Source organism: Kitasatospora sp. NPDC085464, assembly GCF_044541955.1.
Lineage (GTDB): Bacteria > Actinomycetota > Actinomycetes > Streptomycetales > Streptomycetaceae > Kitasatospora.
In genome coordinates, this window is sequence record NZ_JBITTM010000012.1 from 1 (window position 1) to 56,473 (window position 56,473).

Sequence of the window (56,473 nt, forward strand, 5' to 3'; positions counted from 1 at the left end):
GCGGGGACGGACGGGGGCGGCGCAGGGGGTGGCCCGGAGAGGGGCGTTGCGGGTGATTTTCAGACTGCCAACGGCGCCCGGCCCCCCACCCCCAGAGTCGGCAGTCTGAAAATCATCCAGCCCCCGCACGGCGTCCAGCCCGGCCGCCTCGTCGTCGCCCGCCGCCAGGATCCGCTTCACGAACGCCGAGCCGACGATCACGCCGTCGGCGAACCGCGCGACCTCCGCCGCCTGCACGGCGTCGGAGACGCCGAGCCCGACGCAGACCGGCAGGTCCGTGGTGGCCCGGGTGCGCGCGACGAGGTCCTCGGCCAGCGAGCCGACCGCCGAGCGGGTGCCGGTCACGCCCATGACCGCGGCCGCGTACACGAACCCGCTGCCCGCCGCGGTGACCTCGGCCAGCCGGGCGTCCTTGCTGCTGGGGGCGACCACGAACACGGTGTCCAGCCCGTGCTCGTCCGCCGCCTTGCGCCACTCCTCCGACTCCTCCACCGGGAGGTCCGGCAGGATGCAGCCGGCCCCGCCCGCGGCCGCCAGGTCGGCGGCGAAGCGCGCCACGCCGTAGCGGTCGACCGGGTTCCAGTACGTCATGACCAGCACCGCGGCGTCGGGGTGCGCGGAGGCGACCTCCTGGACGGTGCGCAGCACGTCCTTGATGCGCACGCCGCCGCGCAGCGCGATGTCGTCGGCGGTCTGGATGACGGCGCCGTCCAGCACCGGGTCGGAGTGCGGCAGGCCGACCTCGACCACGTCGCAGCCGCCCTCGATCAGGGCGTTGACCGCCCGGATGCCGCCGTCGACGGTCGGGAAGCCGGCCGGCAGGTAGCCGATCAGCGCGGCGCGGTCCTCGGCCTTGGCGGCCGCCAGGACGCCGCTGAGCTTCGATGCAGCCATGGTCAGTTACCCCCCTGGGCGTTGCCGGCGCCCGGCTCGTCGTACAGGCCGAAGTACTCGGCGGCGGTGTGCATGTCCTTGTCGCCGCGCCCGGAGAGGGAGACCAGGATGGTGGCGTCCGGTCCGAGCTCGCGGCCGAGTTCCAGGGCTCCGGCGAGGGCGTGGGCGCTCTCGATGGCCGGGATGATGCCCTCGGTGCGGGACAGCAGCCGCAGCGCCTGCATCGCCGCGTCGTCGGTGACGGGGCGGTACTCGGCCCGGCCGGTGTCCTTCAGCCAGGCGTGCTCCGGGCCGACGCCCGGGTAGTCGAGGCCGGCCGAGATCGAGTGCGACTCGATGGTCTGGCCGTCCTCGTCCTGGAGGACGTAGGTGCGGGAGCCGTGCAGCACGCCCGGGTCGCCCTTGGTGAGGGTGGCGGCGTGCCGGGGGGTCTCGGCGCCCTCGCCGGCCGCCTCGCAGCCGATCAGGCGCACGTCGGCGTCCGGGATGAACTCGTGGAAGATGCCCATCGCGTTGGAGCCGCCGCCGACGCAGGCGACCACCGCGTCGGGCAGCCGCCCGGTGCGGTCGAGCACCTGCTGCCGCGCCTCGACGCCGATGATCCGGTGGAAGTCGCGGACCATCATCGGGAACGGGTGCGGCCCGGCGACGGTGCCGAACAGGTAGTGGGTGGAGTCCACGTTGGCGACCCAGTCGCGGAACGCCTCGTTGATGGCGTCCTTGAGGGTGCGGCTGCCGGACTTGACGGCCACGACCTCGGCGCCGAGCATCCGCATCCGGGCGACGTTCAGCGCCTGGCGCTGGGTGTCGACCTCGCCCATGTAGATGGTGCAGTCGAAGCCGAAGAGCGCGCAGGCGGTGGCGGTGGCCACGCCGTGCTGGCCGGCGCCGGTCTCGGCGATGATCCGGGTCTTGCCCATCCGCTTGGTGAGCAGGGCCTGGCCCAGCACGTTGTTGATCTTGTGCGAGCCGGTGTGGTTGAGGTCCTCGCGCTTGAGCAGGATGCGCGCGCCGCCCGCCTCGGCGGAGAAGCGGTGCACGTCGGTCAGCGGGCTGGGGCGCCCGGTGTAGTCCTTGAGCAGCGCGTCCAGCTCGGCGGCGAAGGCCGGGTCGGTCTTGGCCTTCTCGTACTCCTCGGCGACCTGCTCGACCGCGGCGACCAGCGCCTCGGGGATGAAGCGGCCGCCGTACGCGCCGAAGTATCCGCGCGCGTCCGGCACCTGGGCACCGGGCAGGTAGTCCTTCTCGGACATGTGGTTTCCCTTGGGGAGTGGGACGACAGTGACGTCTGATCGGCTGGGGTCAGCCGCGCGTCACGCGCCATCGCCGTCCCGGCACCTGCCCGGGCTCACAGCCGATCACGTACCGCACCCGACGCCCCAGCACCCGGCGTGCGGGCGCGCGGCAGCCGCGCGGGCGGCAACCGGGGGCGAGTCGGGCGGCGATCTTCATCGGGCTGTGTCAGTCCTTGTGCCGGACGGCCGGGTGGGCCCCCGCGGCGACCAGGTCGGCGACCGCGGCGCGCGGGTCCTTGCCGGTCACCAGGGACTCGCCGACCAGCACCGCGTCGGCGCCGAGGTTGGCGTAGTTGATCACGTCCAGCGGGCCGCGGACCCCGGACTCGGCGATCTTCACGATGCCGTCCGGGATGGCGTGGACCACGTTCCCGAAGGTGTTGCGGTCCACCTCCAGGGTCTTCAGGTTGCGGGCGTTGACGCCGATGATCCGCGCCCCGGCGTCCACCGCGCGCTTGATCTCCTCCTCGTCGTGCACCTCGACCAGCGGGGTGAGGCCGATCGACTCGGCGCGCTCGATCAGCGACACCAGGGCCGACTGGTCGAGGGCCGCGACGATCAGCAGAGCGAGGTCGGCGCCGTGCGCGCGGGCCTCCCACAGCTGGTAGGCGGTGACGATGAAGTCCTTGCGCAGCAGCGGGGTGTCCACCGCGGCGCGGACGGCGTCCAGGTCGGCGAGCGACCCGCCGAAGCGGCGCTGCTCCGTCAGCACGCTGATCGCGGCGGCACCGCCGGCCGCGTAGTCGCGCGCCAGGGCGGCCGGATCGGCGATCGAGGCCAGGGCGCCCTTGGACGGGCTGGAACGCTTGACCTCGCAGATCACCCGGACCCCGTCGCCCTTGAGGGCGGCGACGCCGTCCTTGGCCTCCGGGGCTTTGGCGGCGCGCTCCTTCAGCTCGTCCAGGGAGACCCGGGCCTGCCGCTCGGCGAGGTCCTCGCGGACCCCTTCGATGATCGAGTCGAGCACACTCACTCAGGAGCCCCCATCGTTTCTGCCAGTTGGCCAGCGAGAGCCGGGCGGGCGGTGACCCGCCGGCTCTTCGATGGTATCGGCACCCGGGAGCGCGGGGCGCATCCGCCCGGCGCGCGTCTCGCGGACCGGACCCCCGCTCCGGCGGCCCTCAACTGCGGCTTCACCGCTTCTCCACCCGTCGGCGGGCCCGTCCGCGGGCGGTGGCCCGGCGCTCAGACCAGCGGGGGCGCCAGACCGGCTCCGACCGGGGAGTTCCGCACCACGGTGAACACCAGCACGAGCAGCGCGATCAGTGCCCAGCGCCGGCCTCCGACGGTGACCCGGGGCGGCGGCCCGCCGGTCAGCGCGGCCCAGGCCCAGCGCAGCCAGAGCACCCCCAGCACGCCGAACAGCAGCACGGCGGCGGCGTTGTCGTGCAGGGCCCCGGTGAGGTCGCCGTGGGTGAGCGCGTGGACGCAGCGCAGCCCGCCGCAGCCGGGGCACCACCAGCCGGTGGCCGTCAGGAACGGGCAGTCCGGGTAGTGCCCGGGGCTGTTGGGGTCCACCACGGCGACGTACGCGGTGGGGACGGCCACCGCCGCCAGCGCGGTCAGCGGCGGGCCGAGCCGGCGCAGCACGGGCGGCGGGGCGGAGGCGGTGGGGGCGGCGTTCACGCCCCGATTCTGCCCGCGCCCGGGCCCGGACACGACGAAACGGCGGGCGCGGCGCGCCCGCCGTTCGGTTGTGCGAAAAAGCGGGTCGTACGGAGGACGGTCGGGCCCCCGTACGGAGGGGTGGTCGTCAGGCGGCGACGGCGGCGACGCGGGCCTCGCGGGCCGCGACCTGCTCCTCGGTCGACTTGTAGACGTTGGTGCTGGGCTGCTTGCCCATGCCGGCCATCGCCATGGCCTTGCCGACCACGCCACCGGCCACGACGACCGCCAGGCCGGCGCAGACGAGGAGCACCGACGGCAGGATCATCGCGACACCGGCGATGCCGAAGCCGACGAAGGAGATGACGACGCCGGTCCAGGCGGCGGGGGTGTGGCCGTGTGCTGCTGCTGCCATCTGAGTGGTGCTCCTTGGCTCTCGGGGCCCGGCCGGGCCTGCGGGGCCGCCGGCGGGTTGACGGAGTCCATTGTGCCGGGCCACACACCCGCCGCCCAAAGCGGGTGGCGGGTCTATCGCGTCACATGCGCACGTCGGGCGGCCGCGGGGCGCGTGCGGCGGGTCGCGGGGCCCGCAGTGGCGGTGGCCCCGGCGCCGGGGCCGTCCGCCGGGGCCGTCCGCCGTGGCGGGTGGGCCTCAGACCGCCGTGGGGTCCTCGCCGCGGTCCAGCGCCTTCCACAGGTCGCCCGGGGTCTCGGCCTTGGCCGCGGTCCTGGCCGGGGCCTTGCCGGTCGGCGCCTCGTAGCGGCTGCCCATGGCGGGCCAGCCGCGGCCGTAGCGCAGGGTGAGCAGCCCGGCGAGGGCCAGCAGCACGCCGCCGACCAGCGCGACCCAGGGCCAGGCCGTGTGCGAGACCCCGGTGGCCGCCGAGCCGGTCAGCGCGAGCTTGCGGGCCGCCTCGGCGTCCAGCGCGGCGGTGTCGCCCGCCCCGGCGACCGACGCGGCGGCCGCGCCGATCCCGGCGAGCAGGGTCAGCGCACCGACCGCCAGCCGTCCCGCGCCGCGCACCGCGAACACCGCGACGGCCGCGGCGAGGCCCACCAGGGCCAGCCCGCCGGGCAGTTCGGAGATCCGGCCGCCGGTGACGGCGACGTCCAGGGTGCCCGCCCGCCCCTCGGCCCAGGTCCGCCCGACCGCGGTCAGCACCAGGACCGCGCTCAGCACGGTGAGCAGCAGCATCACGCCGAGCGTGCGGCGGCTGGGGGCGGCGGGGGCGGGGGTCTGGTCAGCGCTCACCCGTCCACTATCCCCCGACCGACACCCCGGTCCGCACCCGGGGTGGGGGGCGGGGCGGAGGACGGCGTGGGGAAGGGGTCCGTCCGCAGCACCACCGTCCGCCCGCCCAGCGACAGGAACAGGTCGTTGCCGAACGGCACCCGCTCGGCCTCCCGGTACACCCCCTCCGGGGACGGCGCGCTGTGCACGGTGCAGACCGCCGCCGCCGGGTCGACCACCACGTAGAGCGGCACCCCGCTGCGCGCGTACGCCCGCCCGGCCTCCGCCAGGCCCGGCCGGGCCACCTCCAGCACCGCCTCGACCCCGGCCGCGCCGAACCGGCCCCGCTCGCCCCGCACCGCGTCCGGGGCGAGCACCGCCAGGTCGGGGGCGAACACGGCGGGCTCCCGGTCCGGGCCGCCGGGCGCGGCCGGGAAGTCCACCGCCACGCCGGACAGCACCCGGCCGTGGCCCGCCGGCTGCTCGCCGAACTGCCCGGCCGCGCTCAGCACGACCTCCCAGCGCAGCTCGTCGTACGGCACCTCGGGCATCCGGGCCGCCTCCTCACGACTCAGGACAGTTCCGGCCTCCGCAGCGTATTGGCGGTGGCGACGGCCCGCAGCACAGCGGCCGCCTTGTTGCGGCACTCGGTGTCCTCGCCGTGCGGGTCGGAGTCGGCGACCACGCCCGCGCCGGCCTGCACGTACGCCGTGCCGTCGCGCAGCACCGCGGTACGGATCGCGATCGCGGTGTCGGAGTCCCCGGCGAAGTCCAGGTAGCCGACGCAACCGCCGTACAGGCCGCGGCGGGTGGGCTCCAGCTCCTCGATGATCCGCATCGCCCGCGGCTTGGGCGCGCCGGAGAGCGTGCCGGCCGGGAAGCAGGCGGTCAGCACGTCGAAGGCGCTGCGCCCCGGCGCGACCCTGCCGGTGACGGTGGAGACGATGTGCATCACGTGGCTGTAGCGCTCGATCTGCATGAAGTCGACCACCTCGACGCTGCCCGGCTCGCAGACCCGTCCGAGGTCATTGCGGCCGAGGTCGACCAGCATCAGGTGCTCGGCCCGCTCCTTGGGGTCGGCGAGCAGCTCGGCGGCGAGCGCCGCGTCCTCGTGCGGGGTGGCGCCGCGGTGCCGGGTGCCGGCGATCGGGTGCAGCATCGCCTCGCCGTCGGTGACCTTGACCAGCGCCTCCGGGCTGGAGCCGACCACGTCGAAGCCGCCCTCGGCGGTGCCGTCCGGCCCCGGGAAGCGGAACAGGTACATGTACGGGCTGGGATTGGTGGTGCGCAGCACCCGGTAGACGTCCAGCGCGGAGGCCGGGCAGGGCGCCTCGAAGCGCTGCGAGGGCACCACCTGGAAGGCCTCGCCGGCCCGGATCCGCTCCTTGATCTCGTCCACGGCGGCCCGGTACGGCTCGCCGCCGAACGGCGAGTCCACCTCGCCGGGGCCCGCCGGGGTGAAGGTGGCCAGGCCCGGGTCGACCGGCTTGAGCAGGTCGGCCTCCATCGCGTCCAGCCGGCCCACCGCGTCCGCGTAGGCCTCGTCCACGCCGGTGGCCAGGTCGTTGTGGTTGACGGCGTTGGCGATCAGCAGCACGGTGCCGTCGGCGTGGTCGAGCACCGCGAGGTCGGTGGCCAGCATCATGGTCAGCTCGGGGAGCCCGAGGTCGTCCGGGTTGAGGTCGGGCAGCTTCTCCAGCCGGCGGACGATGTCGTAGCCGAGGTAGCCGACCAGGCCGCCGGTGAGCGGGGGCAGGCCGTCGTCGGCGTGCCGCGGGGTGTGCAGCGCCTCCAGGGCGGCCCGCAGCACCTGCAGCGGGTCGCCGCCGGTGGGGATGCCGACCGGCGGGGTGCCGAGCCACCGGGCGTCGCCGTCCCGGCCGACGGTGAGCGTGGCGGCGCTGCGCACGCCGACGAAGGAGTAGCGCGACCAGCTGCGGCCCTGCTCGGCGGACTCCAGCAGGAAGGTGCCGGGCCGCTCCTCGGCGAGGCTGCGGTACAGACCGATCGGGGTGAGGCCGTCCGCGAGGAGCCTGCGGGTGACCGGGATGACCCGGGTGTCGACGGCGAGCTTGCGGAAGGCTTCGAGGTCCATGCGGGGCGGCACCTTCTTGAGTTCTGTGTGTGGGCGGGGGGTCAGGAGAGCGGGAGCACGTCGGCGTCGAAGCAGGTGCGGTCGCCGGTGTGGCAGGCGGCGCCGGTCTGGTCGACCTTGACCAGCAGGGTGTCGCCGTCGCAGTCCAGTGCCACCGACTTGACCGCCTGGACGTGGCCGGAGGTGTCGCCCTTCACCCAGTACTCGCGGCGGCTGCGGCTCCAGTAGGTGCAGCGGCCGGTGGTGAGCGTGCGGTGCAGCGCCTCGTCGTCCATCCAGCCGAGCATCAGCACCTCGCCGGTGTCGTGCTGCTGCGCGATGGCCGGGAGGAGGCCGTCCTCGGTGCGCTTGAGGCGGGCGGCGATCTCGGGGGCCAGGGCGGTGGTGCCGGGAGTGGCGGGTGTGGTGGACATGGGGCCCATTGTGTCAGCCCGGTGGTCCGTCCCGGCGGGTCCGTCCGGCCGGTGGTCCCGGTGGTGCCGCCCGTCCGGGGCGAGTTCGGCCAACCGCCTGCCGGGCGGCCCCTTCGTGGGCCATCCTCGTGGCCATGACGCCCGAGCAGCCGCCCGCAGCCGCCGCCTCCCGCCCCTCCCGCGGCCTGGTCCTCACCGTCGTCGCCGTGCTGGTCGTCCTGCTCGCGGTGGTGGCCACCGCGGCGCTCTGGCCGGACGACCGGAAGCCCGCCGCCGCGCCGCCGCCGACCCCCACGGCCACCCCGACGCCGACGCCCACCCCGACGCCCACCCCCACCCCGACCAAGCCTCAGCCGCCGTACGCCTTCTTCCCGGTCGGCACCTGCTTCGACCACCCGCAGCTGAGCCCGGTGATCACCCGGGCCGAGGAGCGCCCCTGCGGCGGCGAGCACGACGGCGAGGTGATCGCCGACCTCAAGCTGGCCGACAACCTGACCGGCGAGATCCCGATCGCCCTCGCCATGCGGGACGGCTGCAAGGAGGCCGAGGCCGCCGCCAAGACCAGGCAGGCCGACGGGAAGTCCTACTACGGGCGCCAGTTCGGCCCGGCCCTGGTCAACTACCAGCAGGGCTGGCGGGACTACACCTGCGCCCTCACTGCGAGCAACAAGCAGGGCGGCCCCAAGCTCACCGGCCACCTCCGCCCATAGGACGGGCCATAGGCTTCCACCATGTCGAACCACGCCCTCGCCGAACGCCACCGCCTCGCCGAACTGCTCACCGCCGCAGGGCCGGACGCCCCCACGCTCTGCGCCGGCTGGACCACCCGGGACCTCGCCGCCCACCTGGTGATCCGGGAACGCCGCCCCGACGCGGCGGCGGGGATCCGGATCACCGCCCTGGCCGCCCGGACCCAGCGGGTGCAGGACGACTACGCCGCGCGGCCGTACGAGGAACTGATCCGTCTCTTCCGTGCCGGCCCGCCGGTCTACTCGCCCTTCGCCCTGCCCGGCGCGGACGAGGCGGGCAACACGGTCGAGTACTTCGTGCACGCCGAGGACGTCCTGCGGGCCGTCGAGGACTGGACCCCCCAGGCCGTCCCGCCCGGCCGCGCCGAGGCCCTGTGGCGCCGTCTCCCCATGATCGCCCGCTTCGAGGCCGGCCGCCGCTCGCCCGTCCGCCTGGTCCTCGCCCGCCCCGACGGCCGGTCCCTCACCGTCGGCCCGGCCGGCGCCCCCACCGTCCGGATCACCGGGGACCCCGGCGAGCTGGTCCTCTTCACCTACGGCCGCGGCGACCGGACCGCCCTGGACGTGGACGGCGCCCCCGACGCCGTCGAGGCCCTCCGCCACGCCCTGCCGCTGCCCCCGAAGTAGACCGCCCGGGCGCGTCCCGCACGGACGGGGGGAAGGCCGGCATCGCGCCGTGCGGGCGGACGGGTGACGGCGGGTCCGCCGGTCGGGGCTTCCCCCGGCCGGCGGACCCGCCGTCGTGAACTCCGTCACCACGCCGGTTCCGTCCGGCCGCCGGTCACCAGCCGCCGGAGCCGATCTCGGTGCGGGTGCCCAGGCCGCTGCCGGTGCCCTTGTAGAGGTAGAGCTTCCCGGTCTGGCCCGGGTCGGAGTCGACGGCCGCGAGGTCGCCGATGCCGTCGCCGGTGAAGTCCGCGCCCGCGTAGTCGGAGATGCCGTTCCAGCCGCCGGTGCCGATCTCGACGCGGTCACCGAGGCCGTGGCCCGTGCCCGGGTACAGCCACAGCTTGCCGGTCGACTTCTCGGTCGCGACGATGTCGTCCTTGCCGTCCTTGGTCATGTCCCCGGGGCTGACGATCTTGTTCATGCCGTTCCAGCCACCGGAACCGATCTCCACCCGCTTGCCCAGGGCCCCGCCGAGGCCGGGGTACAGGAAGAGCTTGCCGGTGGAGTTCTCGCTCGCCACGACGTCGGCCACGCCGTCGCCGTTGAAGTCGCCCACCGCGGTGTTGTTCATGCCGTTCCAGCCGCCGCTGCCGAGCTCGATCCGGCCTTCGACGCCGTGGCCGTTGCCCGGGTACACCCAGAGCTTGCCGGTCGACTTCTCGGTCGCCACGATGTCGTCCCCGCCGTCACCGTTGAGGTCGCCCACGGCCAGGTTGCTCATGCCGTTCCAGCCGCCGTTGCCGATCAGCACCCGGCTCCCCAGCGCGCCCCTCCCGTTGCCCGGGTACAGCCACAGCTTGCCGGTCGACACCTCGACGGCCACCAGGTCCTTCTTGCCGTCGCCGTTGAAGTCACCCGCCGTCAGGTTCGTCATCCCCGGGTCGGCCGGCCCGGCCGGGTACGGGTCCGCGTGGTCGGTCGAGAGCCCGGTGCCGGGGCTGCAGGTCCACGCGCCGGCCCCCTGGTCGGCGAGGATCTTCTCGGCGATCAGGATCTGTTCCTTCTTGGTCGCCTGGTGCGGATAGGCCGCGTACTGGGTGCCGCCGTAGTGCTGCCAGTTGTACTCGGATATCTGCAGGCCGCCGTAGTAGCCGTTCCCGGTGTTGATGGACCAGTTGCCGCTGCTCTCGCAGGCGGCCACCTTGTCCCAGGTGGCGACCGACGCGGCGCCGGCCGTACCGGCGAGGGCGAGGGGCGCGAGGCCCAGTGCGAGGACGGCCAGGCTCTTGCGCATGCGGGTCTGTGCGGACATGGGTGTGCTCCCCCTGAAGTCGGTGCTGGCGTACGTGGGTTCGGGACGGTGCCGGTTCGCTCGGCGGCTCACCAGCCGCCGGAGCCGATCTCGGTGCGGGAGCTCAGACCGCTCCCGGTGCCCTTGTAGAGGTAGAGCTTCCCGGTCTGCCCCGGGTCCGAGTCGACCGCCGCGAGGTCCCCGATGCCGTCACCGGTGAAGTCCGCACCGGCGTAGTCGGAGATGCCGTTCCAGCCGCCGGTGCCGATCTCGACGCGGTCACCGAGGCCGTGGCCGGTGCCCGGGTACAGCCACAGCTTTCCGGTGGACGTCTCGGTCGCGACGATGTCGTCCTTGCCGTCCTTGTTCATGTCACCCGGGCTGACGATCTTGTTCATGCCGTTCCAGCCACCGGAACCGATCTCCACCCGGCTCCCCAGACCACTGCCCGTCCCCGGGTACAGCCACAACTTGCCCGTCGCGTTCTCACTCGCCACGACATCGTCCTTGCCGTCACCGTTGAAGTCACCGACAGCGGTGTTGTTCATCCCGTTCCAACCACCGGAACCGATCTCCACCCGGTCCCCCACACCACTGCCCGTCCCCGGGTACAGCCAGAGCTTCCCCGTCGACTTCTCCGTCGCCACGATGTCGTCCTTGCCGTCCCGGTTCAGATCACCCACAGCCAGGTTGCTCATCCCGTTCCAGCCACCGTTGCCGATCAGCACCCGGCTCCCCAACGTCCCCGTCCCCGTCCCCGGGTACGACCACAGCTTCCCCGTCGACACCTCCACCGCGACCAGGTCCTTCTTGCCGTTCCCGTTGAAGTCACCCGCCGTCAGGTTCGTCATCCCGGGGTCGTTCACCGGGGCCTTGGCGGCGACGTCGACGTAGTTCCGGTCGATGTTGATGGTCGTCCCGCCGTGCGACTCGGTGACGTTGCCGGCGTACTGGTGGACGCGCTGGTGGTTGGACCAGTACCCCGCCGGGATGTAACTGTCGTCGGTGTCCGCGGCGTTGTTCCAGTTCGCGGACCATGCCACGTCGGGGCGGTCGAAGCCGGTCGAGTTGTAGGCGGCGGCCATGTCCTTGATCCCACTGGACGAGGAACTGTAGACGCCGGAGCGGAAGTTGAGCTCGTGCAGCCGGCCCGTCCAGCCCGACAGGTAGTTCAGCACGTTGGTGCGGTAGCCGGGCGAGTAGTCCTCCATGTCGGTGTAGAGCACCGTGCCGGTGGTGAAGCCCAGGCCCTTGGCCAGCTTCACGGCGGCCTCCGCCGCGGCCCGGCCCTGGCCCTCGGCACCCGAGGAGGAGATCCCCGCGGCCTGGGTGCCCGCGTAGACGGGCAGCAGGTGCCAGCCGGCGCCGCTCTGCTGCGCCACCCACGACGCGGTGAGGTTGTTCTGCGCGCAGACCCGGGTCGGACCGCCGATGTAGATGCCCACACCCCGGTACGGCGAGGAGGCCCAGTCCGCCATCGCGCCGGAGGACGGGGCGGCGCAGGCGTCGAACGCCTTGCCGGTGTAGCCGGTGCTCGGCGTCTCCGAGGCGACCGCCGACGCCGCGGCGGGCGCGGCGAGAGCGCCGGGGACGGCCTTCGGCGGCTGCGGCGCCGGGGCCGCCGTGGCACCGTCGCCGATCGAGGCGGAGGCGAGGATGCGCTGCACCGCGGCGGCCGAGGCCGAGGCGTGACTGGTGGTCACATAGACGCCGGCGCCTTCGAAGGCCACCCGCGCCTCCTGGCCGTCGCTGTCCGGCAGGGCCGGGACACCGTGGCCGGCGGGCACCGCGACGGTGGTGAGGTCGGAGCGCTCGGCAGCGCCGGCGAAGGTCTCCACGACCAGCGCGTCCGCCTTCTCCCCGATCAGGTGGGTCGGGCAGTTCTGGTCCGCGCCGGGGTGGCCGAGGTAGACGGTGTTCCGGTCGAGCCGGACGCAGGTGTCGGGCGCCTGGGCCAGGTCGACCACCGACCAGGCCGACGGCACCTGGAGCGAAAGCCCCTGGTACACAACGGCCTTGACGCTCTGCCCGGCAGTGGCAGCGGAGTCGGCACCGGCGGGCTCGGCTGCCTGGGCGGCGGCCTGTCCCAGCGGCAGGGTGGCGGTGAGGGCACCGGCCGCCACGGCGAGCGCGGCGACACCCCTCAGACGGTGGTGGTTCACGGATCTCTCCAGGGAGACGGGCAGGGCGGAGCCGCCCGGGGACGGATCCGGGCAGGGCGGCGCGCACGGCAGGTCGGGGAAGGTGAGTGGGAAGGTGAGCGGGAAGGGCCGGGGCAGGCCCGCGCGGTGGTCGCGGGCCCGCCCCCGGTTTCAGCGGCCGACCCAGGGGTCAGCCGGGGGGCTCAGCCGGGGGCGCGAGGCTGAGCCGGTGCGGGGTCTACCAGCCGCCGGAGCCGATCTCGGTGCGGGAGCTCAGACCGCTCCCGGTGCCCTTGTAGAGGTAGAGCTTCCCGGTCTGCCCCGGGTCCGAGTCGACCGCCGCGAGGTCGCCGATGCCGTCACCGGTGAAGTCCGCACCCGCGTAGTCGGAGATGCCGTTCCAGCCACCGGTGCCGATCTCCACCCGGTCACCGAGGCCGTGGCCCGTGCCCGGGTACAGCCACAGCTTCCCCGTCGACACCTCGGTCGCGACGACGTCGTCCTTGCCGTCCTTGTTCATGTCACCCGGGCTGACGATCTTGTTCATCCCGTTCCAGCCACCGGAACCGATCTCCACCCGGCTCCCCAGACCACTGCCCGTCCCCGGGTACAGCCACAACTTCCCCGTCGCGTTCTCACTCGCCACGACATCGTCCTTGCCGTCACCGTTGAAGTCACCCACCGCGGTGTTGTTCATCCCGTTCCAGCCACCGGAACCGATCTCCACCCGGTCCCCCACACCACTGCCCGTCCCCGGGTACAGCCAGAGCTTCCCCGTCGACTTCTCCGTCGCCACGATGTCGTCCTTGCCGTCCCGGTTCAGATCACCCACGGCCAGGTTGCTCATCCCGTTCCAGCCACCGTTGCCGATCAGCACCCGGCTCCCCAACGTCCCCGTCCCCGTCCCCGGGTACGACCACAGCTTCCCCGTCGACACCTCCACCGCCACCAGGTCCTTCTTGCCGTTCCCGTTGAAGTCACCCGCCGTCAGATTCGTCATCCCGGGGTCGGTCGGGCCGTCATCGCGGATGGACTTGTTGCGGACCGGCACGAAGGTGCCGTAGCCGGAGAAGTACGGGTAGGGGATCTCGCGGTAGTGGACGCCGCTGCCGGTGAACTCGTAGCCCATGTAGTGGCTGGAGTCGGTCCACTTCTCGAACAGCACCACGTGGCCGTGGGCCCCGCTGTCGTCGTTGAGCAGTGCGTCGCCGGCCTTGAGGTCGCCCTTGGCGATGTGTTCGGTGACGCCCCGCGGGCCGAAGGTGTCGGTGGTCAGCGAGTCGTCGAGCTTCCAGGCCATCGAGACGTAGCCCGAGCAGTCGGTGCGGTACCCGTTGTGCGAGCCGGTCCAGCTGTAGTCGAGACCGATGCCGACCCAGGTCTTGGCCCGCCGGACCGCCTCGGTGCGGGTGACCGTCGGGGCCAGCACGGACGCGGCGGCCGACGAGCCGTCAGCGGCGGGCGCCTGGGCGACCCCGACCGGCTGGCCGGCGCCACCGTACTCGCCGCCTGCGACCGCAGTGGCGGGGGCGGGGGCGGGTTCGGCGGCGAACGCCGTACCGCCCTGGACGACCAGGCCGAGCGACAGCGAGCCGGCCAGCCCGAGGGCGGCGGCGGACGTGCGGAGATAGGCCTTGCGGGACATGCGCACTCCTGAAAATGGCATCGAAAGGACCGGCGCGGCGCGATGGCGCCCGGATCACCGGAAAGGGGAGAGCCGGAGGAAACCCGGCAGGAAGCGGACGGCCGTCAGCCGGCGACGGAGACGTGCCAGGCTTGGAAGGCCGGAGACCGCGCGATGGCGGCGGAACAGATGGCCAGCGAATGGGCGGGGGCGTTGTCGCCACTCCCGCCGCTGGTGAAGACGACGAGGTCGATGGAGTCCTGACGGGCTCTCGACTGGACGTGCTCCAGGCCGCCGAAGGGATCGGCGTGGGCCCAGAGCACGTCCTTCAGGACATGGGCGTCGGCAGCGGTCGGCGGACGCCGGTCGGGGCTCGTCAGGGTGAGGCGGACAATGTGCATCTGGCTCGGTTCGAGCGGCCGGCGCCGACAGCGGCGGTCACTTCTTGTTGTCCCAGCTGATGCTGCCCGGGTCGCCCAGACCGCCCTTGCCGTCCCCCTTGTGGGCGGGCTGGCCGGGGTCGTCCGTGCCGGGGTCGCTCGCCGCGGACACGCCCGTCACGGTGGCCGGTGCGGCGGCGGCGAAGGCGGTGGCGGTCGGCAGAGCGAGCGTGGCCACCACAGCCGCAGCCGCGAGGACACCGGGAACGCGAGCGGTGATCCGCATGGAGAACAACCCCCTGGTCGTTGATCGGTCGGTGCGTCGGACGGCGGCTGGTTCCCGCCGTCCCACCGGCCCGGGGGCTCGGCGCCCCCCGTTCGGTGCTTCACATCCTGCAAGCCCCGGGCGGTGCTCCGGAAGGCCTTCCCCGAGGCATCATCAGGCCAGGCAGCATGTCGCCACCCCGACCGCCCCTGCCGCACCTGCCATCCCGGCCGCACCGACCGCCCCTGTCGCCCCGGTCACATCACCGACGCATCGTCAGATCTCCTTGCACACACATTTGCGAACTGTGAGAATCTTGCCGACGGCCTTGACATGAGCTGGCCGCGCGCATCGCCGAGTCCGGGGGGAATCGTGCTCGAAGTGCTGGGACTGGACCCTACGGCGGAGGCCGTCTACGCGGCCCTGCTGGTCGAGCCCGGGTGTGGGGTCACCGCCCTGTGCGGCCGGCTCGGCCTCTCCGAGACCGCCGTCAGAGAGGCCCTCGACCAGCTCGCGGACCTGACGCTGCTGCGCCCCTCCCAGGAGGTCTCGGGTGCGCTCCGCCCGGTCAGCCCGGCGATCGGCCTGGAGGCCGTCATCCGCCGCCAGGAGGACGACCTCGCCCGCCGCCAGCAGGAGCTGGCCGCCAGCAAGGCCGCCGTGGCCCGGGCCGTGGCCGCCTACGCGGACCTGGTGCCCAACACCACCTCGGACGCCACCGAGCGCCTGGTCGGGATGGACGCGATCCAGGCCAAGCTCGAAATGCTGGCGCGCGACCTCCGGGAGGAGTTCCTCGCCGCGATCTCGGGCGGCGCGCAGTCGCAGGCCAGCATGGACGCCGCCCGTCCGCTCGACCAGGACGCGCTGGAGCGCGGCGTCGCCATGCGGACGCTCTACCAGGACAGCGTCCGCAACGACCAGGCCACCCACGCGTACGCCCAGTGGCTCACCGGGCTCGGCGGCCAGGTGCGGACGGCTCCCCTGCTGCCGCCCCGGCTGCTGGTCTTCGACCGGCACACCGCCGTCGTCCCGATCGACCCGACGCAGACCAGGCTCGGGGCGCTCTGCACCAGCGAGCCCGGGCTGGTCGCCTCGCTCGTCGCCCTGTTCGAACAGGCCTGGTCCACCGCGGTGCCGCTCGGTGCCGACCAGCCCACCCACCACGACACCGGCCTCACCGCGGCCGAACGCGACCTGCTCCGGCTGCTCGGGACGGGCCTGACCGACGAGGCCGCCGGCAAGCGGCTCGGCGTCTCGGTGCGCACCGTGCGCCGCCAGATGTCCGCCCTCATGGAGCGGCTCGATGCCGCCAGCCGCTTCGAGGCCGGCCTCAAGGCGGCGCAGCGCGGCTGGCTGTAGGCGGGTCCGCCGACCGCCGACCGCCGACCGCCGACCGCCGACCGCCGACCGCCCGGGAACGCGCGTGCCCGGGTGCGGATGTCAGTGCCCGGGTGCAGACTCGCAGGTGGCCGGGAGGGGGCGTGTGCGCGCCCGACGGAACCGCCCCGGTCACTCTCCGTCGAAGGGGCACCACTCCATGCTCACCACCGACTTCCCCACCGGCTCCCCCTGCTGGATCGACCTGGGCAGCCCGAACATCCGGGCCACCGCCTCGTTCTACGGCTCGGTCTTCGGCTGGGCCTTCCACGAGGTGCCCGAGACCGGTGGCTACGGTTTCCTCCAGCGGGGCGGCAAGACCGTCGCCGCCCTCGGCAACCTGGACGAGGGCGCCCGGTCGGCCTGGACGACGTACTTCCGCACCGAGGACGTGGACGCCACCGTGAAGGCCGCCGAGCAGGCCGGCGCCACCGTCCGGGTGCCACCGACGGACGTCATGCAGGAGGGCCGGTTCGCCGCGCTCACCGATCCGCACGGCGCCGAGTTCGCGCTCTGGCAGGCGGGGAACACCAAGGGGCTGGACGTCGTGTCCGAGGACGACACCCTGGTCTGGTCCGAGCTGCACACCTCGGACCAGGACGGGGCCTTCGGCTTCTACCAGCGGCTGTTCGGGTGGCGGGTGGAGAACTTCGAGCCGTCGCCGGGGATGACCTACCGGGTGATCTCGACTGCCGAGGGCGACCAGCAGGCCACCAGCTTCGGCGGCATCGCCCCGACGATGACCCCGGAGCAGCCCTCCGCGTGGACGCCGTACTTCGCGGCGGCCGACGTGGACGCGGTGATCGCCAGGGTGACGGCGGCGGGCGGCACGGTGCTGATGCCGGCCTCGGACGTGGAGAACGTCGGCCGGCTGGCCTGGCTGGCGGACCCGAACGGCGCCCCGTTCGCCCTGATCAAGGGCGAGCCGCAGGAGTCCTGAGCACACGGGCGGGGCCCGCGGTTCCGAGAACCGCGGGCCCGGGGTTGCGCACGGGTCACCGCACCGGGTGTCCGGCCTCCCGCAGCGCGCCCTTGACCTCGCCGATCCGCAGGTCCCCGAAGTGGAAGACGCTGGCGGCCAGCACCGCGTCCGCGCCCGCGTCGACGGCGGGCGCGAAGTCGGCGAGCTTGCCGGCGCCGCCGGAGGCGATCACCGGCACCGAGACGGCCTTGCGCACGGACCGGATCATCTCCAGGTCGTAGCCGTCCTTGGTGCCGTCCGCGTCCATCGAGTTGAGCAGGATCTCCCCGGCGCCCAACTCGGCCGCGCGGCCGGCCCATTCGACGGCGTCCAGGCCGGTGCCCCGGCGCCCGCCGTGGGTGGTCACCTCGAAGCCCGACGCGGTCTCCGTACCGGGCGGGCAGCGCCGGGCGTCGACCGAGAGCACCAGCACCTGCCGGCCGAACCGCCGGGCGATCTCCCGGACCAGCTCCGGGCGCTCGATCGCGGCGGTGTTGACGCCGACCTTGTCGGCGCCGGCCCGCAGCAGCTTGTCCACGTCCTCGACGGCGCGGATGCCGCCGCCGACGGTGAGCGGGATGAAGACCTGCTCGGCGGTGCGACGGACCACGTCGTAGGTGGTCTCGCGGTCGCCGGAGGAGGCGGTGATGTCGAGGAAGGTCAGTTCGTCGGCGCCCTCGGCGTCGTAGAGCTTGGCCATCTCGACCGGGTCGCCGGCGTCGCGCAGGTTCTGGAAGTTGACGCCCTTGACCACCCGCCCGGCGTCCACGTCCAGGCAGGGGATGACTCGTACGGCGAGGGTCACGGCTGTTTGCCTTCCAGGGTCTTTGCCAGCCCGGAGCGGTACGCGTCGAGCTCGATCTCGACCATCATCCGGGAGTCGATCAGTCCCTCGACCACCACCATGGTGGCCACCGGGCGTGCGGCGTCGAAGAGTTCGCGGTGGGCGCGGCCCACTTCCTCGGCGTCGCGGACGTGGGTGATGTACATCCGGGTGCGGACCACGTCGTCCGCGGTCAGACCGTACGCGGCCAGGGCCTTGAGCCCGACGCCGAACGCGGCGAGGGTCTGCCGGTACGGGTCGCCCTCGTGCTCGATCCGGCCGTCCACCCAGGCGGTGGAGCCGGCCACGTGCACGTGGTCGCCGGCGGCGATGGCTCGGGAGTAGCCGAACTCGTCCTCCCAGGGAGAGAATCCGCCGACCCGCCCGCGTACGATCCGACCGTCCGTCATCCTGAAACCGCCTCCAGGGCCTCTTCGAGGGTGAACTTCTGCTCGTAGAGTGCCTTGCCCACGATGGCGCCCTCGACACCCTCGCCGACCAGGGTGGCGATGGCGCGCAGGTCGTCCAGCGAGGAGACGCCGCCGGAGGCGACGACCGGGCGGTCGGTGGCGGCGCAGACGTCGCGCAGCAGCTGCAGGTTGGGGCCGGTCAGGGTGCCGTCGCGGTTGACGTCGGTGACGACGTAGCGGGCGCAGCCCTCCTGGTCGAGGCGCGTCAGCACGTCGAAGAGCTGGCCGCCGTCGCGGGTCCAGCCGCGGCCGCGCAGGGTGGTGCCGACCACGTCCAGGCCGACGGCGATCTTGTCGCCGTGCTCGGCGATGGCCTTGGCGACCCACTCGGGGGCCTCCAGGGCGGCGGTGCCGAGGTTGACCCGGGTGCAGCCGGTGGCGAGGGCGCGGGCGAGCGACTCGTCGTCGCGGATGCCGCCGGACAGCTCGACCTTGATGTCCAGCCGGCCGGTGACGTCGCGCAGCAGCTCGTAGTTGGAACCGGTGCCGAACGCGGCGTCGAGGTCGACCAGGTGCAGCCACTCGGCGCCGGCGTTCTGCCAGGCGAGGGCGGCGGCCAGCGGCTCGCCGAAGGAGGTCTCGGTGCCGGAGGCGCCCTTGACCAGACGGACGGCCCGGCCGTCGCGGACGTCGACGGCGGGAAGCAGTTCGAGGCGGCTCATCAGTAGCAACTCTCAGACAGTCAGAGGGTGTTGACCCAGTTGGTCAGCAGGGCGGCGCCGGCGTCGCCGGACTTCTCGGGGTGGAACTGGGTGGCCCACAGCGGACCGTTCTCGACGGCCGCGACGAACGGCTGCCCGTGCGTGGCCCAGGTGACCAGCGGCGGGTTGATCCGCGCGCTGTGGATCTCCAGGTCCCAGTGCCGCACGCCGTAGGAGTGCACGAAGTAGAAGCGGGTCTCCGGGTCGAGGCCGGCGAACATCCGGCTGCCCTCGGGCACGTCCACGGTGTTCCAGCCCATGTGCGGGACGACCGGGGCCTCCAGCGGCTCGACGGTGCCCGGCCACTCGTCGCAACCGGCCGTCTCCACGCCGTGCTCGACCCCCTTCTCGAAGAGGATCTGCATGCCGACGCAGATGCCCATGACCGGGCGGCCGCCGGCCAGGCGGCGGCCGATGATCCAGTCCCCGCGGACCGACTTCAGCCCGCGCATGCAGGCCTCGAAGGCGCCCACGCCGGGGACGAGCAGGCCGTCCGCGGCCATCGCGGTGTCGTAGTCGGAGCTGACCGTGACGTTCGCCCCGGTCCGCTCCAGGGCGCGCTGCGCGGAGCGGAGGTTGCCGGAGCCGTAGTCGAGGACGACGACGTTCTTGCCCATGTTCAGGTGTCCAGTCTCTCTACGGCGGGTCTTACAGGCGCATGAGGCCGGAGGCCAGGCACATCACGGCACCGAACGCCAGCACCAGGATGACGCTCTTCGACTGCTTCTGCTTCCAGAAGGAGATCACCCCGCCGGCCAGGAAGAGGCCGACGAAGATGAGGATCATCGCGATGTTGTTCACAGCGCACCCTTGGTCGACGGGAGGATGCCGGCCGCGCGCGGGTCGCGCTCGGAGGCGTAGCGCAGCGCACGGGCCAGCGCCTTGAACTGGCACTCCACGATGTGGTGGGCGTTGCGCCCGTACGGCACGTGGACGTGCAGCGCGATCTGCGCCTGGGCCACGAAGGACTCCAGGATGTGCCGGGTCATCGTGGTGTCGTAGCTGCCGATCATCGGCGCCATGTTCTCGGGCTCGGTGTGCACCAGGTAGGGCCGGCCGGAGAGGTCCACGGTGACCTGGGCGAGGGACTCGTCCAGCGGCACCGTGCAGTTGCCGAAGCGGTAGATGCCGACCTTGTCGCCGAGCGCCTGCTTGAAGGCGGCGCCGAGCGCGAGGGCGGTGTCCTCGATGGTGTGGTGGGTGTCGATGTGCAGGTCGCCGTCGGTCTTGACGGTGAGGTCGAACAGACCGTGCCGACCGAGCTGGTCGAGCATGTGGTCGTAGAAGCCGACGCCCGTGGAGATGTCGGTCCGACCCGTGCCGTCCAGGTCTATCTCGACCAGGACGGAGGTCTCCTTGGTGGTGCGCTCGACGCGTCCGATGCGGGACATTCGGGGTTACAGCTCCTGACTGGCAGCGCGCGCGGAGCGCGCTCGATCAAGGGTGGGGGTGGGAGACGGGAGGGCGGTGCGGACGGCGTCCAGGAAGGCGTCGTTCTCGGCGGGCGTGCCGGCGGTGACGCGCAGCCACCCGGGCACGCCGTTGTCGCGGACCAGGACGCCCTGGTCGAGGATGGCCTGCCAGACGGCGTGGGTGTCGGCGAAGCGGCCGAACTGGACGAAGTTGGCGTCCGAGTCGGTCACGTCGAGGCCCATCCCGCGCAGTGCGTCGACCAGCCGGTCGCGCTCCTCCTTGAGCCGGCCGACGTACCCGAGCAGGGTGTCGGTGTGCTCCAGGCAGGCCAGCGCGGTGGCCTGGGTGACGGCGGACAGGTGGTAGGGCAGGCGGACCAGCTGGACGGCGTCCACCACCGCCCGGTCGGCGGCCAGGTACCCCAGGCGCAGCCCGGCCGCGCCGAAGGCCTTGGACATGGTGCGGCTGACCACCAGGTTGGGGCGGCCCTCGATCAGCGGCAGCAGCGAGTCCCGGTGCGAGAACTCGACGTAGGCCTCGTCGACGACGACCAGGCTGGGCCGGGCGGCCTGGGCGGCCTCGTACAGCCGCAGCACGGTGTCGGCCTCGACGGCGGTGCCGGTCGGGTTGTTCGGCGAGCAGACGAAGACGACGTTCGGCCGGTGCTCGGCGATGGCCGCGAGGGCGGCGTCCACGTCGATGGTGAAGTCGTCGTTGCGCGGGCCGGAGATCCAGGCGGTGCCGGTGCCCCGGGAGATCAGCGCGTGCATCGAGTACGAGGGCTCGAAGCCGAGCGCGCTGCGCCCGGGGCCGCCGAAGGTCTGCAGCAGCTGCTGGAGCACCTCGTTGGAGCCGTTGGCGGCCCACACCTGTTCGCGGGTCACGGCGAAGCCGGTGGTCCTGCCGAGGTACGCCGCCAGGCCCTCGCGCAGCTCGACCGCGTCCCGGTCGGGGTAGCGGTTCAGCCCGCGGGCGGCGTCGGCGACGCGCTCGGCGATCCGGGCCACCAGCTCCTCGGGCAGCGGGTACGGGTTCTCGTTGGTGTTCAGCTGGACGGGGACGTCCAACTGCGGCGCGCCGTACGGGGACTGGCCGCGCAGTTCGTCCCGGATGGGGAGGTCGTCGATGTCCGTCACGAGCCGGGTACCGTCCAGTCGAAGCGGGCCTTGATGGCGTCCCCGTGGCCGGGGAGGTCCTCCGCCTCTGCCAGGTTGACCACGTGCGCGGCGACGTCCGCCAGCGCGTCCCGGTCGTACTCGACGACCTGGACGCCGCGCAGGAAGGTCTGCACCGACAGTCCGGAGGAGTGGCAGGCGCAGCCGCCGGTCGGCAGCACGTGGTTGGAGCCGGCCGCGTAGTCGCCCAGCGAGACCGGGGTCCAGCGGCCGATGAAGATCGCGCCCGCGTTGACGACGCGCTCGGCCACCGCGTGCGGGTCGCGGGTCTGGATCTCCAGGTGCTCGGCCGCGTACGCGTTGACCACGGCGAGGCCCTGGGTCAGGTCGTCGACCAGGATGATGCCGGACTGCTTGCCGCCCAGCGCCTCGGCGACCCGCTCGCTGTGCTTGGTCCTGGCGACCTGCACGGCCAGCTCGGCCTCGACCGCGTCGGCCAGCTCCGGGGAGTCGGTGACCAGCACCGAGCCGGAGGTCGGACCGTGCTCGGCCTGGCTGATGAGGTCGGCGGCGACGTCGGACGGCAGCGCGCTGTCGTCGGCGAGGACGGCGATCTCGGTCGGGCCGGCCTCGGAGTCGATGCCGATCCGACCGGCGAAGTAGCGCTTGGCGGCGGCCACGTAGATGTTGCCCGGGCCGGTGACCATGTTCACGGGGGCGCACTCCTCGGTGCCCAGCGCGAACATCGCGACCGCCTGGGCGCCGCCGACGGAGTAGACCTCGTCGACGCCGAGCAGCGCGCAGGCCGCCAGGATGGTGGGGTGGACCCGCCCCGCGAACTCCTTCTGCGGCGGGGAGGTGACCGCGATGCCGCGGACGCCCGCCTCCTGGGCCGGCACCACGTTCATCACCACGGAGGACGGGTAGACCGCCAGACCGCCCGGCACGTACAGCCCGACCCGCTCGACCGGCACCCAGCGCTGGGTGACCGTGCCGCCCGGCACCACCCGGGTGGTGTGCCCGGTGCGGCGCTGGTCCGCGTGCACGGCGCGGGCCCGGCGGATGGACTCCTCCAGCGCGGCGCGCACCTTCGGGTCCAGCGTCTCCAGGGCCTCGGTCAGCTGCTCGGCCGGGACACGGGTCGACTCCAGCCGCACGCCGTCGAAGCGCTCGGTGATCTCGATCAGCGCCGCGACCCCGCGATGGCGTACGTCCTCGGCGATCGGCCGCACCTTCTCCAGTGCGGCCGCCACGTCGAACTCGGCACGGGGCAGCAGGTCACGCGGGTCGTCGAGCGAGCCGCGGAGGTCGATTCGAGAGATCACGCCACCCAGTGTAAGGAGTGACCGGAATCGCTGGTCCCTCATTTCAGTCCGTGATACGAAAGGCGAGACGACCGGGGGACGGGGGAAACCATGGCGGATCGCGCTCCAGAGGGCTGGACCGACACCGAACGCGAGGTGTGGGAGGCCTACCACCAGGGCGAGATCCTGGACCTCCGCAGTGGCGAAGCCGACACCGACGACCCCTTCGGCGACGCCGTCTGGGGCGCCCGGCGCACCGTCCGCGCCGAGGTGCTCGCCCACCTGCTGCTGGCCGGCCCGGAGCCCGCCCCCGGGCACGTCGCCTCGCTGCGCCTCAGCGGCGTCCTGGTCACCGGCGCGCTCAACCTGGCCGGCGCCGCCATCGGCGCCTACGTCGAGCTCCACAACTGCCGCTTCGAGCACAAGATCCTCATCTCCGAGGCGGCGGCCTCCACGCTGCGCTTCGTGAACTGCCTGGTCCCCCGCCTGGAGGCCTCCCGGCTCTCCACCACCGGCGACCTCCACCTCGCCCGCTGCCGCTTCCCCGACGGCATCCGGCTCACCGACGCCCGGATCGGCACCGACCTGCTGCTCAACCAGGCCGTCATCGGCGGCGACCGCTACGGCCGCGCCGTCTCCGCCGACGGGATCACCGTCAACCAGGACTTCGAGGCCGAACGGATGGAGGCCACGGGCGAGTTGAGCATCCGCACGGCCCGCATAGGCGGCCGGCTGTCGCTCCGCGGCGCCCAGCTGCGCGCCGACCGGCGGCTCAACCACACCTGTCTCAACGCCGTCCGGGTCACCGTCGGCCACACCCTCTACCTGACCGGCTCGGCGGACCTCGGCTGGGTCGGCTCCCGCGGCTACTACGGCTCCGGCTACGGCGAGACCCCTCCGCCCGACGGCCCCGTCACCCCCTTCCGCGCCTTCGGGCGGGTCCGGCTCTCCGACAGCCGCTTCGACGGCGCCTGCCTGATATCCGGCGAGTTCCACCTGGAGGACGACGACGAGCTCTCGCTGCGCCGCATCCACACCCCCGAGCTGCGCTTCACCTGCAGGTTCCGCCCGACCGGCACCGTCTCGCTCTCCCGCGCCCGGGTCGGCAACCTGGTCGACACCCCGCAGGCCTGGCCGCTCGGCAAGCACCTGGGCCTCACCGGCTTCGTCTACGAGAACCTGCGCCCGAGCACGGCCTTCCCGGTCCACGAGCGGATCGCGTGGCTGGAGGGCTCCTCCGTCGAGTTCCAGCCGGAGTCCTACGAGCAGCTGGCCGCCGCGCTGCGCCGCGACGGCGCCGACGACGACGCCCGCGAGGTGCTGTACGCCAAGCAGCGCCGCCGCCGCCGGACCCTGCCGCTGCCCGCCCGGACCTGGGGCGCCGTCCAGGACCTCACCGTCGGCTACGGCTACCGCCCGGGACGGGCGGGCCTGTGGCTGCTGCTGGCCTGGATCGTCGGCAGCCTCTGGTTCTCCACCCACCCGCTGGACCCGCTCAAGGCCGACGAGCGCCCGCACTGGAGCCCGGTGCTCTACACGCTCAACCAGCTGCTGCCGATCGTGGACCTCAACCAGGGCGGCTGGAACCCGGGCGGCCTGTCCCAGTGGATCTCCGCCGCGCTGGTGATCATCGGCTGGCTGCTCGCCTCCACCGTCGTCGCGGGCGCCACCCGGATGCTGCAGCGCGGGTAGCCCGGACGGCCCGGGCAGCGCGGACGGGCCCGGCGCCCCGGGCGGTTCGGCCGGCGCCGACGGCGCCGATGGCACCGATCGTCGCGGGCGAGCGACGAACGGCGGGTCGGGGGAACTACGCTGTCCGCCGTGACAGAACGGCTTCCGCTCTTCCCGCTGAACACCGTGCTCTACCCGGGCCTGGTGCTGCCCCTGAACGTCTTCGAGGAGCGCTACCGCCGTCTCGTCGCCGACCTGCTCGAACAGCCCGAGGACACGCCGCGGCGCTTCGGCATCCTCGCGATCAAGGACGGCCGCGAGGTCGCCCCGGTCCGGGCCGAGGAGGGCCCGGCCGGGCCGCTCGACGGCCTCGGCACCGTCACCGGGGACCCGCTGGAGGCGATCTTCCCGGTCGGCTGCGTCGCCGACGTCGCCTCCGCCCAGCACCAGCCGGACGGCCGCTACGAGCTCCTGGTCACCGGCACCACCCGGTTCCGGCTCCACTCGGTGGACGCCTCCGGTCCGTACCTGACCGGCGAGATCGAGCCGATCGAGGAGCACCCCGGCGAGGGCTCCGGCGCCCTGGCCGCCGAGGTCGAGCGGGCGTTCCGGGTGTACCAGAAGCGCCTCGCCGGCGCCCGCGAGGCCAGCACCGTCGGCCGTCAGGACCTTCCCGACGACCCGCAGGTGCTCTCCTACCTGGTCGCCGCCGCCTCGGTGTTCGAGACCCCGGTCAAGCAGCAGCTGCTCGCCTGCCCGGACACCGCCCAGCGCCTGCGCACCGAACTCGACCTGCTGCGCCGCGAGACCGCCGTCCTCACCTGGCTGCCCTCGCTGCCCGCCGTCGACCTCACCCGCCAGTCCTTCAGCCCCAACTGACCCAGGAGCCTCCGGACCCCGCATGGCCAAGAAGACCAAGAAGGGCGGCCAGGGCACGCCCGCGACCGTCGCCCTGGAAGCCGCCGCCGTCCCGTTCACCGTGCACGCCTACGACCACGACCCGGCCGCCGCGTCCTACGGCGGCGAGGCGGCCGAGGTCCTCGGTGTGGCCGCCGAGCGCGTCTTCAAGACCCTGGTGGCCGACGTGGACGGCACCCTCACCGTCGGCGTGGTCCCCGTCGCCGGGCAGCTCGACCTCAAGGCGCTGGCCTCGGCGGTCGGCGGCAAACGCGCCGCGATGGCCGACCCCGCCGCCGCCGAACGCAGCAGCGGGTACGTCCGCGGCGGCATCTCCCCCCTGGGCCAGCGCCGCCCGCTGCGCACCGTCATCGACGCCAGCGCCCTCGCCCACGCGACCGTCTACGTCTCGGCGGGCCGCCGGGGCCTGGAGGTGGAGCTCGCCCCCACCGACCTCATCGCCCTCACCGGGGCCCGGACCGCCCCCATCGCCCGCTGACAGCCCACTCCCCGAGAGGGCACTGGACGAACCGGGCGCCCGCGCCCCCGGAAACGCCGCAGGGCGGAAGCCCGGGGCCCGTACCGGACCACCGACCCTCCGCCCTGCGCCGAGCCTCAGACCCGGTCCTGCGGCCCCTGCGGGCTCTGCGGGCTCTGCGGTCCCACCGGACCCTGCGGCTCCATCGGGGCCTGCGCCGTGGGCGCCCAGTACGGCGGCGGGTCCTCCTCCCGCTTCCCGACCGCCGCCGAGAGCGCGAGCAGCAGCACCATCGCCGCCATCGGCCACACCAGCAGCGCGCCCAGCGCCCCGAGGTCGATGTTCGCGTCGAAGTGTCCGCCGTTGCCGACCCGCCGGGCCTCCGCGATCAGGTCCTTGCTCGGCCCGAGCCACCGCCCGATCCGCCAGGCCCCCACCGACCCGAGCAGTCCGCCGACGGCCAGCCCGAGCGCGACCGCGATGCCGCCCCCGCGCCGCCGGGTGACCAGGAACGCGCCGAGCGCGGTCAGGATCCCGGCGCCCAGGCCGATGATCGCGAACACCGCGTCGGCCCCGGCCCGCTGCTCGCCCTCGGGGTCCGCGTAGAGGATCCGGTCGCCGTCCACGACCAGCGGCACCTTCGGCGCCAGCCACACCCACAGCGCGGCCATCACCAGCCCGGCCACCAGGCAGGCGACGACGATCCCGGCCCCGATCCGCACCTCCGGCAGCAGCCGCTGCGCCAGCGAGGTCCCCTGGGCGCCGGACGCGTCGGACGCGACCCCCTGCGGAGGCGCGTACGGGTCGGGCGCGGTGTCGGGCGCGGCGACGGGCACGGCGTCTTCCGGCGCCGCCTGCACATCGGTGTGGGCGGGATCCGGAGGTGTGTTCGGTACGGTCACAGGCCCCATCGTTTCACGACAGCCCCCGGAAGGGCCCAACCACCCGTTCGGCCCTCACCGGGAGACGGCCCGCCGGTACGCCCAGGTGGCCACGGCCAGCGACACCACGCCCACCCCGGCGCACACGCCCAGGTCCGCGAGCACCATCGCCCAGTCCGGGTCCGGCGTGAAGGTCCGCGCGAAGGCCTCCACCCCGTACGTGGACGGCAGCAGGTCCCGCAGCCACAGCACCGGCTGCGGCAGGTGGTCGACCGGCAGCACGCCGAGCAGCAGCGCGGCGGACATCCCGAGCTGCCCGAGCATGGTCGCGAGCTCCTGCCGGGGCGCCAGCAGCCCGCAGGCGGCCCCCAGCCCGGACAGCGCGGCCCCGGCGAGCGGCACGACCGCCAGCAGCACCCACAGCTGCCCGAGCGGCAGCCCGAACATGACGGCCCCGACGGCCGCCGTGACCACCGTCCCCGGCAGCGTGAACGAGGCGTACGCGGCGGCCGCCCCGAGCACCACCGACGCCGCCGGCACCGGCAGCGTCGCGTAGTGGTCCAGGCCGCCGGTGGCCCGCAGCTTCCCGAAGTACTGGGCGAGCAGGTTCAGCGCGACGAACGCCACCACCAGCACGCTCGACCCGGCGACCACCGACCGCGCCGCCGAGGACTGCCCGGCCTCCACGACGCCCCGCATCATCACCAGGATGCCGAGGGACTGGAAGGTGGCGACGAACAGCAGCGGGATCCGCGCGACCCGCGCCCGGGCGAGCTGCGCCCGGTACACGGCGGCGAGGGCCGGCAGCAGCCGGGCCGCGGGGGCGAGCGGGGCGGGCCCGGCCGAGGTCCGGCCGGTCCGCGGCGGCGCCGAGAGCAGGGTCACTTGGCCAGTCCTCCGTGGCGGCCGCCCAGCTTGAGGTAGGCGTCCTCAAGGCTCGGGGTGGCGAGGGTGAAGTCGTCGAGCGCGGCGAAGGCCGGGCCGGTGGTGACGGCGGCGACCAGTTCGCGGGCCTGCTCGGGGGTGGTGCGGACGGTCCAGCGGCGGCCGGTGCACTCGGCCCGCTCGCGCAGCGCGGCGACGGCGGGCACGCCGACCGGCGCCTCGTCGCGCCAGACCAGGTCGAGCCGGACGTCGCCGTCCACGAGCGCCTTGAGTCCGCCGGGCGTGTCGCAGGCGATGACCCGGCCGTCGTCCACCACGGCGACCCGGTCGAGCACCGTCTCCGCCTCGATCACGTTGTGGGTGACCAGCAGCACGGTCGTCCCGTGCTCGGCGCGGCGCCGGTCGACGGCGCTCCACACGGCCCGCCGGGCGACGGGGTCCATGCCGGTGGTCGGCTCGTCGAGGACGAGCAGCGGCCGGTCCCCGACCAGGGTGGCCGCGAAGCAGGCGAGCCGCCGCTGCCCGCCGGACAGCTTGGCGAGCGGCCGGGCGGCGATGGCGGTCAGCCCGAGCTCGTCCAGGACGTTCCCGGCCTCGGTCCGTGCCCGGGCCCGGTCGAGCCCGCGCAGCCGTCCGGTCGTCTCGGCGGCGAGCGCGACCGTCAGCTCGTCCAGCGCGGTGGATTCCTGCCCGAGGTAGCCGAGCAGCCGGGCGGCCCGCTCGGGGTGCCGCACGACGTCGTGGCCGAGGAGTTCGACCGTTCCGGAGTCGGGGCGCAGCAGGCCGGTGATCTGGCGGACCAGCGTGGACTTGCCGGCGCCGTTGGGTCCGAGCAGCCCGAAGATCTCGCCCTGCCGGACGGTGAGGCTGATCCCGTCGTTGGCCCGGATCTCGGTGGCGGCCGCGCCGCGCCCGCTGCGGTAGGTCCTGACCAGGTCGCGCACGACGACGCACGGCGGGGTTTCCTCGGGTGCTCGCCCGGCCGTCTCACTCACGACCGGAGACTCTACGCGCTCATACGGGCGAACCGGACACGGGGCCCGGTCGCCGGAGGCCTCGGTCACGCCCGGCCGCCGGTCGGGTGCCCGTCCGTCACCGTCCCGGCCGCCGCCCTCGGCGCCCCGGTCGCCGCCTCAGTCGTCGACGACCATCGATCCGCCGGGCACCCTCGCGGCCATCTCCTTCCAGAACCCCGCCCGGATGGCGTAGCGGTCGTGCTCGTCGATCTGGTCGTCCTTGTGCGCGAGCAGTCCGAAGCGGGCGGCGTAGCGGAGCAGCTCGCCGTCGACGCGGTGCGGGATGCGCGGGTAGTCGGGCCACAGCACGGTGAGCCGTTCGAAGTCGCCGATCCGGTCGCTCCAGCGGCGGGCGAAGACCTGCCCGACCTCGTGGGCGTCCCCGCCGATGGAGGTGATGTCCTCCTCGCGGTCGGCCCAGCGCTGTTCGGCGGTGGTGAGCTGGGCGAGCGTGGGCAGGTTGTCGCCGGCGGTGACGGCGGGCTCCGGGGCGGGCCGGTCGACCCAGCCGCGGTCGGAGGACCACCGCAGCACCGGCCCGGCCTGCGCGACGGCGCCGTGCCCGTTCGTACCGTGGCCGTTGGTACCGTGCCCGTTCATGGCGTGGCCGCCGTGCCCGTTGACCGCGTGGCCGACCGCCCCGTGCCCGTTCGCCGCCGGGGTGATCGGTGTGACGGACGGGGCCCGCCCGGCGAGGTCCTTCGGGGTCGGGACGACCTTGAGCGCGGCCGCCGACTGCGGCCGCTCGTCGCCGGCCGGGGCGGTCGCGGTCGCCGCCACCGCCGCCGGGCGGACCGCCGGAGCCACGTCTGGCAGCGCGGCCGGGGCCGCCGGCGGTGCGGCGAGGATCTTGGCGATCTCCTGCCGCGCCCCGGGTGCCGGGAAGAGGTTGGAGTTGTCCCGCAGCGAGAACGAGCCCTCGATCCACTCCCGGTCCAGCACCCGCCGCTCGTCCGCCTCGCCGACCAGGTCCTCGGACTGGTTGAAGTCACCGTCGGCGGCCTGCAGTGCCCAGAGGTGGACGGCGACGCCGTGCTCCTTGGCGGTCATCATGCCGGGCAGCAGGTCGCCGTCGCCGGTGATCAGTACGACGTCGGCGCAGGCCCGGTTGCGGGCGAGTTCGGAGAGCTCGGCGTGCATCGCGGCGTCCACGCCCTTCTGCACCCACCGCCCCTCCGCCCGGGTGAGCGCCCCGAGCCGTACGGTGACCCGGGGCAGCACGCGCAGCCGGCGGTGCTCGGGCATCGGACGCCGGTCGGGTGCGGCGTCGAACCAGTAGATGCGCAGCAGCGGCAGCCCGGTCTCGGCCTCGGCGCGTTCGCGCAGCGCGGTGATGAGGGCCGTGTGGTTCACCGTGACCTTGGACCGCGACGGATCCCCCGCGAGCAGGCTGGCGGCGGCGCCCAGCAGGTATCCGGCGTCCACCAGGACGACACAGCGGTCCATCGCGCACCTCTTTCCGCTCGCCCTCGGAGTCAGTCGGGTGGGTCGTTCGGGCGGGCGGTCCGCCCTCCGTACGGGCGTGCCGAGGTGAGGGGCCCCCGTCGTCGCCCGATCGTTGGGTCACCTTTTACCCGGGGTTCGCCCGCCGAACCTTGCCGGATGTCCCGGTACCGCAACAGCCGCCCCAACGGAGCGCAAAGAACGCGAAGGCGGGCCCCGTTCAACGACGGAGCCCGCCCGGGGTCACGCGGCGGTGCACCGGCCCTCGGGCCCGGGGTCCGTCCCCGGGCTCCGAGTTCCGGGGTTTCAGGCCTTGAGCTCGGCGGCGACCAGCTCGGCCAGCTGGACGGCGTTGAGCGCGGCGCCCTTGCGCAGGTTGTCGTTCGAGACGAACAGCGACAGGCCGTTGTCCACGGTCTCGTCGACCCGGATGCGCCCGACGTAGCTCGGGTCCTTGCCCGCGGCCTGCAGCGGGGTGGGGATGTCGGACAGCTCGACGCCGGGGGCTCCGGTGAGCAGCTCGACGGCGCGCTCGGGGCTGATCGGGCGCTCGAAGCGGGCGTTGATCTGCAGCGAGTGGCCGGAGAACACCGGGACGCGCACGCAGGTGCCGGCGACCTTCAGTTCCGGGATGCCGAGGATCTTGCGGCTCTCGTGGCGGAGCTTCTGCTCCTCGTCGGTCTCGTTGGAGCCGTCCTCGACGATGGAGCCGGCCAGCGGCACCACGTTGAAGGCGATCGGGCGCTGGTAGACCTTGGGCTCGGGGAACTCGACCGCGTCGCCGTCGTGGGCGAGCCCGGCGGCGCCGTCGATGACCTTGGAGGCCTGGCCCTGGAGCTCGGCGACACCGGCGACGCCGCTGCCGGAGACGGCCTGGTAGGTGGAGACGACCAGCGCGGCCAGGCCGGCCTCCTCGTGCAGCGGGCGCAGCACGGGCATGGCGGCCATGGTGGTGCAGTTCGGGTTGGCGATGATGCCCTTGGGGCGGTCCACGACGGCCTCGGGATTGACCTCGGAGACCACCAGCGGGACCTCGGGGTCGCGGCGCCAGGCGGAGGAGTTGTCGATGACGACGGCACCGGCCGCGGCGACCTTGGGGGCGAGGGCCTTGGAGGTGGCGCCGCCGGCGGAGAAGATCACGATGTCGAGGCCCGTGTAGTCGGCCGTGGTCGCGTCCTCGACGGTGACCTCGGTGCCCTGCCAGGGCAGGGTGCGCCCGGCCGAGCGGGCCGAGGCGAACAGCCGCAGCTGCTCCACCGGGAAGTCACGGTCCGCCAGGATCTCGCGGACCACGCTGCCGACCTGGCCGGTGGCACCGACAATGCCGATCTTCATTTCCGACTACTCCTCTGAATGGTGCTGTTCACAGCCGCACTCTGCCCATCATGCCTTGTCACGCGGGCGGGGCGACCTGCCGTTTCACTGCTTGAGAGGGGGGCCACCGCGCGGGAGGCCCTCCGGACGGGCGGAGGCTAGCGGTCCAGACCATTCACCAGGTCCAGCGCAGCGCGGACCTCCGCCGCTCCCGCCGGGAGCAGCGGCAGCCGGACGTCCGGGGTCGGGATCCGCCCCTGGGCGTGCAGCACGCCCTTGGTGACCGCCGGGTTCGGCGCCGCGAAGGCGGCCAGGGCCAGGCCGGTCAGCCGGTGTCCGAGGGCCCGTGCCCGGTCGACGTCCCCGGCCTGCCAGGCCTGCGCCAGCTCCACGAACCGGCCGGTGGCCAGGTGGGCGGAGGCGAGGATGCCGCCGGGCCCGCCGAGCGCCATCATCGGCGAGAGGAAGGCGTCCTCCCCGGCCAGGACCGCGAACCCGGCGGGGGCGTCGGCGAGCAGTTCCACGCCCGCCTGGTCCAGCCCGCCGGTGGCGTACTTGACGCCCACCACGCCGTCGATCGCGGCGATCTCGCGCAGCGCGGCGGCCGACAGCTGCTGCCCGGTGCGGTACGGGATGTGGTAGACGACCAGCGGCAGCGGGCTGCTCGCGGCCAGCGCCCGGAAGTGCGCGACCGTCCCCGCCTCGCCGGGCCGTACGAACGCCGGGACGGTGACCAGCGCGGCCGCCGCCCGCGGCACCCGCGCAGCGAGCGCGGCCAGCGAATCGGCGGTCGCCCCGGTGTCCCCGCCGTGCGCGCCGATGATCAGCTGCGCCCCGCGCGTGGCGCAGGCGGCCGCGGCGACGTCCACCACCGCGTCCCGCTCCTGCGCGCTCAGCGCGGCCGGCTCGCCGGTGGTGCCGAGCGCGACCAGTCCGGCCGCACCGGCGTCGAGCAGCTCGTGGGCGAGCTTCTCCAGCGAGTCGAGGGCGACGCTGCCGTCGGCGGCGAACGGGGTGACGAGGGGGACGTAGATGCCCTTGAGTTCCATGTCCACGATCCTGCGGCCGCCGTCACCGCAGGTCCAGTTCACATTTCCGATGCTTCTCGTAAGCTGAGCCGATGCTCGACGTCCGACGCCTGCGCCTGCTGCGCGAACTCGCCCACCTCGGCACCATCGCGGCCGTGGCCGAGGCGCTGTCCTTCAGCCCTTCCGCGGTCTCCCAGCAGCTGTCCGTCCTGGAGAAGGAGGCCGGTGTCCCGCTGCTGGAGCGCACCGGCCGGCGGGTCACCCTCACCCCGGCCGGGCGCAACCTGGTCCGGCACGCCGAGTCGGTGCTCGCCCTGCTGGAGCAGGCGGGCGCCGAACTCGCCCACGCCAAGCGGGGGTTGGCCGGTCCGCTGCGGATCGGCACCTACCCCTCGGCGGCCCGCGCGATCATCCCGGCGGTGATGGCGGAACTGGCCGCCTGGCACCCCGGGCTGGAGCCGATGGTCACCGAGGTCGACCCGGCGGCCGTCGGCGCGGCCCTGCGCGCGGGCGAACTGGACGTGGCCCTGGTGCACGAGTACGACCTCGTCCCGGCCGACCCCGAGCCCGGCCTCGCGGCGACCCGCCCGGTCTTCACCGAACCCATGTACCTGGCCGCCCGCACCCCGGGGGCGATCGCCGAACAGCGCGGCGCGCCCTGGATCATGTCCCCGCCCGGCACGCTCTGCCACACCATGGCCGTCCGCGCCTGTGAGGCGGCCGGCTTCGCCCCCCGGATCCGCCACCAGATCGACGACTACACCACCGTCCTCGCCCTGGTCGCCGCCGGGCAGGGCGTGGCCCTCGTCCCCCACCTCGGCACCGCCCAGCCCCCGCCCGGCGTGGTCCTCACCCGACTCCCGATGTACCGCCGCACCCGCGCCGCCTTCCGGGCCGGCGCCGGCTCCCACCCGGCCATCTCCGCCTTCGTCTCGGCCCTCCACACCGCGGTACCGCCGGGCCTCGGCAGCGGCTCCTGAAGCCCCGGAGCAGAAGTTCCCCGCGCCCGGAAGGGGCACGGGGAACCACGCGCAGCGGAAGGCCGCCGCCCGCACTCGGGATCCGCCGGCCGGACGCACCCGCAGGGGCCTCACACCACCAGACAGCTGGGCCCGAGCAGTTGCTTCAGGTCCCCGAACAGCGCCGGGTCCGACTTCACCCGGTGCCGGTCGAGCCGCAGCACCGTCGTCTTGGTGCGGCTCTCCAGCCGCACCCGGACCTCGGTGGTGCCCCGGTGGCTCCCCAGCACCTCGCCCAGTCGCGCCACCAGCGGAGGCGTGACCTTCCCGCTCGGGATGTTGATGACGATCGGCGCCTCGGCGTGCGCGTTCGACAGGTCGGGGACGGACAGTTCCATCCCCATCAGCCGCGGCACGTCCTCCCGCTTGTCGAGCTTGCCGCGCACGAACACCACGGCGTCCTCGACCAGTTGGGAGGACACCAGCTGGTAGCTCGCCGGGAAGAACATGCAGTCGATCGAGCCCGCCAGGTCCTCGACGGTCGCGATGGCCCAGGCGTTGCCCTGCTTGGTCATCTTCCGCTGGAGGCCCGAGATGATGCCGCCGATGGTGACGATCGTGCCGTCCGGCCGTTCCGCGAGGTCGGCGACCGCGCAGTCCGCCTTGTCGGCGAGCACGTGCTCGATGCCGTGCAGCGGGTGCGAGGAGACGTACAGGCCGAGCATCTCCCGCTCCTGGGTGAGCAGGAAGGACTTCTCCCACTCCTCCTCGGAGAAGACGACGTCGAGCCCGAAGCTCGGCTCGTCGGCCGTGGCGTCGCCGCCGAAGAGGTCGAACTGCCCCTCGGCCTCCTTGCGCTTCACGCCGACGACGTTGTCGATCATCGGCTCGAACTGCGCGCTGAGCCCCTTGCGGGTGTGCCCGAGCGAGTCGAAGGCCCCGGCCTTGATCAGCGATTCGACGGTCCGCTTGTTGCAGACCACCGACTCGACCTTGTCCAGGAAGTCGGGGAAGGAGGAGAACTTCCCCTTGGTCTTCCTCGTCCGGATCATCGAGTCGACCACCGGTCCGCCGACGTTGCGGATGGCGGTGAGGCCGAAGCGGACGGTGTCGTCACCGTGCGGGGTGAAGTCCGAGTCCGACTCGTTGACGTCCGGCGGAAGGACGTTGATGCCCATCTTGCGGCACTCGTTGAGGTAGACCGCGGACTTGTCCTTGTCGTCCTTGACGGACGTGAGCAGGCCGGACATGTACTCGGCCGGGAAGTTGGCCTTGAGGTAGGCCGTCCAGTACGAGACCAGCCCGTAACCCGCGGTGTGGGCTTTGTTGAACGCGTAGCCGGAGAAGGGGACGAGGACGTCCCACACCGCCTGGATGGCCGCGTCGGAGTAGCCGCGCTCGCGGCAGCCCTTCTGGAAGGGGACGAACTCCGCCTCCAGGATCTCCTTCTTCTTCTTGCCCATGGCGCGGCGCAGCAGGTCCGCCTGGCCGAGCGAGTAGCCGGCGAGGATCTGCGCGGCCTTCTGCACCTGCTCCTGGTAGACGATCAGACCGTACGTCGGCCGGAGCACCTCCTCCAGGGGCTCCTCCAGCTCCGGGTGGATCGGGGTGATCTCCTGCTGGCCGTTCTTGCGCAGCGCGTAGTTGGTGTGGGAGTTGACGCCCATCGGGCCCGGTCGGTAAAGCGCCAGGACGGCCGAGATGTCCTCGAAGTTGTCGGGCTTCATCAGGCGCAGCAGCGAGCGCATGGGGCCGCCGTCGAGCTGGAAGACGCCGAGCGTGTCACCGCGCGAGAGGAGTTCGTAGGTCGGCTTGTCGTCCAGGGGCAGATCAAGCAGGTTGATCTTGATGCCCTTGTTCTTCTCGATCGCCTTGACGGCGTCGTCCATGATCGTCAGGTTGCGCAGGCCGAGGAAGTCCATCTTGAGGAGGCCGAGGCCCTCACAGGTGGGGTAGTCGAACTGCGTGATGGTGACGCCGTCGGTGTGCCGGGTCCAGACCGGGATGTGGTCGGTCAGCGGCTCGGCGGACATGATGACGCCGGCGGCGTGCACGCCGGGCTGGCGGATCAGGCCCTCGATGCCCCGCGCGGTGTCGATGACCTTCTTGACGTCCGGGTCGGTCTCGTACAGGCCGCGGATCTCGCCGGCCTCGCTGTAGCGCGGGTGCGAGGAGTCGGTGATGCCCGACAGCGGGATGCCCTTGCCCATCACGTCCGGCGGCATGGCCTTGGTGATCCGGTCGCCCATCGCGTACGGGTAGCCGAGGACCCGCGAGGAGTCCTTGATGGCGGCCTTCGCCTTGATGGTGCCGTACGTGACGATCATGGCGACCTTGTCGGACCCCCACTTCTCCGTCACGTAGCGGATCACGTCACCGCGCCGGCGCTCGTCGAAGTCGATGTCGACGTCGGGCATGGAGATGCGCTCGGGGTTGAGGAAGCGCTCGAAGATCAGGCCGTGCGGGATCGGGTCGAGGTCGGTGATGCCCATCGCGTACGCGACCAGCGAGCCGGCCGCCGAACCACGGCCGGGGCCCACCGCGATGCCCTGGCTCTTGGCCCACATGATGAAGTCGGCGACCACGAGGAAGTACGCCGGGAACCCCATCTGGATGATGGTGTCCATCTCGTACTCGGCGAGCTTCTTGTGCTCCTCGTCGTACCCGCCCGGGAAGCGCCAGTCCATGCCCTCCCAGACCTTGGACTTGAAGAAGTCCGCCTCGGACTCGAAGCCCTCCGGGATGGGGAAGCGGGGCATGAGGTTCTTGAACTTGAACATGCCCTCGGTGTCGACGCGCGAGGCGACGAGGAGCTGGCTGTTGCGGCAGCCCTCCTGCCAGGCGTCCGAGGAGTCCAGCGCGTACATCTCGGCGGCGGACTTGATGTAGTAGCCGGTGCCGTCGAAGCGGAAGCGGTCCGGGTCGGAGAGGTTCTTGCCGGTCTGGACGCAGAGCAGCAGGTCGTGCGCGCCGGCGTCGGCCTCGGTGGTGTAGTGCGAGTCGTTGGTGACGACCGGGGGGATGTTCAGCTTCTTGCTGATCTCCAGCAGCCCGTCGCGGACCCGCTTCTCGATGTCGAGGCCGTGGTCCATCAGCTCCAGGAAGTAGTTCTCCTTGCCGAAGATGTCCTGGTAGTCGGCGGCGGACTTCACGGCCTCGTCGAACTGGCCCAGGCGCAGCCTGGTCTGCACCTCGCCGGAGGGGCAGCCGGTGGTGGCCATCAGGCCGCCGGAGAGCTCGGAGATCAGCTCCTTGTCCATCCGGGGCCACTTCACCAGCCAGCCCTCGGCGTAGGAGCGCGAGGTCAGCTTGAAGAGGTTGTGCAGGCCCTCCTTGTTGCGGGCCCAGATGGTCTTGTGGGTGTACGCGCCGGACGCGGAGACGTCGTCCTTCTTCTGGTGCGGCTGGCCCCACAGGATGCGCTTGGTGTTGGAGCGCGACTCGGGGGCGACGTACGCCTCGATGCCGATGACGGGGGTGATGCCGGCGTCGGTGGCCTGCCGGTGGAACTCGGCGGCGCCGTACATGTTGCCGTGGTCGGTCATCGCCACATGGGTCTGACCGAGGCGCTCGACCTCCTTGAACATCTGCTTCAGCCGGGCGGCACCGTCCAGCATCGAGTACTCGGTGTGGACGTGCAGATGCGCGAACGGCTGGTCGCTCAAGGCGGGGCCTCCGGAGGCTCTGGTGCTGGTCTGGTGGGCCGGCGAACGCGCGGGTCACAGGGAGGGGAAGCCCTGGAAATGGATGTGGCCCGGACCGCCTCACGGGGTCCGGACCATCACTCACACGTTCACGCGTCCACTCTAGCCCGCCGTCGAGCCGCCGCCGAGCCGTGTCGCGGCGGCCTTCCGGACGGCCGAGTGCTCCATCGGGTCGTCCCGCAGGCGGGCCAGGCGGTCCCGGACGTCGGGGCGGTCGGGGGCGTGCTCGACGCCGAGCAGCCGGGCTCGCGCTTCGCAGTCCCAGAGTGACTCGGCGTACGCCTCGGCCGTGCCCGCGGAGCCGAGCGCCGCCAGTGCCTCCAGGTACGACGGGCGCTCGTGCGAGTGCGGCGTCCACAGCCAGAAGCGGCGCAGGAGGGAGATCGCCCCGGCGGCCTGCGCACCGGCCCGCGCCAGCCCGCGCGCCGTGCGCATCGGGCCGCACCAGGTGCCGTCCACCCAGTCCCGCTCCAGCTCGGCGAGCAGCGCCGGGACGTCCGGCTCGCCTCCCGGCCCGTCCGGCGGCGCCACGACGGGGAGCTCCCCCTGCCCCGCCTCCTGCGCCTCCTGCGCCTCCGGCGGCAGGTGCGCCCGCAGCGCGTCCCGGGCTTCGGCCGAGCCGCCGCGGGCCAGCAGCGTCAGCACACCGGCCGCCCGGTCGCGGGTCCCCTCGTCCGCGGCCAGCATCCCGACGACGGGGGCGAGCGGCAGCTCCAGGTCCCGGACCAGCCGGGCGAGGTACAGGTGGCGGTCGTCCAGCGCGGCGTCCCAGCGCCACTCCCAGCGGATGCAGCCGTACACCAGGTCGGCGGCGGCCGCCGGATCCTCCGCCGCCATCGTGGCGCCCAGGCCGCGACCGCGCTGCAGCAGCCCGGGGAGGGTGTTCGGCGGTGCGTACTCGTGTCTCCGCTGTGTCACGTGGTCCATCGTGCCGCAGCCCCCGATTGCCCGGACAACGCCCTCCGGTGGATCGCGGACCGGCACCGGCGATCCCTCAGCCCAGGCGTTCGACCGGCTGGCGCACGACGGTCTTCAGCTTCTCCAGCGCTGTCCTGCGCGGGTCGCCGAGGTAGACCTCGTGGTGCAGGCCCGACGGCCGCAGGCCCTCGGCCCCCCGGGCGCCGAGGCCTGGCTGATCAGGCCGCGCGCCCCGACCCTCACCCGCCACCCGGCGGACCACCGCCGCGGCGGCGTGTCGAGTGGCGATTTCCCCTCCAGCGACGAAATCGTGACCGGCAGCAAAACCCACCGGAAAGGGTCAAAATGCCTGAAGTCACCACCCCGTACGCGACCGGCACGCCCTGCTGGGTCGACCTGATGGCGAAGGACCAGCAGGCCGCGCTGGACTTCTACCGCGACCTCTTCGGCTGGCAGGGCCAGCCCGGCCCGGCCGAGTTCGGCGGCTACGCGGTCTGCGAGCTCGGCGGCAAGGCCGCGGCCGGCATCGGCCCGGCGATGTCCCCCGAGGGGATGCCGGAGCCGCCGACCGTGTGGAACAGCTACCTGTCCACCACCGACGCCCAGGCCACCCAGGACGCCATCGTCTCCGCCGGTGGCACCCTGCTCGTCCCGGTGGTGGACGTCGGCGACCTGGGCCGGATGCTGATCGCCGCCGACCCGCAGGGCGCGGTCTTCGGCGCCTGGCAGCCCGGCGAGTTCTTCGGCGCCCGAGTGGTCAACGAGGCCGGAGCACTGACCTGGAACGAGCTGCACACCAGCGACATCCCCGCCGCGACCGCCTTCTACGGCGAGGCGTTCGGCATCGAGATCGAGCCACTGGCCGGCGCGGACTCCTACTGGGAGCTGCGGGTCGGCGGCCGCGCGGTCGGCGGCGCCACCCTCCTCGCCAACGACCCGCCCGGCACCCCGGCGCACTGGCTGACCTACTTCGCGGTCGACGACGTCGACTCCACTGTGGACGCCCTGGTCAAGCGCGGCGGCACCGTCCTCGCCCCGCCCTTCGACATGGTGGCCGGCCGGATGACCGTCGTCGCCGACCCCCAGGGCGCCCCCTTCGCCATGATCAGGCCCGGCCCGATGTAGCCCCACCCCACCCCCGGGCCGGGGACCGCCCGTCCGGACCGCTCCGGGCGGGCGGGCCCCGGCCCTCACCCGTCCGCGCCAACTTCCGCCCACGTCAACACCCTTGAGGTGAACGAACCACTCCTGCTTGACTGACCACCGTGACCGACGCCACCGCCGCCCCCGAAGCCCTCGGAGCCCTCCTCAGCCGCCACCGGGTCGCCAACGGCACCCGCTGGGTCAACGCCGCGTGGGCCCTGCCGATCGGCGTCCTCACCTCCTGGCTGGGCCTGTGGGCCCTGCTCGGGAGCAGCGACGACGGCTCCTCCGGCGGCGGCCAGGGGCTCGGCGTGGCGCTCGGCCTCGGCGTGTGCGGGCTCGGCATCGGCCTCACCCAGGCCGTACGGGCACTGCGCGGTGGCGGCGGCGAGTACTTCGACGTCCACGAGCACGGCCTGGTCCACGGCAATGCCCGCGGCCCGAAGGGGAGTTGGCGCTGGCCCGAGGTCGTCGCCGTCACCGTCCCGACCCGCCGGGACTCGGTCGGCGCCTTCGCCCACCGCTTCGGCAACGACTACCGCTGCATCCTCACCCTGGTCGGCGGCAAGCGGGTCCGGATCGACGGCCTGGCCACCGGCGCCCCCGCCCTGGGCAACGCCGTGATCGACCACTGCCCGGACGCCCGGCTGCTCACCGGCGAGGAGTGGACCCGCAAGGCGGGCGGCTGGCTGCTCCTGGCGGCCGCGCTCTGCGTCGGCGCGATCATCGCGATGGTCACCTACATCTCGGACCACCCGGACGGCGAGAAGGTCACCGTCGACGCCAACGGCAACACCGCCCACGACTTCGTCCAGGGCCTGGACGACGGCACGATCATGCTCCTCGGCCTCGGCATGGTCGCCTGCGGGATCGCCGCCGTCACCTGCCTCTCCCTCTTCGTCCACGGCCGCACCCGCCGCCCCCGCTGAGCCCCTGAACCCCTGGCTCCCCGAACCGGCTCCCCGGCCCGAAATCCCTTTGCCCCGCCGCCCTTTGCGGCGGACACTCGCCCCATGCTCGGATTCACACGGACCGACAACGAAGCCCTCGTCTCCTGCCTGGGCGACCCCCAGCGCACCGTCGCCGCCTACCACACGCTGCTCGGCCGCGGGGCCGACGCGCTGGACACCATCCGCACCGGTCTCTCCCACGCCGACCCGGCCGTACGGGAGGGCTGCTGCCGCCTCCTCGACCACCTGGTCGACCTGGACTCGATGGACCTGCTCATCGCCATGGCCGACGACCCGGACGCCCGCGTCCGGACCGCCGCCTTCCACGCCCTGGCCTGCGACCGCTGCAAGGACGACGCCTGCGCCCCCGGTGCGGACCGGGTCCTCGCCCCGGCGCTGCAGCACCTGGCCACCGACCCCGACCCGCACGTCCGCGCGATGGCCGCCGAACTCGTCGGCAAGTTCGTCCACACCGAACCGCGCGCCCTCGCCGCGCTGCAGGCCTCGCACGACGGGGATCCGAACCCGACCGTGCGCAAGAAGGCCGGCTGGTTCACCCCGGGCGGCCCGATCCACGAGCGCACCCGCCCGCGCTGAGGACCGACGCCCGGAGTTCGACGTTCGGTGCCCGGCGCGCGATGCGCAGGAAGTCGGCCCGTCCGACCTCCTGCGCACCGGCACCGCCCGTCCGCCCACGTACCCCTACGGCCGCCCTACGGCCTACCGCCGAGCGGCCCGCAGCCACAGCGCGAGCCCGAGGCAGAGCAGGCACGCCCCGGCCAGCACCAGCGGGATCACCACCGCCCCGCCCGACCCGCCGAGCGCCCCCACCACTGCCGGTACGACGGCGTTGCCGAGCATGCAGCAGAGCGTCAGCACCGAGGTCGCCTGCTGCGGCACCGCGGCCACGCCGGAGACCCAGGCGATCAGGGTCGGCAGCACGGGCGCCAGCGCCAGCCCGGCCAGCGGGTAGGCCACCACCGCGAGGTGCGGCACGGCGGCCAGCGCGAGCGCGCCGAGCCCGGCGGCCAGGTAGGCCGGCAAGGTGGTCCGGCCCGGCAGCCGTCTGGTCAACTGCGGGACGACCAGCCGCCCGACGGCCATCCCGGCCCAGAATCCCGAGGCCGCCGTCGTCGCGGCCTGCGTGCTCCAGCCGTCGCGCACCAGCTGGGTCGACTGCCAGGTGCCGATGCTGGTCTCCATGCCCGCGTACACCAGGCCGACCAGCAGGAACGGGAGCAACTCCAGCCCGATCCGGGCGCGTCGGCCCCCGCGACCATCCGCATTCCCGCCCGTGGTCCCGCCCGCGTCACCGTCCGTGGTCCCGCCCGCGTCACCATCCGCACCGGTCGCGGCTCCGGGCGCGGCTCCGGGAACCGCGAGCACCGCCCCCGCGCGTCCGACCAGGAAGCACGGCAGCGCGCACACCGCCGCCGCCAGCGCGAGCAGCCGGATGTCCGTGTGCCCGACGGCCCCCGCGGCCAGCGGGCCCAGCATCGCGCCGATCCCGAAGACCGCGTTCAGCCGGTTGACCATCACCACGCTGTTCCCGGCGAACCCGCGCGCGAACGCCGTGTTCAGGGTGAGCGCCAGCCCGCCGTAGCCGATGCCGGTGACCGCCGCGCAGCAGAGGTAGGCGGTCCAGCCCGGACTGGCCGCCATCCCCGCGGCGCCCGCCGCGAAGACCGCGAGCAGGACGGGCGGAGCCGACCGGACGTTCAGCCGCCGCCCGAGCAGCCCGATGCACACCGTCGCCGCGAGCGCCCCGAGGTTGTACGCGGAGACCACCCGCCCGACCTCGTGCTCGGCGCCGAACCGCTCCCGCAAGAACGGGAGCGAGGCGCCGAGCGAGGCGGTGAGCACACCCAGGACGAGGAAGACGCAGAACGCCGAGACCGCCGCCGACCCGGCCATCACCGGCGTCGCGGCCGGCTCCTCCCCCGCCGCCGGTCCCGGCGCGGAGTCGACGAGGGCGGGGGTGGACTCGGCCCCGCGCAGCTCAGTCACCGTCGGGTCCGACCGCGAGCGCCACGGTGACCCGCCCGTCCGGGTCGGTCAGCGTGATCGCCCCGCCGGCGCCGCCGTGCTCCACCAGCAACGCGGTGAAGTCCGGCACCGCGACCACCGCGCCGGCCTCGACCAGGGCCGGCCCGCCGATCCCGACGCACACCGACCCGGCGGCGACGGCCGAGCGCACCCCGCTGACCGAGTCCTCGAAGACCAGCGCGCGCTGCGGCCGGATCCCGAGCCCCCGGCAGGCCGCCAGGTACGGGTCCGGGTGCGGCTTGCCCCGCTCGACGTCGTCCCGGGTGACCCGCACCCGGAAGACGTCGAGCAGGCCGAGCCCGCCCAGCGCGTTGTCGATCTTCCGGGTCCAGCTGCTGGTGGCCAGGCCGATCGGCACACCCGCGCGCCAGAGCCGGGTGGCGAGCCCGTCCGCACCGGCGACGGCCCGGTAGGGGGCCTCCTCCTCGACGGTGTCCACCTCGGCCCAGATGGCCTTCCGGTCGGCGTCCGAGCGGTCCGGGAAGATCAGCCTCACCGTCTGGTCGCCGGTCCGCCCGTGGACGTACTCCTCGACCTCCGGGTCGGCCAGCACCCGGCCGTGGCGCCGGGCCACCGTCCGCCACGCCTCCTCGATCACGGGCCTTGAGTCGATCAGGACCCCGTCCATGTCGAAGACGACGGCCTCGACCTCGTACCGCGTTCCGGCTTGCGGCTGCATCGGTCTCCTCACTCGGCTTTCGCGCCATACGGTCTGACGACAGTTCAACTCCCATCGGCCGGACGGTCAACTGGACTAGACCTCACAGGGAGGATCCGCCCACCCGACCGACCCGGCCCCGGGCCCCGGGCTCCGGGCTCCGGGCTCCGGGCCGCCGGCCTAGCCCGCCTGCCGCGCCATGAAGCCGTCGGCGGAGTCCTTCCAGACCAGGTACACGTCGTCCACCAGCAGCAGGTCGATCACCTCGTCGGCCAGCGGGTCCAGCGCGTCGCGGTGCGACCCGACGATCGGCTCCTCGTGCTTGTTGAACGAGGTGTTCACCAGCGCCGCCTGGCCGCTGCGGTCGTACCAGGCCATCAGCAGGCCGTGCAGGAACGGGTCGTCCTGGGAGCGGACGATCTGCGGCCGAGCGGTGTTGTCGACGTGCACCACCGCCGGGCAGGCCTTGGCGAACGGCTCGTGGCAGTCGTAGGTGATGGTCATGAACAGCGCGGCCGGCTGCTCCGGCTCCCAGCCCACGTAGCAGTCGGCCGCCAGGTCCTCGGCGGTGATCGGCGCGAAGGGCATGAACTCGGTACGGTTCAGGCGCTTGTTGAGCCAGTCGTTCATGGTCACGTCGGCGGTGCCGTAGATGACGCTGCGCCGGCCGAGGGCGCGCGGGCCGAACTCCATCCGGCCGCGGTAGGTGCCGATGACCTGGTCCGCGTCCAGCGCGGCGAGCAGGACGTCCTGCATGGACTCGCCGAGCCGGCGGTAGCGCAGTTCGGGGTAGTCCCGCAGGATCTCGTCCAACCGGCCCTCGGAGATCGCCGCGTCCGGCCCGAGTGCCATCGAGGGCACCCGCGGGCGCTCGCCGGTCTCCCGGTGGGCCACGATCACGGCGGTCTGCAGCGGCAGCCCGCCGTCACCCATCGGCGGCAGCACGTAGACGTTCCGCACGCCCTCGGTCTCGAAGATCCGCTGGTTGAGCTTGACGTTGGCGAACACCCCGCCGGACAGGCAGACGTTCCCGCTCGGCGCCCGGCCGATGTGCCGCGCGACCACGGCGGTCAGCAGGTTCTCCACGTGCCGCTGGGCCGCCGCCGCTACGTCGGCCGGCTCGTGGGTGGCGATCTCGGCCAGCAACTCCTCGGAGTAGCCCTGGTAGGACGGCTGGTACCAGTCGCCGCAGCGGGCCCGGATGGCGCCGTTCTCCTCGACGTCGATCATGCGCCGCATCAGCGGGAGCAGCTTCTCCGGGTCCCCGTTGGCGGCGAGGCCGGTGATCTTGCCCTCGTGGCGGTTGGGCCGGAAGCCGAGCAGCTTGGTGATCCGGCCGTAGAAGTAGCCGAGGCTGTCGATCGAGGTCTCGCGCTGGAGCACCTCCTCGCCGCCGGGGAAGTAGTGCGTGACGGTCAGGGACTGGAAGTCCCCGCGGCCGTCGCAGGTGACCACGAGGGCGTCGTCGAACGGGGAGCAGAGGAAGGCGCCCAGGCCGTGCGACTCGTGGTGGTCGACGTGAACCACCTTGCCGCGCAGTCCGTTCTCCTCGATGAAGGCATCGAACTCGCCGCGCTTCTCACGGTCGTTCAGAATTTCGTCGGATATCCGCTTGCGGAGGTGCGGAAGCGCCTCCGGGCGGAGCCTGGCCTCCTCCGAAATTCGGTCCACATAGAGCAACAGGTGCTTTTCGGCGCTGAATCCCGCCTGCCATCCGTAGGCCACCCGGTCGACATCGGAAAGGCTGACGCCGGCCTCCTTCAGGACGTAGTCGATCGACTGCTCCGGCCAGGTCTTGTGGTCCTTGACCCGGGAGAAGCGCTCCTCGCTGACGGCCGCGACGACCGTACCGTCCTGGACCAGGCAGGCGCCGGCCAGGTCGTTGTTGGTGATTCCGAGAACGAGCATGTGCCGCTCCGATGCTTGAGTCGCGGGAAATGGCCCGACGGCATTTCCACGGATTTGGCGAGCTGGTGAGGCAGGAGTGCACCGCGACTCTATGGAGAGGTTTCCCGGGAGATCAACGACGCCGTGGGGAATCCGGTCAACCTGACCGGCCGTCGGACGGTGACGCCGGGACGGCCGTCCGGTTAACAACAGTTCGTAGCGTGATCATCCCTGCTGGCCGGATGGCACATGCCCGACAAGAGGTCTGGACCACAACCCCCTTGATCACTGTGGGTAGCTGTCCGGAAACAGTCTTTCCGGTCCACGGACGGCGCCCGACCGGCACTTCCGCCGCCTCCCGGCCGTCCCGCCATCGCCCCACCACACCGACACCACGGGCAACATGACGCACCATCAGCACCGCACCGTCGGCAACGCCCGGCCCTGCGACGTCCGCCCCGGAAACACCGAGGGCCGGACCGAGGCCCTCCGCCCCGATCCGGCCCTCCCCGCGCCGCGTCCGGCGCCCCGCGGGGAGTCGCGCCCCGCGCCTACCGCCCCTTCCGCGCGAGGAACAGATCACTCACGTGCAGCATCCCGATCCCCCCGCCCCGCGTCTCCAGCACCCGGGTTCCCGCCGCCGGGCTGCTCAACCCGTCCGCTCGCCCAGGCTGCTCGCCCGAGCCCCCCCACCCGGGCCGTCAGCCCTCCTGGCCGTCCAGCTCCGCGAGGAAGTCCAGCGACGCCGCCCAGGCCCGCTCCGCCGCCTGCGCGTCGTAGTCCGGCAGCTCCGGGTCGGTGAACAGGTGCCCGGCGCCCCGGTAGCGGTGCACCTCCACCTCCGCGCCGGCCCGCCGCATCCGCAGGTACCAGGCGTTCAGCCAGTCCTCCGGCTCGAACGGGTCCGGCTCCGCGATGTGCAGCTGCACCGGGATCTCGGTGGCGGCGTCCTCCCGCAGGTCCGAGGTGCCGTGCAGGAGCAGCAGCCCGCGCGCCTTCTCGTCGGCCAGCGCCAGGTTCTGCGCGATCGCGCCGCCGAGCGAGAAGCCGGCGTACACCAGCCCGGTCTCGGAGTGCGGCGCGGCGGCCGTCACCGCCCGGCGCAGCATCTCCTCGCTGCCCCCGGCCTCCTCCTGGTACGCCTGCCCGTCCTCGATCGAGTCGAAGGTCCGCCCCTCGAACAGGTCCGGCGTGTGCACGGTGTGCCCGGCGGCGCGCAGCCGGTCGGCGGCGGCGTGCACGGCGGGGCGCAGCCCGTAGGCGGAGTGGAAGAGGACGATCTGGGCCACGGTTCCGGGTCCTTCGGCAGGTGAGTCGGCTACCCACCCATGATCCCCCATGCCCGACCCGCCGTTACGACACCACGTCCTTGCGGGCGAAGCCCCGGAACGCCAGCGCCAGCAGCACCGCCGCGTACGAGAGCGACAGCGAGACGCCCTGCAGCATCCCGCCCCACTCCAGCTGGGGCTGCAGCGCGTCCGCCCACGCGTACTGCCAGTGGGCGGGCAGCCACTCCCGCAGGTCCCCGAGCGCGGTGACGGCGTCCAGCACCCCGGTGATGATCGACACGAACACCGCACCGCCCACCGCGCCCAGGGGCGCGTCGGTCGCCGTGGACAGCCAGAACGCCAGCGCCGCGATCACGATCTCGCTCAGGAAGACGAAGGCCACCGCGATCGCGATCCGGGGCAGCGCCTCCCCCGCGGGCAGGCTGGCCCCGGCGGGCAGCTTGAGGTCGCCCCACCCGTAGGCGGCCGTCCCGACGACCAGTCCGATCGCGGGCAGCATGACGATCGCGACCGCCGAGAACGCCAGCCCGACGGCGAACTTGCGCACCAGCAGCCGGGCCCGGGGCACCGGCGCGGCCAGCAGGTACCGCAGTGAGGACCAGCTGGCCTCCGAGGCGACGGTGTCCCCGCAGAACAGTGCGACCGGGATCACCAGCATGAAGCCGGTGCCGACGAACAGCATGGTGACGGCGAAGTTGGCCCCCGACGCGGTGGCCAGCTCGATGAAGGTGGTCCGGTCCGGTCGGCCCGGGCTGCCGCCGATCTGGAACGCGGCCAGGATGACGAACGGCAGGACGGCCAGCACCGCGCCGATCACCAGGGTGCGGCGGCGCCGCAGCTGCCGCATCGCCTCCACCCGCAGCGGCAGCGTCCGGCCCGCCCGGTACCCCTCCGCGTGGTCCTTCGAGACCGCGGAAGTCTCAGAGACCGCACTCATCCCGCACCACCTCCGATCAACGACAGGAACGCGTCCTCCAACCGCCGCTGCGGTCCGGCGCTCTCCACCGGCACCCCCAGCCGCACCAGCTCCGCGAGCAGTTCGCTCGCCGCCAGCCCGTCCAGCCGGACCAGCAGTCCGCCCTCGACGGCCTCCGCCGAGCCGACGCCGGCCAGCGCGGCGACCTTCTCTGCGGCCGACTCCGGGTCGTACGAACCGGCGACGCCGATCATCAGCAGCTCCGACGACCCGACGATCTCACCGACCGCGCCGGTCGTGACGAGCCGCCCGCGGTCCATCACGACCAGGTCCGTACAGCTCTGCTCGACCTCGGACAGCAGGTGACTCGAAACGATCACCGTCCGCCCGCCCGCCGCGTAGCGGATCATCACCTCGCGCATCTCGCGGATCTGCGGCGGGTCCAGCCCGTTGGTCGGCTCGTCGAGGATCAGCAGGTCCGGCATCCCGAGCATCGCCTGCGCGATCGCCAGCCGCTGCCGCATGCCCTGCGAGTACGTCCGGACCGCCCGGTCCAGCGCCTCGCCGAGCCCCGCGATGGCCAGTGCCTCGTCGAAGCGGGCGTCGGCCTCCGGCCGCCCGGTCGCCTGCCAGTACAGCCGCAGGTTGGCCCGCCCGGTGAGGTGCGGCAGGAAGCCCGCGCCCTCCACGAACGCCCCGACCCTCGACAGCACGGGCGCACCGGGCCGCACCAGGTGCCCGAAGATCCGGATCTCCCCGGCGTCCGGCCGGATCAGACCCATCAGCATCCGCAGTGTGGTGGTCTTGCCCGCGCCGTTCGGTCCGAGCAGCCCGAGCACCTGCCCCTGCTCCACCCGGAAGCCCAGCTCCCGTACGGCGTAGCGGTCCTGGGAGCCCTTGTAGCGCTTGCTCAGCCCGCTGATCAGCAGCGGAACGGCGGCCAGCTCCGGATCGAACTCCGGCCCGCCGGCCGCCCGCCGACGCCGCAGCCGCGGCGCCAGCACCAGGCCCGCGGCCACCACCACGGCGGCCACCGGCAGCAGCCAGGTCCGCGCGGGCAGCGGCGCCGCCTCGGTGACCAGTTCCTCGACGGTCGGCGCGGTGACCGCCCCGGCCGGCGCGACCCGGTAGGTGGCGGGCTCGACGGGCGAGGCGTACGCGAGGTCGGTGCTCGCCAGCACCAGCCGCAGCCGGTGTCCGGCGGGGAAGGTGTGGTCCACCGTCGGCAGCGCCACGGTGACCGTCCGCCCCGCGTCCGCGCCGGTGACCCGCAGCGGCGCGGCCAGTTGCTGCGGCAGCACCGCCTTGCCGTCCGGCCCGACGTCGTACAGCTTCGCGAACAGCACCGCGTCCGGCCGGTCCGCCGTCACCCGTACCGGCACGGTCGGCTGCCCGGTCAGGTGCAGCGGCGAGTCCAGCGGCGCGGAGTCGAAGGCGGCGCTCTGCCCGGGGAAGTCCAGCGACAGTCCGGCGCCCAGCGAGGCCGCCTGGCTGAGCGCGCCGATGCCCGGCAGTGTCGAGATCCCCGGCGGCGCCCCGCCGGGCGGGTTGGCCACGGTCTTCTCCCCGCCGGCCAGCTCGACGGAACGCGAGCCGGTCCCGCCGAGTCCCGGGTACCGGCCGGCGGTGGCCCCGCGCAGCACGGCCTGGAAGCCGGTCGAGTCGACACCGCCGGTCCGGGTCACCCGGAAGTCCGGCCCGGTGTCGTTCCCCTGTCCCCGGAGGTAGTGGTCGAACCAGGCCGTCACCCGGTCGTCGACCCGCGCGCTGGTGTCCGTCCCGCCATCGTGCCCGCCGGCGAACCAGTCCACCGCCACGGGCGCGCCGTTGCCGGCGATCGCCTGCGCGATCCGGTCGCCCTGGTCGAGCGGGAACAGCGAGTCCTGCTGGCCCTGCACCACCAGCGTGGGCGCCTTGAGCCGGTCCGCCACCGAGGACGGGCTGGAGCGGTCCAGCAGCGCGACGGCCTCCGGGTCGGCGTGCCCGGCGGTCGCGACCCGGTCGTACATCCGGCAGAGCGACTCCAGGAACCGCCCGCAGCCGGCGTCCCCGTCCGCCACCGGCTTCGGCTCGCCGCTCTCGCGCGGCGCACCGCCGGACGGCCCGAGACTGCCCGCCGAACCGGGGGCCGCCGAGCCGGTGGTGAAGAAGATCCCGGCCCACAGCTTCTTGAACACGCCGTCCGCCGCGCCAGAGCCCTGCACACCCTGCGGGAACAGCGCGTCCGCCAGGTTCCACCAGGTGATCTGGGTGGCCACCGCGTCGATCCGGGGGTCGTACGCGGAGGCCAGCAGCGAGATCGCCCCTCCGTACGAGGCCCCGGTGATGCCGACCTTCGGGTCGCCCGCGCCGTCCAGCTTCACCTCGGGCCGCCGGGCCAGCCAGTCCACCAGGTGCCGGACGTCCTCGACCTCGCGGTCGGGCGCGTTGAGGCCGATCTTGCCGCCCGAGCGTCCGAACCCGCGCGCCGACCAGGTCAGTACCGCGTAGCCCTGCCGGGCGAGCTGCCGGGCGCGATCGCGCTCGCCCTCCTTGGAGCCGCCGAAGCCGTGCGCGAGCAGCACCGCCGGGCGCGGACCGCTGCCGGCGGTGAAGAACGAGGTGTCCAGCTGGACCTGCTGCGCGCTGCCGGGCGTCTCCGGCATGCTGAGGAAACGGTCCTCCTCACGGACCGTCTGCTCACCGCCGGACGCCACCGTCGCCGTACCGACCGCGGCCACCGCCACCAGGGCCACCGCACCGGCCAGCACCCTGCGCCTGACGGTCGTGCCCCGGCCGCGCCACCGACGCCATGCCCCACCGAACTCCATGGGCGCTGATCGTATCCGCCGCCCGGGTAGGCGCCGAATAAGGGCGGGCAGCGCTCGCCGGGCCAGGCGACGAACACCCCGCGAACGCGGCCCCGGACCGCCGCCCCGAAGCGCCACCCCCGAACCGCCGACCCCCGAACCGCCGGCCCCGAACGCAGGGATCCCCGCGCCCCGAAGAGGGGCGCGGGGATCAGCGCACAACGGACGGGGCCTGCCGGGCCGGGCCCCGAAGGTCCGGCGCCGCCCCCCGAGTGCCTACAGCTGCCGCGTCATCGTCCGGTGCGGGATCCCGGCGTCGTCGTACACCGGGCCCTCCGCCAGGTATCCCAGCCGCTCGTAGAACCCGAGCGCCTGCACCTGCGCGTGCAGCTCCACCTCCGAGGCCCCGCGCTCCGCGCCCGCGGCCTCGATCGCCCGCACGAGCTCCGCGCCCAGCCCGGTCCCCCGGGCCACGGGCAGTACGGCGAGCCGCCCGAGCAGCACCCGCCCCTCGACGCCGCCGGTCAGCTCGCGCGCCTGCTCGCCGAAGATCAGCCGCCCGGTCCCCAGCCCGGCCCCGTCGGGCCCGACCGCGAGCAGGTGCACCGAGGTGCCGTCGTACCGGTCGTACTCCAGCTCCTCCGGCACGTTCTGCTCGACGATGAACACCTCCCGCCGGACCTCCCGCACCAGCGCCAGGTCCGCCTCGCCCTCGGCCACCCGAATGGCGACGCCCGACTCGGCGCCCATGTCAGCTCTCCGCCGCGATGACGTCCAGGGCGTTCTGCAGGTCCGCCGGGTACTCGCTGGAGAACTCGACCCACTGCCCGTCCGCCGGGTGCTCGAAGCCGAGCGACACCGCGTGCAGCCACTGCCGGCCCAGCCCGAGCCGCTTGGCCAGCGTCGGGTCGGCGCCGTACGTCAGGTCGCCCACGCAGGGGTGGCGCAGCGCGGACATGTGGACGCGGATCTGGTGGGTGCGCCCGGTCTCCAGCTTGATCGCCAGCAGCGACGCGGCCCGGTACGCCTCGATCAGGTCGTAGTGCGTGACGGACGGCTTGCCTTCCCGGGTCACCGCCCACTTCCAGTCCGAGCTGGGGTGCCGCCCGATCGGCGCGTCCACGGTCCCGCTCATCGGGTCCGGGTGCCCCTGGACCAGCGTGTGGTACCGCTTGTCGGTGATCCGGTCGTGGAACTGCCGCTTGAGGTCGGTGTACGCGCGCTCGGACTTGGCGACGACCATCAGGCCCGAGGTGCCGACGTCCAGCCGGTGCACGATGCCCTGCCGCTCGGCCGCCCCCGAGGTGGAGATCCGGTACCCGGCCGCGGCGAGCCCGCCGATCACGGTGGGGCCGGTCCAGCCGGGGCTGGGGTGCGCGGCGACGCCGACCGGCTTGTCGACCAGCACGATGTCCTCGTCGTCGTGGACGATCCGCATGCCCTCGACGTGCTCGGCGACGACCTGCACCGGGGCGGCGGGGGCGGGGATCTCGACCTCCAGCCAGGAACCGGCGGTCACCCGGTCCGACTTGCCGGCCGTGGCGCCGTCGAGCGTCACCTTGCCTTCGGCGGCCAGTTCGGCGGCCTTGGTCCGGGAGAAGCCGAACATCCGGGACAGGGCGGCGTCGAGACGCTCGCCCTCCAGGCCGTCGGGAACGGGGAGGCTTCGGATCTGCGCTGCGGTACTCACCCGTACGAGTATGCCGGAAACACGGCCCGCCCCCGCGCGCCGTGCTCCCCGCCCGCCGGGGCTACTCGCCCTTGCCGCCCTGCTGGTGGACGGTCCCGTCCGGGTTGCTGCCCCGGAAGGAGAGCAGTACGACCAGGATCCCGCCGCAGACGATCGCGGAGTCCGCGAGGTTGAAGACGGCGAAGTGCTGGACGGAGATGAAGTCCACGACGTGCCCGCGGAAGACGCCCGGCGAGCGGAACAGCCGGTCGGTGAGGTTGCCGAGCGCCCCGCCCAGCAGCAGCCCGAGCGCGATCGCCCAGGGCAGGCTGTACAGCCGTCGGGCGATCCGCCAGATCACCACGATGACGGCGGAGGCGATCATCGTGAAGACGACGGTCAGCGCCTGCCCCATCCCGAAGGCCGCGCCGGAGTTGCGGATCACCTGGAAGGTGACGACGTCCCCGATCACCTTGATCGCCGAGTGGTTCTCCAGTCGGGCGACGACCAGCAGCTTGCTGCCGAGGTCGATCAGGAAGGCGAGCACCGCGACGACCAGCAGCACACCGATCCGCCGCGGCCCCTTGGGCTTCTCCGCCGCCGCCGGTTCGTCCACGGACGCCGCCTCGGTCGGCTCGGCCACGGGCACCTCCACGGCATCGGCGGGGGACGGGACGGCTTCGTCCCGGGTCTGGGGGGAACCTTGCGTACTGATGATCCGCTCCGCTGCCGATGGAGCTCCCCCGGCCGTAGGTGGGGGAGGGTGGTGGGCCGGTGACGGCCTGGGCCCGTCCGCAGCCGGTGCGGACGCGTCAGGCGACACTACGGGGTCGAGCGTACGGCAAGCCCGACCCCGCGCGTCGCTCCGGCCGCCCGGTTCGGCGGCCGGTTCAGCGGCGTTCCTGCTTGGTCTTGCACGGCACGCACAGCGTCGCCCGCGGGAAGGCCTGCATCCGGGCCTTCCCGATGGCCTTGCCGCAGGACTCGCAGATGCCGAAGCCGACGCCCTCCAGCCGGCCCAGCGCGCGCTCGGTCTGGGCGAGGCTGTCGCGCGCGTTGTTGGCCAGCGCCAGCTCGCTCTCCCGCGAGATGTTCTTCGTCCCGGCGTCCACCTGGTCGTCGCCGGCCCCGTCGTTGGAGTCGCGCATCAGGCCGGAGATGGCCGCCTCGGCGGCCCCGATCTCGTTCTGCAGCCGCTCCAGCTCGCTGATCAGCTCGTCGTGCAGCTCGTGGACCTCCTCGGTGGTCCACGGGTCCTCGCCGGGCAGGACCGGCAGCGTGGCCGGGTCCACGGACTCGGCCCCGCGCGGCACGGTGACGGTGTCGGTGCTGGACTTCGGTGCGGTAGTGGTCACGGTCCCCTCCCCTGGATCGACCGCCACGGCCTTGCGTGCCCGCTTGGTGGCGGTACCCGCGCCGGTTCCCTTCTCAGCCATGGCTTCGACCCCATCTACGAACGAATCGAGCCGCCGGTTCCCGGCGGCTTCCAGTGCCGGAACGATAATCCCGATCAAAACCGGTCACAACATGACATACCGACGCCTCGCAACGATCCCACCCAGGCAGCCGCCACGGCCGCCACGCCCCGCGCTGACAGGGTTGTGCCCAGATCACCCCCGCCTAACCACGACCCCGACGACCGCCCTGACCAGCCCCGCCGTCCGCCCGGACAGCCGCCCGCCCGAAACGGTTTGGACAAACCGACTCGCCCGGCCGATACACTGGCCCTGCAAGGCGCAGATGGGACGAGTACCGACGTACGCAGCCACCAGCGACCCGGGGACGGTGCGAGCCCGGGGGTGTGCACGGCGGGAAGATCACCCCGGAGCCGCCGGAAGAACGGCCGCCGCGGAGCCCGCAGCGGTCCACTAGACCCGGCAGCAAGCCCAAACAAGAGGGCCGCGAACGCACCACCGCGGCCAAGGAGGGTGGTACCGCGGGGCGGCCCGGCCGTCTCGTCCCTCCGGAGGATCCAGTCACAGCATCCGCCGGAGGTAGACGCCCGCGATGAGCTCCCAACCCGTCACCCACCACCGCCCTTCCAACGACGCGCTGCGCGCGGCACCTCTGTACCACCCCGTCCCGGCGCAGGTGGACCTGCCTGCCCTGGAGCACCGGATCCTGTCGTTCTGGCAGGACAACAAGGTCTTCCAGCGCAGTCTGGAACAGTCCGAGGGCCGCCCCGAGTGGGTGTTCTACGAGGGCCCGCCGACCGCCAACGGCATGCCCGGCGCCCACCACATCGAGGCCCGCGTCTTCAAGGACGTCTTCCCGCGCTACCGGACGATGAAGGGCTACCACGTCGCCCGCAAGGCCGGCTGGGACTGCCACGGCCTCCCGGTCGAGCTCGCCGTCGAGAAGGAGCTGGGCTTCTCCGGCAAGCAGGACATCGAGGCGTACGGCATCGCCGAGTTCAACGCCAAGTGCCGCGACTCGGTGACCCGCCACACCGACGCCTTCGCCGAGCTGACCACCCGCATGGGGTACTGGGTCGACCTCGACGAGGCCTACCGGACGATGGACCCGTCGTACGTCCAGTCCGTCTGGTGGTCGCTCAAGCAGATCTTCGACAAGGGCCTGCTGGTCCAGGACCACCGGGTCGCCCCCTGGTGCCCGCGCTGCGGCACCGGCCTGTCCGACCACGAGCTGGCCCAGGGCTACGAGACCGTGGTCGACCCCTCGGTCTTCGTCCGCTTCCCGCTGACCGGCGGCCCGCTGGCCGGCCGGGCCGCGCTCCTGGTCTGGACGACCACCCCGTGGACCCTGGTCTCCAACACCGCCGCCGCCGTCCACCCCGAGGTCACCTACGTGGTGGCCACCGACGGCAACGAGCAGCTGGTCGTGGCCGAGCCGCTGCTCGCCAAGGCCCTCGGCGAGGGCTGGGAGACCACCGGCGAGTCCTTCACCGGTGCCGAGATGGAGCGCTGGTCCTACCGCCGCCCCTTCGACCTGGTCGAGATCGAGGACGCGCACTACGTCCTCAACGCCGACTACGTCACCACCGAGGACGGCACCGGCATCGTCCACCAGTCCCCCGCCTTCGGCGCGGACGACCTCGCGACCTGCCGCAAGTACGGCCTGCCGGTGGTCAACCCGGTGCTGGCCGACGGCACCTTCGCCCCCGAGGTCCCGCTGGTCGGCGGCCAGTTCTTCAAGAAGGCCGACGAGGCCCTGGTCGCGGACCTCAAGGAGCGCGGCCTGCTCTTCCGCCACCTGCCGTACGAGCACAGCTACCCGCACTGCTGGCGCTGCCACACCGCCCTGCTCTACTACGCGCAGCCGTCCTGGTACATCCGGACCACCGCCGTCAAGGACGCGCTGATCCGCGAGAACGAGGCCACCAACTGGTTCCCGGAGACGGTCAAGCACGGCCGCTTCGGCGACTGGCTGAACAACAACATCGACTGGGCGCTCAGCCGCAACCGCTACTGGGGCACCCCGCTGCCGATCTGGCGCTGCGAGGAGGGCCACCTCACCTGCGTCGGCTCGCTGGCCGAGCTGACCGAGCTGACCGGCACCGACCAGAGCGGCCTCGACCCGCACCGCCCGTACATCGACGCGGTGACCTTCGCCTGCCGCGACTGCGGCGGCACCGCCACCCGCGTGCCCGAGGTCATCGACGCCTGGTACGACTCGGGCTCGATGCCCTTCGCCCAGTACGGCTACCCGTACCAGAACAAGGAGCTGTTCGAGAAGCGCTACCCGGCGCAGTTCATCTCCGAGGCGATCGACCAGACCCGCGGCTGGTTCTACACGCTGATGGCGGTCGGCACCCTGGTGTTCGACAAGAACAGCTACGAGAACGTCGTCTGCCTGGGCCACATCCTGGCCGAGGACGGCCGCAAGATGTCCAAGCACCTGGGCAACATCCTGCAGCCGATCCCGCTGATGGACCAGCACGGCGCGGACGCCGTCCGCTGGTTCATGGCGGCCGGCGGCTCGCCCTGGTCCGCCCGCCGGGTCGGCCACGGCACCATCCAGGAGGTGGTCCGCAAGACCCTCCTCACCTACTGGAACACCGTCGCCTTCCAGGCCCTGTACGCCCGCACCTCGAACTGGGCGCCGTCCGCGAGCGACCCGGCCCCGGCCGACCGCCCGCAGCTGGACCGCTGGGTGCTCTCCGAGCTGAACACCCTGGTCCGCGAGGTCGACACGGCCTTCGAGGCGTACGACACCCAGCGCGCCGGCAAGCTGCTCTCCGGCTTCGTCGACGACCTGTCCAACTGGTACGTCCGCCGCGGCCGCCGCCGCTTCTGGCAGGGCGACGCCGCCGCGCTGGCCACCCTGCACGAGGCGCTGGAGACCGTCACCCGCCTGATGGCCCCGCTCACCCCGTTCATCACCGAGCAGGTCTGGCAGGACCTGGTCGTCCCGGTCGTCGCGGACGCCCCGGCCTCGGTCCACCTGGCCACCTGGCCGCAGGCGGACGAGTCGCTGATCGACGCCGACCTCTCCCGCCACATGGCGCTGGTCCGCCGCCTGGTGGAACTCGGCCGGGCCACCCGCGCCGAGTCCGGCGTGAAGACCCGTCAGCCGCTCTCCCGCGCGCTGATCGCGGCCCAGGGCTGGGAGGAGCTGCCCGCCGACCTGCGCGCGCAGATCGCCGAGGAGCTCAACGTCTCCACCCTGGAGTCCCTGGCGGAGGTCGGCGGCTCGCTGGTCGACACCAGCGCCAAGGCCAACTTCCGCGCGCTGGGCAAGCGCTTCGGCAAGGGCGTGCAGGACGTCGCCAAGGCGGTCGCCGCCACCGACGCCGCCCGCCTGGCCGCCGAACTGCGCGCCGACGGCCGGACCTCGGTCGAGCTGAACGGCGAGACGGTCACCCTCTCCCCGGACGAGGTGATCATCACCGAGACCCCGCGCGAGGGCTGGGCCGTCGCCAACGAGTCCGGCGCCACCGTCGCCCTCGACCTGGCCATCACCCCGGAGCTCAAGCGCCTCGGCGTCGCCCGCGACGCCATCCGCCAGATCCAGGAGGCCCGCAAGAACTCCGGCCTGGACGTCGCCGACCGCATTGTCCTGCGCTGGCGCGCCACCACGGAGGAGACCGCCGAGGCCATCGCCGAACACGGTCCCCTGGTCGCCGAGGAGGTCCTCGCCACCGACTTCGCCGCCGGTACGGCCGACTGGGACTCCGAGACCTTCACCGACGAGTCCCTGGGCCTCGCCTTCCAGC

The 56,473-nt window shown here is 73.2% G+C and carries 53 protein-coding genes and 1 pseudogene (1 of these 54 cut by a window edge); 12 read left to right on the forward strand and 42 right to left on the reverse strand.

Annotated features, from left to right (window positions below; translation table 11 throughout):
- Positions 1–117: 117 nt before the first annotated feature.
- From trpA to hisI, 10 genes and pseudogenes are all read right to left on the reverse strand, one after another.
- A pseudogene (gene trpA / locus ACIGG8_RS12540) lies at positions 118–894 on the reverse strand (tryptophan synthase subunit alpha); the annotation flags it as partial.
- A gap of 2 nt (positions 895–896) precedes the next feature.
- Complete coding sequence (trpB, locus tag ACIGG8_RS12545) at positions 897–2,147, reverse strand: tryptophan synthase subunit beta (protein WP_396547531.1); 1,251 nt, start codon at positions 2,145–2,147, stop codon at positions 897–899.
- Between the two features lie 49 nt (positions 2,148–2,196).
- A complete protein-coding gene (gene trpM, locus ACIGG8_RS12550) occupies positions 2,197–2,346 on the reverse strand; it encodes a tryptophan biosynthesis modulator TrpM (RefSeq protein ID WP_396547533.1) in 150 nt (49 codons plus the stop codon).
- A gap of 9 nt (positions 2,347–2,355) precedes the next feature.
- A complete protein-coding gene (trpC, locus tag ACIGG8_RS12555) occupies positions 2,356–3,162 on the reverse strand; it encodes an indole-3-glycerol phosphate synthase TrpC (protein ID WP_396547534.1) in 807 nt (268 codons plus the stop codon).
- A gap of 212 nt (positions 3,163–3,374) precedes the next feature.
- Positions 3,375–3,815, reverse strand: coding sequence for a DUF2752 domain-containing protein (locus ACIGG8_RS12560; protein WP_350522444.1), 441 nt, complete (start codon positions 3,813–3,815; stop codon positions 3,375–3,377).
- A gap of 127 nt (positions 3,816–3,942) precedes the next feature.
- Complete coding sequence (locus ACIGG8_RS12565; protein WP_396547537.1) at positions 3,943–4,209, reverse strand: HGxxPAAW family protein; 267 nt, start codon at positions 4,207–4,209, stop codon at positions 3,943–3,945.
- Positions 4,210–4,446: 237 nt separating this feature from the next.
- Positions 4,447–5,046 (reverse strand): TIGR02234 family membrane protein, encoded by a 600-nt coding sequence (locus ACIGG8_RS12570; RefSeq protein ID WP_396547539.1) that lies wholly within the window; start codon positions 5,044–5,046, stop codon positions 4,447–4,449.
- Positions 5,043–5,576, reverse strand: coding sequence for a Uma2 family endonuclease (locus tag ACIGG8_RS12575; protein ID WP_396547541.1), 534 nt, complete (start codon positions 5,574–5,576; stop codon positions 5,043–5,045). The genes ACIGG8_RS12570 and ACIGG8_RS12575 overlap by 4 nt, the downstream gene beginning before the upstream one ends.
- Before the next feature lie 20 nt (positions 5,577–5,596).
- A complete protein-coding gene (locus ACIGG8_RS12580) occupies positions 5,597–7,120 on the reverse strand; it encodes an anthranilate synthase component I (RefSeq protein WP_396547543.1) in 1,524 nt (507 codons plus the stop codon).
- Between the two features lie 41 nt (positions 7,121–7,161).
- Positions 7,162–7,533, reverse strand: coding sequence for a phosphoribosyl-AMP cyclohydrolase (gene hisI / locus ACIGG8_RS12585; protein ID WP_396547545.1), 372 nt, complete (start codon positions 7,531–7,533; stop codon positions 7,162–7,164).
- A gap of 134 nt (positions 7,534–7,667) precedes the next feature.
- Here hisI and ACIGG8_RS12590 point away from each other — a divergent pair, with 134 nt between their 5' ends.
- Complete coding sequence (locus ACIGG8_RS12590) at positions 7,668–8,243, forward strand: hypothetical protein (protein ID WP_396547547.1); 576 nt, start codon at positions 7,668–7,670, stop codon at positions 8,241–8,243.
- A gap of 21 nt (positions 8,244–8,264) precedes the next feature.
- The gene (locus ACIGG8_RS12595) at positions 8,265–8,909 is read left to right on the forward strand and encodes a TIGR03085 family metal-binding protein (protein WP_350522451.1); all 645 of its coding nucleotides are present in this window, start codon (positions 8,265–8,267) and stop codon (positions 8,907–8,909) included.
- Between the two features lie 154 nt (positions 8,910–9,063).
- Here the strand turns inward: ACIGG8_RS12595 and ACIGG8_RS12600 are convergent, their stop codons facing one another.
- The 5 genes from ACIGG8_RS12600 to ACIGG8_RS12620 all read right to left on the reverse strand — a co-directional run bounded on the left by ACIGG8_RS12600 (position 9,064) and on the right by ACIGG8_RS12620 (position 14,613).
- The gene (locus tag ACIGG8_RS12600; RefSeq protein WP_396547550.1) at positions 9,064–10,203 is read right to left on the reverse strand and encodes an FG-GAP-like repeat-containing protein; all 1,140 of its coding nucleotides are present in this window, start codon (positions 10,201–10,203) and stop codon (positions 9,064–9,066) included.
- 68 nt (positions 10,204–10,271) lie between these two features.
- Positions 10,272–12,344: a glycoside hydrolase domain-containing protein gene (locus tag ACIGG8_RS12605; protein ID WP_396547552.1), complete on the reverse strand. Its 2,073-nt coding sequence runs from the start codon at positions 12,342–12,344 to the stop codon at positions 10,272–10,274.
- 217 nt (positions 12,345–12,561) lie between these two features.
- On the reverse strand, positions 12,562–13,968 hold the full coding sequence (locus ACIGG8_RS12610) for an FG-GAP-like repeat-containing protein (protein ID WP_396547554.1): 1,407 nt from the start codon (positions 13,966–13,968) through the stop codon (positions 12,562–12,564).
- Positions 13,969–14,072: 104 nt separating this feature from the next.
- Positions 14,073–14,348, reverse strand: coding sequence for a hypothetical protein (locus ACIGG8_RS12615; RefSeq protein ID WP_350522455.1), 276 nt, complete (start codon positions 14,346–14,348; stop codon positions 14,073–14,075).
- Positions 14,349–14,385: 37 nt separating this feature from the next.
- Positions 14,386–14,613: a hypothetical protein gene (locus ACIGG8_RS12620; protein ID WP_396547556.1), complete on the reverse strand. Its 228-nt coding sequence runs from the start codon at positions 14,611–14,613 to the stop codon at positions 14,386–14,388.
- Between the two features lie 351 nt (positions 14,614–14,964).
- Here ACIGG8_RS12620 and ACIGG8_RS12625 point away from each other — a divergent pair, with 351 nt between their 5' ends.
- Complete coding sequence (locus tag ACIGG8_RS12625; protein WP_396547558.1) at positions 14,965–15,951, forward strand: LuxR C-terminal-related transcriptional regulator; 987 nt, start codon at positions 14,965–14,967, stop codon at positions 15,949–15,951.
- Between the two features lie 178 nt (positions 15,952–16,129).
- Positions 16,130–16,909 (forward strand): VOC family protein, encoded by a 780-nt coding sequence (locus ACIGG8_RS12630; protein ID WP_350522458.1) that lies wholly within the window; start codon positions 16,130–16,132, stop codon positions 16,907–16,909.
- A 55-nt stretch (positions 16,910–16,964) separates the two neighbouring features.
- On the opposite strand, the gene hisF is transcribed toward ACIGG8_RS12630, so the two are convergent.
- From hisF to hisD, 8 genes are read right to left on the reverse strand one after another with little or no spacing between them, the layout of a single operon-like run.
- Positions 16,965–17,735, reverse strand: a complete 771-nt coding sequence (gene hisF, locus ACIGG8_RS12635; protein ID WP_350522459.1) for an imidazole glycerol phosphate synthase subunit HisF — start codon at positions 17,733–17,735, stop codon at positions 16,965–16,967.
- Complete coding sequence (locus ACIGG8_RS12640) at positions 17,732–18,163, reverse strand: RidA family protein (RefSeq protein WP_350522460.1); 432 nt, start codon at positions 18,161–18,163, stop codon at positions 17,732–17,734. Before ACIGG8_RS12640 ends, hisF begins: the two co-directional genes overlap by 4 nt.
- Positions 18,160–18,885 carry a bifunctional 1-(5-phosphoribosyl)-5-((5-phosphoribosylamino)methylideneamino)imidazole-4-carboxamide isomerase/phosphoribosylanthranilate isomerase PriA gene (gene priA / locus ACIGG8_RS12645; RefSeq protein WP_396547561.1) on the reverse strand — a complete coding sequence of 242 codons (726 nt, stop codon included), beginning with the start codon at positions 18,883–18,885 and terminating at the stop codon, positions 18,160–18,162. Before priA ends, ACIGG8_RS12640 begins: the two co-directional genes overlap by 4 nt.
- Before the next feature lie 20 nt (positions 18,886–18,905).
- Complete coding sequence (hisH, locus tag ACIGG8_RS12650; protein ID WP_396547562.1) at positions 18,906–19,541, reverse strand: imidazole glycerol phosphate synthase subunit HisH; 636 nt, start codon at positions 19,539–19,541, stop codon at positions 18,906–18,908.
- Positions 19,542–19,572: 31 nt separating this feature from the next.
- Entirely contained in the window at positions 19,573–19,725 is a 153-nt protein-coding gene (locus tag ACIGG8_RS12655; protein ID WP_350522463.1) for a hypothetical protein, read from the reverse strand.
- Entirely contained in the window at positions 19,722–20,315 is a 594-nt protein-coding gene (gene hisB / locus ACIGG8_RS12660; protein ID WP_218198172.1) for an imidazoleglycerol-phosphate dehydratase HisB, read from the reverse strand. The genes ACIGG8_RS12655 and hisB overlap by 4 nt, the downstream gene beginning before the upstream one ends.
- 6 nt (positions 20,316–20,321) lie before the next feature.
- Complete coding sequence (locus tag ACIGG8_RS12665; RefSeq protein WP_396547563.1) at positions 20,322–21,473, reverse strand: histidinol-phosphate transaminase; 1,152 nt, start codon at positions 21,471–21,473, stop codon at positions 20,322–20,324.
- Positions 21,470–22,777 (reverse strand): histidinol dehydrogenase, encoded by a 1,308-nt coding sequence (gene hisD / locus ACIGG8_RS12670; RefSeq protein ID WP_396547565.1) that lies wholly within the window; start codon positions 22,775–22,777, stop codon positions 21,470–21,472. The genes ACIGG8_RS12665 and hisD overlap by 4 nt, the downstream gene beginning before the upstream one ends.
- A gap of 90 nt (positions 22,778–22,867) precedes the next feature.
- Between hisD and ACIGG8_RS12675 the strand changes: the two genes are divergently transcribed.
- From ACIGG8_RS12675 to ybaK, 3 genes are all read left to right on the forward strand, one after another.
- A complete protein-coding gene (locus tag ACIGG8_RS12675) occupies positions 22,868–24,448 on the forward strand; it encodes an oxidoreductase (RefSeq protein ID WP_396547566.1) in 1,581 nt (526 codons plus the stop codon).
- A gap of 129 nt (positions 24,449–24,577) precedes the next feature.
- Complete coding sequence (locus tag ACIGG8_RS12680) at positions 24,578–25,306, forward strand: LON peptidase substrate-binding domain-containing protein (RefSeq protein ID WP_350522467.1); 729 nt, start codon at positions 24,578–24,580, stop codon at positions 25,304–25,306.
- Positions 25,307–25,328: 22 nt separating this feature from the next.
- A complete protein-coding gene (ybaK, locus tag ACIGG8_RS12685) occupies positions 25,329–25,823 on the forward strand; it encodes a Cys-tRNA(Pro) deacylase (RefSeq protein ID WP_350522468.1) in 495 nt (164 codons plus the stop codon).
- A 116-nt stretch (positions 25,824–25,939) separates the two neighbouring features.
- On the opposite strand, the gene ACIGG8_RS12690 is transcribed toward ybaK, so the two are convergent.
- From ACIGG8_RS12690 to ACIGG8_RS12715, 6 genes are all read right to left on the reverse strand, one after another.
- The gene (locus ACIGG8_RS12690; RefSeq protein ID WP_396547567.1) at positions 25,940–26,704 is read right to left on the reverse strand and encodes a hypothetical protein; all 765 of its coding nucleotides are present in this window, start codon (positions 26,702–26,704) and stop codon (positions 25,940–25,942) included.
- A 54-nt stretch (positions 26,705–26,758) separates the two neighbouring features.
- Entirely contained in the window at positions 26,759–27,568 is an 810-nt protein-coding gene (locus ACIGG8_RS12695) for an ABC transporter permease (RefSeq protein WP_396547568.1), read from the reverse strand.
- Complete coding sequence (locus ACIGG8_RS12700) at positions 27,565–28,563, reverse strand: ABC transporter ATP-binding protein (protein ID WP_396547570.1); 999 nt, start codon at positions 28,561–28,563, stop codon at positions 27,565–27,567. The genes ACIGG8_RS12695 and ACIGG8_RS12700 overlap by 4 nt, the downstream gene beginning before the upstream one ends.
- Before the next feature lie 138 nt (positions 28,564–28,701).
- Entirely contained in the window at positions 28,702–30,030 is a 1,329-nt protein-coding gene (locus ACIGG8_RS12705) for an NYN domain-containing protein (protein ID WP_396547571.1), read from the reverse strand.
- A gap of 303 nt (positions 30,031–30,333) precedes the next feature.
- Positions 30,334–31,362: an aspartate-semialdehyde dehydrogenase gene (locus ACIGG8_RS12710; protein ID WP_396547573.1), complete on the reverse strand. Its 1,029-nt coding sequence runs from the start codon at positions 31,360–31,362 to the stop codon at positions 30,334–30,336.
- A gap of 137 nt (positions 31,363–31,499) precedes the next feature.
- Entirely contained in the window at positions 31,500–32,432 is a 933-nt protein-coding gene (locus ACIGG8_RS12715) for a dihydrodipicolinate synthase family protein (RefSeq protein ID WP_396547574.1), read from the reverse strand.
- A 29-nt stretch (positions 32,433–32,461) separates the two neighbouring features.
- Here ACIGG8_RS12715 and ACIGG8_RS12720 point away from each other — a divergent pair, with 29 nt between their 5' ends.
- Positions 32,462–33,349, forward strand: a complete 888-nt coding sequence (locus tag ACIGG8_RS12720) for a LysR substrate-binding domain-containing protein (RefSeq protein ID WP_396547576.1) — start codon at positions 32,462–32,464, stop codon at positions 33,347–33,349.
- 110 nt (positions 33,350–33,459) lie between these two features.
- Here ACIGG8_RS12720 and dnaE read toward each other — a convergent pair whose 3' ends face one another.
- The 3 genes from dnaE to ACIGG8_RS12735 all read right to left on the reverse strand — a co-directional run bounded on the left by dnaE (position 33,460) and on the right by ACIGG8_RS12735 (position 38,200).
- Positions 33,460–36,993 (reverse strand): DNA polymerase III subunit alpha, encoded by a 3,534-nt coding sequence (gene dnaE, locus ACIGG8_RS12725; protein ID WP_396547577.1) that lies wholly within the window; start codon positions 36,991–36,993, stop codon positions 33,460–33,462.
- A 141-nt stretch (positions 36,994–37,134) separates the two neighbouring features.
- Positions 37,135–37,950, reverse strand: coding sequence for a hypothetical protein (locus ACIGG8_RS12730; protein ID WP_396547579.1), 816 nt, complete (start codon positions 37,948–37,950; stop codon positions 37,135–37,137).
- 76 nt (positions 37,951–38,026) lie between these two features.
- Positions 38,027–38,200, reverse strand: coding sequence for a hypothetical protein (locus ACIGG8_RS12735; RefSeq protein WP_396547580.1), 174 nt, complete (start codon positions 38,198–38,200; stop codon positions 38,027–38,029).
- A gap of 95 nt (positions 38,201–38,295) precedes the next feature.
- Between ACIGG8_RS12735 and ACIGG8_RS12740 the strand changes: the two genes are divergently transcribed.
- The 3 genes from ACIGG8_RS12740 to ACIGG8_RS12750 all read left to right on the forward strand — a co-directional run bounded on the left by ACIGG8_RS12740 (position 38,296) and on the right by ACIGG8_RS12750 (position 40,640).
- Positions 38,296–39,075, forward strand: a complete 780-nt coding sequence (locus tag ACIGG8_RS12740; protein ID WP_396547582.1) for a VOC family protein — start codon at positions 38,296–38,298, stop codon at positions 39,073–39,075.
- Between the two features lie 140 nt (positions 39,076–39,215).
- Entirely contained in the window at positions 39,216–40,022 is an 807-nt protein-coding gene (locus ACIGG8_RS12745) for a hypothetical protein (protein ID WP_396547583.1), read from the forward strand.
- Positions 40,023–40,106: 84 nt separating this feature from the next.
- Positions 40,107–40,640 (forward strand): HEAT repeat domain-containing protein, encoded by a 534-nt coding sequence (locus tag ACIGG8_RS12750; RefSeq protein WP_396547584.1) that lies wholly within the window; start codon positions 40,107–40,109, stop codon positions 40,638–40,640.
- A gap of 123 nt (positions 40,641–40,763) precedes the next feature.
- Here the strand turns inward: ACIGG8_RS12750 and ACIGG8_RS12755 are convergent, their stop codons facing one another.
- The 10 genes from ACIGG8_RS12755 to ACIGG8_RS12800 all read right to left on the reverse strand — a co-directional run bounded on the left by ACIGG8_RS12755 (position 40,764) and on the right by ACIGG8_RS12800 (position 52,652).
- A complete protein-coding gene (locus ACIGG8_RS12755) occupies positions 40,764–42,050 on the reverse strand; it encodes an MFS transporter (RefSeq protein WP_396547585.1) in 1,287 nt (428 codons plus the stop codon).
- Positions 42,043–42,768, reverse strand: a complete 726-nt coding sequence (locus ACIGG8_RS12760; protein ID WP_396547587.1) for an HAD family hydrolase — start codon at positions 42,766–42,768, stop codon at positions 42,043–42,045. Before ACIGG8_RS12760 ends, ACIGG8_RS12755 begins: the two co-directional genes overlap by 8 nt.
- Before the next feature lie 159 nt (positions 42,769–42,927).
- A complete protein-coding gene (locus tag ACIGG8_RS12765; RefSeq protein ID WP_350522481.1) occupies positions 42,928–44,655 on the reverse strand; it encodes a carbamoyltransferase C-terminal domain-containing protein in 1,728 nt (575 codons plus the stop codon).
- Positions 44,656–45,335: 680 nt separating this feature from the next.
- Positions 45,336–45,923, reverse strand: coding sequence for a dienelactone hydrolase family protein (locus tag ACIGG8_RS12770; RefSeq protein ID WP_396547589.1), 588 nt, complete (start codon positions 45,921–45,923; stop codon positions 45,336–45,338).
- A gap of 64 nt (positions 45,924–45,987) precedes the next feature.
- Positions 45,988–46,860, reverse strand: coding sequence for an ABC transporter permease subunit (locus tag ACIGG8_RS12775; protein WP_350522483.1), 873 nt, complete (start codon positions 46,858–46,860; stop codon positions 45,988–45,990).
- Positions 46,857–49,649 (reverse strand): alpha/beta fold hydrolase, encoded by a 2,793-nt coding sequence (locus ACIGG8_RS12780; RefSeq protein WP_396547592.1) that lies wholly within the window; start codon positions 49,647–49,649, stop codon positions 46,857–46,859. The genes ACIGG8_RS12775 and ACIGG8_RS12780 overlap by 4 nt, the downstream gene beginning before the upstream one ends.
- Before the next feature lie 255 nt (positions 49,650–49,904).
- On the reverse strand, positions 49,905–50,378 hold the full coding sequence (locus tag ACIGG8_RS12785; protein ID WP_396547593.1) for a GNAT family N-acetyltransferase: 474 nt from the start codon (positions 50,376–50,378) through the stop codon (positions 49,905–49,907).
- Position 50,379: 1 nt separating this feature from the next.
- Positions 50,380–51,318, reverse strand: coding sequence for an RluA family pseudouridine synthase (locus tag ACIGG8_RS12790; RefSeq protein ID WP_396547595.1), 939 nt, complete (start codon positions 51,316–51,318; stop codon positions 50,380–50,382).
- 61 nt (positions 51,319–51,379) lie between these two features.
- On the reverse strand, positions 51,380–52,015 hold the full coding sequence (gene lspA / locus ACIGG8_RS12795) for a signal peptidase II (protein ID WP_396547753.1): 636 nt from the start codon (positions 52,013–52,015) through the stop codon (positions 51,380–51,382).
- A 172-nt stretch (positions 52,016–52,187) separates the two neighbouring features.
- The gene (locus ACIGG8_RS12800) at positions 52,188–52,652 is read right to left on the reverse strand and encodes a TraR/DksA family transcriptional regulator (RefSeq protein WP_350522488.1); all 465 of its coding nucleotides are present in this window, start codon (positions 52,650–52,652) and stop codon (positions 52,188–52,190) included.
- 652 nt (positions 52,653–53,304) lie between these two features.
- Here ACIGG8_RS12800 and ileS point away from each other — a divergent pair.
- Positions 53,305–56,473 carry the 5' portion of an isoleucine--tRNA ligase gene (ileS, locus tag ACIGG8_RS12805; protein ID WP_396547597.1) on the forward strand. The gene runs 14 nt beyond the window's last position, so 3,169 of the gene's 3,183 nt are visible here — the first part of the coding sequence; its start codon is at positions 53,305–53,307; its stop codon lies off the right edge, out of view.

Excerpts from the sequence above, each read along its gene's own strand:
- trpM (WP_396547533.1), bottom strand. The coding sequence starts at position 2,346 with ATGAAGATCGCCGCCCGACTCGCCCCCGGTTGCCGCCCGCGCGGCTGC.
- ACIGG8_RS12640 (WP_350522460.1), bottom strand. The coding sequence starts at position 18,163 with ATGACGGACGGTCGGATCGTACGCGGGCGGGTCGGCGGATTCTCTCCC.
- ACIGG8_RS12590 (WP_396547547.1), top strand. The coding sequence starts at position 7,668 with ATGACGCCCGAGCAGCCGCCCGCAGCCGCCGCCTCCCGCCCCTCCCGC.
- ACIGG8_RS12720 (WP_396547576.1), top strand. The coding sequence starts at position 32,462 with ATGCTCGACGTCCGACGCCTGCGCCTGCTGCGCGAACTCGCCCACCTC.
- ACIGG8_RS12775 (WP_350522483.1), bottom strand. The coding sequence starts at position 46,860 with ATGAGTGCGGTCTCTGAGACTTCCGCGGTCTCGAAGGACCACGCGGAG.
- ACIGG8_RS12630 (WP_350522458.1), top strand. The coding sequence starts at position 16,130 with ATGCTCACCACCGACTTCCCCACCGGCTCCCCCTGCTGGATCGACCTG.
- ACIGG8_RS12595 (WP_350522451.1), top strand. The coding sequence starts at position 8,265 with ATGTCGAACCACGCCCTCGCCGAACGCCACCGCCTCGCCGAACTGCTC.
- ACIGG8_RS12675 (WP_396547566.1), top strand. The coding sequence starts at position 22,868 with ATGGCGGATCGCGCTCCAGAGGGCTGGACCGACACCGAACGCGAGGTG.
- ACIGG8_RS12610 (WP_396547554.1), bottom strand. The coding sequence starts at position 13,968 with ATGTCCCGCAAGGCCTATCTCCGCACGTCCGCCGCCGCCCTCGGGCTG.
- ACIGG8_RS12780 (WP_396547592.1), bottom strand. The coding sequence starts at position 49,649 with ATGGAGTTCGGTGGGGCATGGCGTCGGTGGCGCGGCCGGGGCACGACC.
- ACIGG8_RS12750 (WP_396547584.1), top strand. The coding sequence starts at position 40,107 with ATGCTCGGATTCACACGGACCGACAACGAAGCCCTCGTCTCCTGCCTG.
- ACIGG8_RS12580 (WP_396547543.1), bottom strand. The coding sequence starts at position 7,120 with ATGGACCTCGAAGCCTTCCGCAAGCTCGCCGTCGACACCCGGGTCATC.
- ACIGG8_RS12565 (WP_396547537.1), bottom strand. The coding sequence starts at position 4,209 with ATGGCAGCAGCAGCACACGGCCACACCCCCGCCGCCTGGACCGGCGTC.
- ACIGG8_RS12710 (WP_396547573.1), bottom strand. The coding sequence starts at position 31,362 with ATGAAGATCGGCATTGTCGGTGCCACCGGCCAGGTCGGCAGCGTGGTC.
- ACIGG8_RS12615 (WP_350522455.1), bottom strand. The coding sequence starts at position 14,348 with ATGCACATTGTCCGCCTCACCCTGACGAGCCCCGACCGGCGTCCGCCG.
- ACIGG8_RS12620 (WP_396547556.1), bottom strand. The coding sequence starts at position 14,613 with ATGCGGATCACCGCTCGCGTTCCCGGTGTCCTCGCGGCTGCGGCTGTG.
- hisI (WP_396547545.1), bottom strand. The coding sequence starts at position 7,533 with ATGTCCACCACACCCGCCACTCCCGGCACCACCGCCCTGGCCCCCGAG.
- ACIGG8_RS12600 (WP_396547550.1), bottom strand. The coding sequence starts at position 10,203 with ATGTCCGCACAGACCCGCATGCGCAAGAGCCTGGCCGTCCTCGCACTG.
- ACIGG8_RS12765 (WP_350522481.1), bottom strand. The coding sequence starts at position 44,655 with ATGCTCGTTCTCGGAATCACCAACAACGACCTGGCCGGCGCCTGCCTG.
- ACIGG8_RS12705 (WP_396547571.1), bottom strand. The coding sequence starts at position 30,030 with ATGGACCGCTGTGTCGTCCTGGTGGACGCCGGATACCTGCTGGGCGCC.
- ACIGG8_RS12785 (WP_396547593.1), bottom strand. The coding sequence starts at position 50,378 with ATGGGCGCCGAGTCGGGCGTCGCCATTCGGGTGGCCGAGGGCGAGGCG.
- ybaK (WP_350522468.1), top strand. The coding sequence starts at position 25,329 with ATGGCCAAGAAGACCAAGAAGGGCGGCCAGGGCACGCCCGCGACCGTC.
- priA (WP_396547561.1), bottom strand. The coding sequence starts at position 18,885 with ATGAGCCGCCTCGAACTGCTTCCCGCCGTCGACGTCCGCGACGGCCGG.
- ACIGG8_RS12760 (WP_396547587.1), bottom strand. The coding sequence starts at position 42,768 with ATGCAGCCGCAAGCCGGAACGCGGTACGAGGTCGAGGCCGTCGTCTTC.
- hisB (WP_218198172.1), bottom strand. The coding sequence starts at position 20,315 with ATGTCCCGCATCGGACGCGTCGAGCGCACCACCAAGGAGACCTCCGTC.
- ACIGG8_RS12740 (WP_396547582.1), top strand. The coding sequence starts at position 38,296 with ATGCCTGAAGTCACCACCCCGTACGCGACCGGCACGCCCTGCTGGGTC.
- hisH (WP_396547562.1), bottom strand. The coding sequence starts at position 19,541 with ATGGGCAAGAACGTCGTCGTCCTCGACTACGGCTCCGGCAACCTCCGC.
- trpB (WP_396547531.1), bottom strand. The coding sequence starts at position 2,147 with ATGTCCGAGAAGGACTACCTGCCCGGTGCCCAGGTGCCGGACGCGCGC.
- ACIGG8_RS12575 (WP_396547541.1), bottom strand. The coding sequence starts at position 5,576 with ATGCCCGAGGTGCCGTACGACGAGCTGCGCTGGGAGGTCGTGCTGAGC.